General features: G+C 73.2%; 53 protein-coding genes and 1 pseudogene (1 of these 54 cut by a window edge). 21 read left to right on the top strand and 33 right to left on the bottom strand.

Features of this window, described 5'->3' with window-relative positions; translation table 11 throughout:
- Positions 1-17 precede the first annotated feature (17 nt).
- Positions 18-1,043 carry a LacI family DNA-binding transcriptional regulator gene (locus tag ABL57_RS04800; RefSeq protein WP_047802305.1) on the top strand — a complete coding sequence of 342 codons (1,026 nt, stop codon included), beginning with the start codon at positions 18-20 and terminating at the stop codon, positions 1,041-1,043.
- A 107-nt stretch (positions 1,044-1,150) separates the two neighbouring features.
- Here the strand turns inward: ABL57_RS04800 and ABL57_RS04805 are convergent, their stop codons facing one another.
- The 5 genes from ABL57_RS04805 to ABL57_RS04825 form a co-directional block, all read right to left on the bottom strand.
- Positions 1,151-2,275, bottom strand: coding sequence for an NAD(P)/FAD-dependent oxidoreductase (locus ABL57_RS04805; RefSeq protein ID WP_371212466.1), 1,125 nt, complete (start codon positions 2,273-2,275; stop codon positions 1,151-1,153).
- Between the two features lie 73 nt (positions 2,276-2,348).
- The gene (locus ABL57_RS04810) at positions 2,349-3,413 is read right to left on the bottom strand and encodes a Gfo/Idh/MocA family oxidoreductase (RefSeq protein ID WP_047802307.1); all 1,065 of its coding nucleotides are present in this window, start codon (positions 3,411-3,413) and stop codon (positions 2,349-2,351) included.
- A gap of 1 nt (position 3,414) precedes the next feature.
- Entirely contained in the window at positions 3,415-4,179 is a 765-nt protein-coding gene (locus ABL57_RS04815; RefSeq protein WP_047802308.1) for an amino acid ABC transporter ATP-binding protein, read from the bottom strand.
- A complete protein-coding gene (locus ABL57_RS04820) occupies positions 4,176-4,964 on the bottom strand; it encodes an amino acid ABC transporter permease (protein ID WP_047802309.1) in 789 nt (262 codons plus the stop codon). The genes ABL57_RS04815 and ABL57_RS04820 overlap by 4 nt, the downstream gene beginning before the upstream one ends.
- Positions 4,965-5,038: 74 nt before the next feature.
- Positions 5,039-5,899, bottom strand: a complete 861-nt coding sequence (locus ABL57_RS04825; protein ID WP_047802310.1) for an ABC transporter substrate-binding protein — start codon at positions 5,897-5,899, stop codon at positions 5,039-5,041.
- Between the two features lie 179 nt (positions 5,900-6,078).
- On the opposite strand from ABL57_RS04825, the gene ABL57_RS04830 reads away from it, so the two are divergent.
- The 4 genes from ABL57_RS04830 (at position 6,079) to ABL57_RS04840 (ending at position 8,409) form a co-directional block, all read left to right on the top strand.
- A complete protein-coding gene (locus tag ABL57_RS04830; protein ID WP_047802311.1) occupies positions 6,079-7,155 on the top strand; it encodes a LacI family DNA-binding transcriptional regulator in 1,077 nt (358 codons plus the stop codon).
- A gap of 136 nt (positions 7,156-7,291) precedes the next feature.
- Positions 7,292-7,630, top strand: coding sequence for an RNA polymerase sigma factor (locus tag ABL57_RS04835; protein ID WP_371212463.1), 339 nt, complete (start codon positions 7,292-7,294; stop codon positions 7,628-7,630).
- Positions 7,631-7,639: 9 nt separating this feature from the next.
- A complete protein-coding gene (locus tag ABL57_RS23495; RefSeq protein ID WP_371212464.1) occupies positions 7,640-7,792 on the top strand; it encodes a hypothetical protein in 153 nt (50 codons plus the stop codon).
- Entirely contained in the window at positions 7,789-8,409 is a 621-nt protein-coding gene (locus tag ABL57_RS04840; RefSeq protein ID WP_082157229.1) for a methylated-DNA--[protein]-cysteine S-methyltransferase, read from the top strand. Before ABL57_RS23495 ends, ABL57_RS04840 begins: the two co-directional genes overlap by 4 nt.
- 35 nt (positions 8,410-8,444) lie before the next feature.
- Here the strand turns inward: ABL57_RS04840 and ABL57_RS04845 are convergent, their stop codons facing one another.
- From ABL57_RS04845 to ABL57_RS04865, 5 genes are all read right to left on the bottom strand, one after another.
- Positions 8,445-8,888 (bottom strand): hypothetical protein, encoded by a 444-nt coding sequence (locus ABL57_RS04845; protein ID WP_047802312.1) that lies wholly within the window; start codon positions 8,886-8,888, stop codon positions 8,445-8,447.
- Between the two features lie 64 nt (positions 8,889-8,952).
- Positions 8,953-10,308, bottom strand: coding sequence for an allophanate hydrolase (locus ABL57_RS04850; protein ID WP_053004749.1), 1,356 nt, complete (start codon positions 10,306-10,308; stop codon positions 8,953-8,955).
- A gap of 36 nt (positions 10,309-10,344) precedes the next feature.
- Positions 10,345-14,082, bottom strand: coding sequence for an urea carboxylase (uca, locus tag ABL57_RS04855; protein WP_082157230.1), 3,738 nt, complete (start codon positions 14,080-14,082; stop codon positions 10,345-10,347).
- Positions 14,083-14,084: 2 nt separating this feature from the next.
- Positions 14,085-14,780, bottom strand: a complete 696-nt coding sequence (locus ABL57_RS04860) for an urea amidolyase associated protein UAAP2 (protein ID WP_082157231.1) — start codon at positions 14,778-14,780, stop codon at positions 14,085-14,087.
- A gap of 31 nt (positions 14,781-14,811) precedes the next feature.
- Positions 14,812-15,663 carry an urea amidolyase associated protein UAAP1 gene (locus ABL57_RS04865; RefSeq protein ID WP_047802313.1) on the bottom strand — a complete coding sequence of 284 codons (852 nt, stop codon included), beginning with the start codon at positions 15,661-15,663 and terminating at the stop codon, positions 14,812-14,814.
- A 152-nt stretch (positions 15,664-15,815) separates the two neighbouring features.
- Between ABL57_RS04865 and ABL57_RS04870 the strand changes: the two genes are divergently transcribed.
- The 3 genes from ABL57_RS04870 (at position 15,816) to ABL57_RS04880 (ending at position 19,859) form a co-directional block, all read left to right on the top strand.
- Positions 15,816-16,505 carry a TetR/AcrR family transcriptional regulator gene (locus tag ABL57_RS04870; RefSeq protein WP_047802314.1) on the top strand — a complete coding sequence of 230 codons (690 nt, stop codon included), beginning with the start codon at positions 15,816-15,818 and terminating at the stop codon, positions 16,503-16,505.
- A 74-nt stretch (positions 16,506-16,579) separates the two neighbouring features.
- Positions 16,580-18,364 carry an N-acetylglutaminylglutamine amidotransferase gene (locus ABL57_RS04875; RefSeq protein WP_047802315.1) on the top strand — a complete coding sequence of 595 codons (1,785 nt, stop codon included), beginning with the start codon at positions 16,580-16,582 and terminating at the stop codon, positions 18,362-18,364.
- A gap of 193 nt (positions 18,365-18,557) precedes the next feature.
- The gene (locus tag ABL57_RS04880) at positions 18,558-19,859 is read left to right on the top strand and encodes an Nramp family divalent metal transporter (RefSeq protein WP_047802316.1); all 1,302 of its coding nucleotides are present in this window, start codon (positions 18,558-18,560) and stop codon (positions 19,857-19,859) included.
- A gap of 13 nt (positions 19,860-19,872) precedes the next feature.
- On the opposite strand, the pseudogene ABL57_RS04885 reads toward ABL57_RS04880, so the two are convergent.
- From ABL57_RS04885 to ABL57_RS04905, 5 genes and pseudogenes are all read right to left on the bottom strand, one after another.
- Positions 19,873-20,178 (bottom strand): annotated as a pseudogene (locus tag ABL57_RS04885) (NAD-dependent dehydratase); the annotation flags it as partial.
- A 30-nt stretch (positions 20,179-20,208) separates the two neighbouring features.
- Positions 20,209-21,174 carry a helix-turn-helix domain-containing protein gene (locus ABL57_RS04890; RefSeq protein WP_047802318.1) on the bottom strand — a complete coding sequence of 322 codons (966 nt, stop codon included), beginning with the start codon at positions 21,172-21,174 and terminating at the stop codon, positions 20,209-20,211.
- 81 nt (positions 21,175-21,255) lie between these two features.
- Entirely contained in the window at positions 21,256-21,744 is a 489-nt protein-coding gene (locus ABL57_RS04895) for a hypothetical protein (protein ID WP_047802319.1), read from the bottom strand.
- Complete coding sequence (locus tag ABL57_RS04900) at positions 21,741-23,357, bottom strand: APC family permease (protein ID WP_082157233.1); 1,617 nt, start codon at positions 23,355-23,357, stop codon at positions 21,741-21,743. Before ABL57_RS04900 ends, ABL57_RS04895 begins: the two co-directional genes overlap by 4 nt.
- Positions 23,358-23,360: 3 nt before the next feature.
- On the bottom strand, positions 23,361-25,424 hold the full coding sequence (locus tag ABL57_RS04905; RefSeq protein ID WP_082157234.1) for a primary-amine oxidase: 2,064 nt from the start codon (positions 25,422-25,424) through the stop codon (positions 23,361-23,363).
- Positions 25,425-25,661: 237 nt separating this feature from the next.
- On the opposite strand from ABL57_RS04905, the gene ABL57_RS04910 reads away from it, so the two are divergent.
- Positions 25,662-26,411: a hypothetical protein gene (locus ABL57_RS04910; RefSeq protein WP_238985979.1), complete on the top strand. Its 750-nt coding sequence runs from the start codon at positions 25,662-25,664 to the stop codon at positions 26,409-26,411.
- Between the two features lie 78 nt (positions 26,412-26,489).
- The gene (locus ABL57_RS04915; RefSeq protein ID WP_047802320.1) at positions 26,490-27,665 is read left to right on the top strand and encodes a zinc-dependent alcohol dehydrogenase; all 1,176 of its coding nucleotides are present in this window, start codon (positions 26,490-26,492) and stop codon (positions 27,663-27,665) included.
- 128 nt (positions 27,666-27,793) lie between these two features.
- Here ABL57_RS04915 and ABL57_RS04920 read toward each other — a convergent pair whose 3' ends face one another.
- Positions 27,794-29,077, bottom strand: coding sequence for a saccharopine dehydrogenase NADP-binding domain-containing protein (locus ABL57_RS04920; RefSeq protein ID WP_047802321.1), 1,284 nt, complete (start codon positions 29,075-29,077; stop codon positions 27,794-27,796).
- A gap of 109 nt (positions 29,078-29,186) precedes the next feature.
- Here ABL57_RS04920 and ABL57_RS04925 point away from each other — a divergent pair, with 109 nt between their 5' ends.
- A complete protein-coding gene (locus ABL57_RS04925) occupies positions 29,187-30,071 on the top strand; it encodes a tryptophan-rich sensory protein (RefSeq protein WP_047802322.1) in 885 nt (294 codons plus the stop codon).
- 62 nt (positions 30,072-30,133) lie between these two features.
- Here the strand turns inward: ABL57_RS04925 and ABL57_RS04930 are convergent, their stop codons facing one another.
- A complete protein-coding gene (locus tag ABL57_RS04930) occupies positions 30,134-32,062 on the bottom strand; it encodes a glycoside hydrolase family 15 protein (RefSeq protein WP_047802323.1) in 1,929 nt (642 codons plus the stop codon).
- 8 nt (positions 32,063-32,070) lie between these two features.
- Entirely contained in the window at positions 32,071-33,342 is a 1,272-nt protein-coding gene (locus tag ABL57_RS04935; protein WP_047802324.1) for a CdaR family transcriptional regulator, read from the bottom strand.
- A gap of 150 nt (positions 33,343-33,492) precedes the next feature.
- On the opposite strand from ABL57_RS04935, the gene ABL57_RS04940 reads away from it, so the two are divergent.
- From ABL57_RS04940 to ABL57_RS04970, 7 genes are all read left to right on the top strand, one after another.
- Entirely contained in the window at positions 33,493-34,707 is a 1,215-nt protein-coding gene (locus tag ABL57_RS04940; protein WP_047802325.1) for an acyl-CoA dehydrogenase family protein, read from the top strand.
- A gap of 37 nt (positions 34,708-34,744) precedes the next feature.
- A complete protein-coding gene (locus ABL57_RS04945; RefSeq protein ID WP_047802326.1) occupies positions 34,745-35,959 on the top strand; it encodes an acetyl-CoA C-acetyltransferase in 1,215 nt (404 codons plus the stop codon).
- A complete protein-coding gene (locus tag ABL57_RS04950; RefSeq protein WP_053004750.1) occupies positions 35,956-36,348 on the top strand; it encodes an SDR family oxidoreductase in 393 nt (130 codons plus the stop codon). Before ABL57_RS04945 ends, ABL57_RS04950 begins: the two co-directional genes overlap by 4 nt.
- 136 nt (positions 36,349-36,484) lie before the next feature.
- Positions 36,485-37,243, top strand: a complete 759-nt coding sequence (gene fabG / locus ABL57_RS04955; RefSeq protein ID WP_047802327.1) for a 3-oxoacyl-ACP reductase FabG — start codon at positions 36,485-36,487, stop codon at positions 37,241-37,243.
- Between the two features lie 108 nt (positions 37,244-37,351).
- Positions 37,352-37,804: a MaoC family dehydratase gene (locus ABL57_RS04960; protein WP_047802328.1), complete on the top strand. Its 453-nt coding sequence runs from the start codon at positions 37,352-37,354 to the stop codon at positions 37,802-37,804.
- Positions 37,805-37,835: 31 nt separating this feature from the next.
- Complete coding sequence (locus tag ABL57_RS04965; protein WP_047802329.1) at positions 37,836-39,371, top strand: AMP-binding protein; 1,536 nt, start codon at positions 37,836-37,838, stop codon at positions 39,369-39,371.
- Between the two features lie 28 nt (positions 39,372-39,399).
- Positions 39,400-40,755 (top strand): glucose-6-phosphate dehydrogenase, encoded by a 1,356-nt coding sequence (locus ABL57_RS04970; RefSeq protein ID WP_047802330.1) that lies wholly within the window; start codon positions 39,400-39,402, stop codon positions 40,753-40,755.
- A gap of 58 nt (positions 40,756-40,813) precedes the next feature.
- Here the strand turns inward: ABL57_RS04970 and ABL57_RS04975 are convergent, their stop codons facing one another.
- Both ABL57_RS04975 and ABL57_RS04980 read right to left on the bottom strand, forming a co-directional pair.
- A complete protein-coding gene (locus ABL57_RS04975; RefSeq protein ID WP_047802331.1) occupies positions 40,814-41,233 on the bottom strand; it encodes a hypothetical protein in 420 nt (139 codons plus the stop codon).
- Positions 41,234-41,702: 469 nt separating this feature from the next.
- Complete coding sequence (locus tag ABL57_RS04980; protein ID WP_082157236.1) at positions 41,703-42,611, bottom strand: PIG-L deacetylase family protein; 909 nt, start codon at positions 42,609-42,611, stop codon at positions 41,703-41,705.
- Between the two features lie 456 nt (positions 42,612-43,067).
- Here ABL57_RS04980 and ABL57_RS04985 point away from each other — a divergent pair, with 456 nt between their 5' ends.
- Positions 43,068-43,289: a hypothetical protein gene (locus ABL57_RS04985; protein WP_047802332.1), complete on the top strand. Its 222-nt coding sequence runs from the start codon at positions 43,068-43,070 to the stop codon at positions 43,287-43,289.
- Positions 43,290-43,387: 98 nt separating this feature from the next.
- Here ABL57_RS04985 and ABL57_RS04990 read toward each other — a convergent pair whose 3' ends face one another.
- Positions 43,388-44,887, bottom strand: a complete 1,500-nt coding sequence (locus ABL57_RS04990) for an FAD-dependent oxidoreductase (RefSeq protein ID WP_047802333.1) — start codon at positions 44,885-44,887, stop codon at positions 43,388-43,390.
- 186 nt (positions 44,888-45,073) lie between these two features.
- Here ABL57_RS04990 and ABL57_RS04995 point away from each other — a divergent pair, with 186 nt between their 5' ends.
- Positions 45,074-46,141 (top strand): spore photoproduct lyase family protein, encoded by a 1,068-nt coding sequence (locus ABL57_RS04995; protein WP_047802334.1) that lies wholly within the window; start codon positions 45,074-45,076, stop codon positions 46,139-46,141.
- Between the two features lie 41 nt (positions 46,142-46,182).
- Here ABL57_RS04995 and ABL57_RS05000 read toward each other — a convergent pair whose 3' ends face one another.
- From ABL57_RS05000 to ABL57_RS05025, 6 genes are all read right to left on the bottom strand, one after another.
- Positions 46,183-46,533 carry a hypothetical protein gene (locus tag ABL57_RS05000; RefSeq protein WP_047802335.1) on the bottom strand — a complete coding sequence of 117 codons (351 nt, stop codon included), beginning with the start codon at positions 46,531-46,533 and terminating at the stop codon, positions 46,183-46,185.
- Positions 46,534-46,566: 33 nt separating this feature from the next.
- On the bottom strand, positions 46,567-47,082 hold the full coding sequence (locus tag ABL57_RS23370) for a methylated-DNA--[protein]-cysteine S-methyltransferase (RefSeq protein ID WP_047802336.1): 516 nt from the start codon (positions 47,080-47,082) through the stop codon (positions 46,567-46,569).
- Between the two features lie 9 nt (positions 47,083-47,091).
- Complete coding sequence (locus tag ABL57_RS05010) at positions 47,092-47,820, bottom strand: hypothetical protein (protein WP_047802337.1); 729 nt, start codon at positions 47,818-47,820, stop codon at positions 47,092-47,094.
- 34 nt (positions 47,821-47,854) lie between these two features.
- Positions 47,855-48,106 (bottom strand): DUF3253 domain-containing protein, encoded by a 252-nt coding sequence (locus ABL57_RS05015; RefSeq protein WP_203225553.1) that lies wholly within the window; start codon positions 48,104-48,106, stop codon positions 47,855-47,857.
- A gap of 277 nt (positions 48,107-48,383) precedes the next feature.
- A complete protein-coding gene (locus ABL57_RS05020) occupies positions 48,384-49,481 on the bottom strand; it encodes an alkene reductase (protein WP_047802338.1) in 1,098 nt (365 codons plus the stop codon).
- 137 nt (positions 49,482-49,618) lie between these two features.
- Positions 49,619-50,434: a helix-turn-helix domain-containing protein gene (locus ABL57_RS05025; protein ID WP_047802339.1), complete on the bottom strand. Its 816-nt coding sequence runs from the start codon at positions 50,432-50,434 to the stop codon at positions 49,619-49,621.
- 80 nt (positions 50,435-50,514) lie between these two features.
- Here ABL57_RS05025 and ABL57_RS05030 point away from each other — a divergent pair, with 80 nt between their 5' ends.
- Entirely contained in the window at positions 50,515-51,039 is a 525-nt protein-coding gene (locus ABL57_RS05030) for a VOC family protein (RefSeq protein WP_047802340.1), read from the top strand.
- 279 nt (positions 51,040-51,318) lie between these two features.
- On the opposite strand, the gene ABL57_RS05035 is transcribed toward ABL57_RS05030, so the two are convergent.
- The 6 genes from ABL57_RS05035 to ABL57_RS05060 all read right to left on the bottom strand — a co-directional run.
- Positions 51,319-52,188, bottom strand: a complete 870-nt coding sequence (locus tag ABL57_RS05035; RefSeq protein ID WP_047802341.1) for a fructosamine kinase family protein — start codon at positions 52,186-52,188, stop codon at positions 51,319-51,321.
- 92 nt (positions 52,189-52,280) lie between these two features.
- Positions 52,281-52,613 (bottom strand): protealysin inhibitor emfourin, encoded by a 333-nt coding sequence (locus ABL57_RS05040; RefSeq protein ID WP_139318485.1) that lies wholly within the window; start codon positions 52,611-52,613, stop codon positions 52,281-52,283.
- Positions 52,614-52,689: 76 nt separating this feature from the next.
- The gene (locus tag ABL57_RS05045; RefSeq protein WP_047802343.1) at positions 52,690-54,048 is read right to left on the bottom strand and encodes a M4 family metallopeptidase; all 1,359 of its coding nucleotides are present in this window, start codon (positions 54,046-54,048) and stop codon (positions 52,690-52,692) included.
- Positions 54,049-54,074: 26 nt separating this feature from the next.
- Positions 54,075-54,455 carry a hypothetical protein gene (locus ABL57_RS22190; protein ID WP_047802344.1) on the bottom strand — a complete coding sequence of 127 codons (381 nt, stop codon included), beginning with the start codon at positions 54,453-54,455 and terminating at the stop codon, positions 54,075-54,077.
- Between the two features lie 237 nt (positions 54,456-54,692).
- Complete coding sequence (locus ABL57_RS05055) at positions 54,693-55,613, bottom strand: acetamidase/formamidase family protein (protein WP_047802345.1); 921 nt, start codon at positions 55,611-55,613, stop codon at positions 54,693-54,695.
- A 41-nt stretch (positions 55,614-55,654) separates the two neighbouring features.
- Positions 55,655-56,086 carry the end of an APC family permease gene (locus tag ABL57_RS05060; protein ID WP_082157237.1) on the bottom strand. It continues 981 nt past the right edge of the window, so only the last 432 of its 1,413 coding nucleotides appear in the window; its start codon lies beyond the right edge, outside the window — the gene reads right to left on this strand; the stop codon is at positions 55,655-55,657.

A 56,086-nucleotide genomic window follows, 5' to 3' on the forward strand; every position in this document is an offset into this window, starting at 1 on the left:
CGAGGGAAAGTGACGACGTGGCTCCTGAGCGACCGACGGTGAGCATCAAGGACGTCGCCCGGGAGGCAGGGGTCTCCATCGGCACCGTGTCCAACGTCCTCAACCGCCCGGAGGCCGTCTCCGCCGACCGCCGGCGCCGGGTGCTCCAGGTGATCGACGACCTGGGGTACGTCCGCAACGACGTCGCCCGGCAGCTCAAGGCCGGCCGCTCGCGCACCGTGGGACTCGTGGTGCAGGACTCGGCGAACCCGTTCTACAACGAGATCGCCCTGGGCGCGGAGGCGGCCGCCGAGAAACTGGGGCAGGCCGTGATCATCGGCAACGCCGGGCAGTCCCCGGACCGGGAGAACCTCTACCTGGACCTGTTCGAGGAACAGCGGGTGCGCGGCGTGCTCGTCACCCCGCAGACCCCGGAGCGGTCACGGATCGAGACCCTGCGCGCCCGGGGCATCCCCGTGGTGCTCGTGGACGAGCACGCACCCCCGTCCCGCTACTGCTCGCTGGCCGTGGACGACGTCGAGGGCGGGCGCATGGCCGTCGAGCACCTGCTGGCCGGGGGCGCCCGCCGGATCGCCTTCGTGGGCGGCCCCGCCACGCTGCACCAGGTCGTGGACCGGCACGCGGGCGCCGAGCAGGCCGTGGCGCAGGTGCCCGGGGCGTCGCTCGAGGTCGTACCGACCGACGCCCTGACCGTGCTGGAGGGCCGGCGCGCCGGGGCGGCGATGCTCTCCCGCCCCGCGGAGCGCCGTCCCGAGGCGGTGTTCGCGGCCAACGACCTGCTGGGCCTGGGTCTCCTCCAGGCCTTCGTGTTCACCCACCGCCTCCGGGTGCCCGAGGACGTCGCGATCATCGGCTACGACGACATCGACTTCGCGACCTCGGCAGTCGTCCCCCTGTCCTCGATCCGTCAGCCCAGCCGACTCATGGGCCGCACGGCCGTGGAGCTGCTCGCGGACGAGGTCGCCGACCCCGAGCATCGCCACCGCCATGTGAGCTTCCCGCCGGAACTCGTCGTCCGCGACTCCACGCGACCTCCCGCCTGAGGCGGGGTGGGCCGTCAGACCCCGGCCGGGTCACCACCGTCCCCGTGACATGACCGGTACGCCGCCGGCTCCGCGACGACGTCGGGAGCCGGTGGCGCGGCGGGTGGCTACTGCTCGAACCGCTCCGGGCGGAAGGTCTCCAGCAGGGGGTGCTTCCGGCCGGTGAGGACCTCGTCGGCCAGCAGCTCTCCACCGATAAGCCCCAGCGTCGCCCCCGAGTGCGTGAAGGCGACGAAGCAGCCGGGGATCCGCTCCAGCTCCCCGAACACGGGCTCGCCGTCGCCGGGAATGGGCTTGTAGCCCATCGTCCACGTGTCCGCGGCCAGGTGCGGGGCGCCCTCGATCAGTGCGGAGGCCTCGTCCAGCAGCTCCTGGACCACCGACTCGTCGATGGTGAAGGTGCCGTCCTCCTGCTCGACGATGCTCTCCTCGTACCAGTCGTGGTCGACGGCCAGGGTGCTCCCCGGGTTGGGCCGGACCGCCGCCCTCGGCGTGTTGAGCACGGTGCTCACACCGTGGTCGACCGCACCGGTGACCACCAGCATGGACACCGGGGAGGCGTTGTCGATCACCACGCCGTGCTCGGCGAGCACGGACGGGGTCGCCGCACCGCATGCGACCACGACGGCGTCGCCCTGGTGGACCTCGCCGCCGGCCGTGCGCACGCCCGTGGCCCGGCCGCCGTCGGCGAGCAGGTGGGACCGGCCGGCCCGGGTGACGAGCTCGCCGCCGCGCTCGGTGAACTCCTCCAGGAGGTGCTCCACGAGGTGGGGCAGGCTCACCCAGCCCTCCCCCGGGTTGAAGACGGCGACGTCCTCGACGGCGGCCGGGTCGATGCCGGGGGTGACCTCGGCGATCTGCTCGGGCTTGAGAAGCATCGAGTCGTACCCGTGGGACTTCTCGTGCTCGTGGCGCTCCTCGGTGGTGGTCGCCCGCCCGGGGACGTCCCAGAACAGGCCGCCGTCGAAGCGCAGCCACTCCCGGTCCGGGTCCTGGGCGAAGAGGGTCCGGTAGCGGTCCACACCCAGGGTGCGCAGCCGGTGGTACGGCTCGGAGCGGGCGCCGGCCGAGTTGAGCCAGGACAGGGAGCGGCCGGTCGCACCGCTGGCGAGCTCGGCTTCGGTGACCAGGACGACGGACGCGCCGCCGCGCAGCAGGTGCACGGCGGTGGAGACGCCCAGGATGCCTCCGCCGAGGACGACGACTCGCTGAGGATGGGTTGCGGACACGATGCACCTTCTCTTTCTGTGGTTCCTGCTTGCTGGGGGTGATGCGCCGGGCTCGGCCCGACCCGCCGGGACGGGTTCAGTGGTGCGCATGGATCTCTTCGATGACGCGCAGCGTCTCCAGCGCGTCCGCCGGGTCGACGGGCACCGGCCCGCCGTCCAGCAGGCACGCGGCGAGCGCACGGTAGAAGGCGGGGTAGTCCCCGCGCTCGGCCGGCACCGGCACCAGGGCTCCGTCCTGGCCGAGGACTCCCCAGCTCTCCGGGGGTTCCACCCCGTAGGAGGGGGCGGTGGGGGACGTGCCGGCATCCAGTGCCGGCTCCTGCCCGTCCAGACCCCACTTCGTGTAGGCGGCCACCGAGCCGAGGACGTGGAAGCGGGGGCCGACCTGGGCGGCCAGGCCGTTCATCCACAGCCTGGAGCGGACCCCGTTCTCGTGGAGGAGCGACACGAAGGCGTCCTGCTCGGCGCCCGGGGCCCCCGTGCCGACATGGCGGGCGAGCTCGCCGTGGGCGTCCCGGACCGGACCGAAGAGCTGCAGGGCCTGGTCCACCAGGTGCGCACCGAGGTCGTGCAGGATGCCCCCGGCCTCCCCGACCGTCGCCTCGTCCTTCCAGGACCCGAAGCCCTCCGGCATCCACCACTCGAAGCGGGACTCGAAGGTGCGCACCCGGCCCAGGGCCCCGCCCTCGACGAGCATGCGCAGGGTGCGGAAGTCGGCGTCCCAGCGCCGGTTCTGGAACACGGTGAGGACCACCCCGGCCGCCTCCGCCCGGCGGAGCAGCTCCTCGCCCTCGGCCACGGTCGGGACGAACGGCTTGTCCACCACCACGTGCAGCCCGCGCTCGATCGCGGCGCAGGCCTGCTCGAAGTGGACGCCCGGCGGGGTGCCGAGCACCACGAGGTCCAGCTCCAGCTCCCCGGCGTCGAGCAGGGCGAACAGGTCGTCGCCGCTCGGGACGATCCGGGCCCCGGGATGCTGGGCCGCGGCGCGGGCGGCCCGCTCGGGATCGCCGGTGACGATCGCGGCCAGGCCGAAGCGGGGGTCCGCCGCGAGCAGCGGCGCGTGGAAGACCCGCCCCGAGACCCCGTAGCCGAGCACGGCGGTGCGGATGGCCCGCGGTGATGTCATCGGTGATGTCATGTCAGAGCACCTCCGAGAGGAACCGGCGGAGGCGGTCGCTCCGGGGAGTGTCGAAGACCTGCTGCGGGGTGCCGGCCTCCACGACCTTTCCCTCGTCCATGAAGACGACCTGGTCGGCGACCTTGCGGGCGAACTGCATCTCGTGGGTGACCACGACCATGGTCATGCCACTGCGGCTGAGACCGGCCATGAGGTCGAGGACACCCTTGACCAGCTCGGGGTCAAGAGCACTGGTGGCCTCGTCGAAGAGCATGACCTCGGGCTCCATGGCCAGGGCCCGGGCGATGGCCACGCGCTGCTGCTGGCCCCCGGAGAGGTCCCGGGGACGGTGATCCGCACGCTCGGCCAGGCCCACCTCGGCCAGATGCCTGTGGGCCAGGGCCCGCGCCTGTGCTCGCGGTATGCGCTTGACGCTGGACGGGGCCAGGGCGACGTTCTCCAGGGCGGTGTGGTCCGGGAAGAGGTTGAAGTGCTGGAAGACCATCCCGATCCTCCGCCGCAGCCCGTCGGGGTTCACGCCCAGCACGCTCTGTCCGCCGAGCAGCACCTCGCCGCTCCTGGGCTCGTGCAGGCGGTTGATCCCACGCAGCAGGGTTGACTTGCCGGAGCCCGAGGGCCCGATGATGCAGGTCGTGGTCCCGGCGGGCACGGAGAGGCTCACGCCGCGCAGGACCTCGATCTCTCCGAAGGCGAGGGTCAGCTCACGGATGTCCAGGCTGGCCCCGCGGTAGGTCTCCACGGGGGTGGGGGCCACGGTGGTGCTCATGCTTTGCTCCCGGTGCTCGAAGGGGCGGTGGTGTGGAGCTCCTCGACCTCTGCGAGTCCGCTCGAGGGGGCCACGGTGCGGCGCCGCCCGGCGCGGAACCGGTGGTCGAAGTAGTTCACGAGGTGGGTCAGCGGAACGGTGATGATCAGATAGAAGATCCCGGCCATCACCAGCGGCGAGAGGTTGCCGGTGAGCACGGCCGCGTCCTGGCCCACGCGGAACAGCTCGCGTTCGCTGACGAGCAGACCCAGGAAGTAGACGAGGCTGGAGTCCTTGACGATGGCGATGAACTCGTTGACCAGCGCCGGCAGCACCCGCCGCACCCCCTGCGGGACCACGACGAGGGCCATGGCCTTGGGATAGCTCATGCCCAGCGCCCGGCAGGCCTCCAGCTGACCCTTGTCGATGCTCTGGATGCCTGCCCGGAAGATCTCCCCGATGTAGGCGCTGGCGATCAGGCTCAGCGCGGCGATGCCCAGCGGGTACGGCGATGCCCCGAACAGCTGCTGGCTGAAGCGGGCGAAGCCCTGACCGATGAGCAGGATCGTCAGGATGGCCGGGAGGCCGCGGAAGATGTCGGTGTAGATCCGCGCGGGCACGCGCAGCCAGCGGGTCCGGGCGATGCCCATCACGGCGAGGAACATGCCGAGCACGAGTCCGATCAGGGTCGCGGAGACGGAGATGATGAGGGTGTTCTTCAGGCCGACGGCCAGCAGCTGCGGCAGTACCGCCAGCATCGCGTCGATGTCGAGGAAGGTGCGGGAGATCGTGTCGATCCAGTCCATGGGGCGCTCTCAGACGGTCGGAGGGACGGGGCCCGGCAGGTGGCCGGCCGCGGAGCGGCCGGCCACCTCGGAGGTCAGGGCGTCGGCTCGGCGGCGGCGGTCTGCTCCGTCTCCGGCAGGTACTGCTGCGGCATCGGGGAACCCGGGAACCACTTCTCGTACAGCCGCTTCCACGTCCCGTCCTCCATGGCCTCGGCCAGGCCCTCGTTCAGGGCGTCCCGCAGGGCGGTGTTCTCCGGCGCCACGGCGAAGCCGGCGGGCGCGTCGAAGGAGGGGATGTCCGCGGCGCTGACCAGGTCGTACTGGTCGATGTAGGCCTTGGCGGCCTCGTAGTCGAGGAAGTGGGCGTCCACCGCGCCGCTGTTGACGGCCGAGATGGCGGCGTTGTTGTCCGGGAACCGGACCAGTTCCGTGTCGGTCAGGTTCTTCACCGCGTAGGCCTCCTGCAGGGTCCCCTGCACCACGCCCATGCGGCGGCCCGCAAGGTCCTCCTCGGAGGTGATGCCCGAGTCCTTCGGCGTCACGGCCGAGAGGTATCCGGCCAGGTACCCGTCGGTGAAGTCGACCGTCTGCTTCCGCTCGTCGGTGATCCCGATGGCGGCGACGCCGACGTCGAACTGGCCGTTGGCCACCGCGGCGAGCAGCCCGGCGAAGTCCTGGCCCGTGAAGACCACGTCGTCGATGCCGATCCGGCCGGCCACGTCCTCGAACAGCTCGACGTCGAATCCGGTGAACTCGCCGTCGGCGTCGGTGAACGTGTAGGGCTTGGCATCGCCGAGGCTCGCCACGCGGATGGTTCCGGGTTCGATCAGCCCGTACGGATTGTCCTCGGCCGGTTCGGAGGCGGTGCTCCCGGCGCATCCCGTCAGGGCCAGCAGGAGGGCGAACAGGGCGGCAGCGGCCGCGCCGAGGCGGGAGGAAGTGCGTCGCATCATGAGGTTGCTCCAATGCTCGGGAGTCGTCGTCGGAGCCGTGGGCCCGCGGACTCGCCAGGTCGGGTGACCCGGGTGAGACCGGTCTCAACTGCCACGTTGATACCGGTCTCACACCTGGTATGTTGAGAGAAACTACGGAGTGATCCACCCCACGTCAAGAGGTGTCGCGAAAGGTTTACATGAGTCCTGATCCCCCCCGGCCGCGAGAGGTCACCGTCGCGGACGTCGCCCGGGAGGCCCGCGTCGCCAAGGCCACCGCCGCACGGGCGCTGGGAGGCTACGGCGCCGTCAGCGACGCCGCCCGCTCGCGAGTGCTCGCCGCCGCGGAAGCCCTCGGGTACCGCCCCAACGAACTGGCCCGCAGCATGAACACGGGCCGTTCCCACACCATCGGCGTGGTGGTGGGCGACATCGAGAACCCCTACTTCGGCGTGGCCACCCGTGGCATCTCGGACACCGCCAAGGCCGCAGGATACGACGTCGTCCTGGTCAACACGGACGAGGACGTGCAGGCCGAGATCGATGCGGTGCACGTGCTGCTCGACAAGCGCGTCGACGGGCTGATCGTGGCCCCCTCCACGTCGTGGAGCACCGCGCACCTGAGCGAGGTGGGGTCCTCCGGGCGGCCGCTCGTCCTGCTGGACCGACGGCTCGACGACCTGGCCGTCGACGTCGTGCAGACCGACATGGTCCCGGCCGCCCACGAGTGCACGCAGCACCTTCTCGAGGCCGGTCACGAGCGGATCGGCTACATCTCCACGGCGGACGAGCCGGCCGGTGGCTACTCCTTCGGGGCGGCGCTGCAGGCCTCACCGGTGGCCGACCGGCTCGAGGGGATGGCCGCCGCCTTCGACGACGCGGGCCTGCCGCGCCGGGACGAGTTCGTCCGGCTCGGGGCGCGGACCGAGGCGGACGTCCGGCGGGTCACCCGGGAGCTGCTCACCGGGCCGAGCCCGGTGACGGCTGTCATCGCCTCCGACAGCGTGGTCGGGGTGAGCGTCCTGACCGCCGTGCGCGAGCTCGGTCTGCGCGTCCCGGAGGACGTCTCCTTCGTGATGTTCGACGACCTGCCGTGGACCACGCTGACGGATCCGCCCATCACCGTGGTCGCCCAGCCCACCTTCGAGATCGGCACCGCGGCCGCGGCCGTCCTGCTGGAACGCCTCCGGGGGCACGCTGGCCCTCCGCGACGGCAGGGTTTCCCCGCCCGCCTGATCCAGCGCGGATCCGTCGGACCGCCTCCCGGAAAGGCCTGACGCGGACACGGGTGACGCCCGGCGTGGCGCCGGACGACCGGACGGCGAGAGATCCTCCGGCAGCGGTGCCGACCGCGCCGGGACTCCGCCCCCAGCCCGATCTCACGTTCCGGCCCCCTCCGACGTCTACGGGGTGATGACGACGAAACAGCCTTTCGAGACGCTGGTGACCCAGCACGGACCGGTCGTGTGGCGGGTCTGCCGGGCGGTCCTGAGCATTCCCGCGGACGCCGAGGACGCGTGGTCGGAGACGTTCGTGGCCGCCATGCGCGCCTATCCCGACCTCCCGGACACGGCCAACGTGCAGGCGTGGCTGGTCACCATCGCCCACCGCAAGGCGGTGGACGTGGTCCGGGCGAGGGCGAGGACCGCGGTGCCGGTGGCCGTCCTGCCGGAGCCGCCCGCGCACCGGGACGCGGTGCCCGAGCACGACTCCCCGGTGTGGGCGGCGGTGGCCGCCCTGCCGCCCCGGTAGCGCCACGTGGTGGCCTACCGCTACCTGGGCGGGCTGCCCTACCGGCAGATCGCCGAGCTGCTGGGCGGCACCCCGGAGGCCGCCCGCCGGGCCGCCGCCGACGGCCTGGCCGCCCTGCGCCGGACCCTGACCGCGACCGACCTCGAAGGAGAGGACCGATGAGCACCCACCAGGACACCCCGCGGCCGGAAGCCCTGCTGACCTCCGTCCCCGTGCCGGGCAGCACCCTCGAGCGCCTGCACCGGCGGCTGGAGGCCGCCGCCGCAGCCGCGGGCGTCCTCGATGTCGCGTACACCACGCTCGAGACCCCGGTGGGGACGCTGCTGCTCGCCGCCACGGAGCGGGGCCTGGCCCGGGTCGCCTACGCCCGGGAGGACCACGAGCAGGTCCTGGCGGACCTGGCCGACCGGCTCGGTCCGCGGATCCTGCACGCCCCGGCCCGGCTGGAGCCGGCGGCGCAGCAGCTGCGGGAGTACTTCGCCGGGACCCGCACCCGCTTCGAGCTCCCCCTGGACCGCTCGCTCTCCCGGGGCTTCCGCCGCCTGGTCCAGGAACACCTGCCGGAGATCGACTACGGCAGCACGCAGTCCTACGGCGCGGTGGCCCGGTCGGTCGGGCGCCCGCAGGCGGTGCGGGCCGTGGGCACGGCCTGCGCCACGAATCCGCTGCCGGTGGTCGTCCCCTGCCACCGTGTGCTGCGTGGCGACGGCGGCCTGGGCGGGTACATCGGCGGGCTGGAGGCGAAGCAGGCGCTGCTCGAGCTGGAGGCCGCCGCCTGAGCCCGCCCGGCACCGGGGCGGCGGTCCCGCGCCGGTCAGGCCGTGGCCTCGCGGTAGGCGGCCCAGCCGCCGTGGGCCGTGATGTCCTGGGCGCCCTCGAGCGCGAACGGCTCCACCAGGAACCCGGGCAGCTCCCGGCCGCCGGCGAGGCGGACCCTGCCGATGGCCATGGGCGCGGGCAGCCCGGCCACGAAGGTGCCGAACGCCGCGGCGTCCAGCGCCCAGACCTCCACGGCCAGGGCGGCCCCGCCCTCCGGGACGCGGAGCACCCCGGGCTTGGCCGGCACGGTGTCCAGGGCGAACATCCGGTACTCGGGGGCCGTGCTGGTGGCCTGCACGAACCGGGCGGAGCGCTCGGCCAGCTGGTGGTGCAGCGGCTGGCCGCGCAGGTGCGCCCCCGCGACCACGAGCAGCAGCTCCGGGGCGCCGGATCCGGCGGCCGAGGACGCCGTCGCCGTGGACGCGCCGACGGCGGGCACGGCAGCCGGGGACGCGGGGGCGGAGCGAGCAGCGGCCGCAGACGCAGCGCGCGAGGACGCGGTCTCAGCAGCCACCGAAGCCGCCCTCCCGCGCCACGTCCACGAGCCGGGCGTCCTCGAAGGTGTCCCCCACCAGCTGCACGCCGAACGGCAGGCCGTCCACCCGGCCGGCGGGCACCGCGAGCGCGGCGAGGTCGAGCAGGTTGGCGAAGTTGGTGAAGCGGCCCATCCGGCTGTTGGCGCCCACGGGGTCGGCCTCGAGCTCGGCGAGGGTGGGGTGGAAGGTCGTGGTGGGCAGCACGAGGGCGTCCACCGCGCCGAACACCTGCCGGGCCGTGCGGGCGCAGCCGTCCAGGAACTCCTGGTCGGCGAAGACGCGGTGGGCCGGGATCCGCCCGGCCGCGGCGATGATCCGCCCCACCGTCGGGTCGACCTCGTCCGGGTGGGCCTCCACGAAGGCGCCCACGGCCGTCCAGCGCTCGGCGACGAAGGCGCCGTCGTAGAGCAGGGCCGCCGCGGCCAGGAACGGCTCGACGTCCACCGGCTCGGTGCGGAACCCCCGGTTCCGGAACTGCCGCACCGCGGCGGCGTAGGCCTCGGTCCAGCCGGGGGCGAGCTCGCCCAGCTGCTCGGGCACGGCGTACCCGATGACGCGGTCGAGGCCGGCTGCGCGGCGCGGGGCGCAGGCGCGGGAGCGGGCGTCGCCGTCGTCGACGCCGGACATGACGTCCGCCGCGAGCCGGGCCAGGCGGAGCTCGCGGGCCATGGTGGTCACCACGTCCTGGCTGCGGCAGGCCGGCACCACCCCGGTGGCGGGCACCACGCCCTTGGTGGGCTTGACGCCGTAGAGCCCGTGCAGGGCGGCGGGCACCCGGCCGGAGCCGGCGGTGTCCGTGCCGAGGGCGAAGTCGGCGAAGCCCAGGGCCACGGCCACGCCGGAGCCGCTGCTGGACCCGCCGGAGATCCGCGCGGGGTCCTCGGCGTGCCGCACGGCGCCGTACGGGCTGCGGGTGCCGACGAGCCCGGTCGCGAACTGGTCGAGGTTGGTGCTGCCCAGCACCACGGCACCGGCGTCCTTGAGCCGGCGCACCACCGTGGCGTCGGCCGCGGGCTCGTAGGCGAAGGCGGGACAGGCCGCCGTGGTCGGCAGCCCGGCCACGTCGATGTTGTTCTTCACCGCGAACAGCGTGCCCGCGAGCGGCAGGTGCCCGCCCGCGGCGCGGGCGGCCAGGGCCCGGGCGACGTCCGCGGCCACGTCGGCCTCCGGGCGCAGGCCGATCCAGACCTCGGGCCGGTCCGCCTCCTCGATCAGCCGGTAGCGCTGCGCCACGAGCTCGTGGGCGGCGCGCTCCGCAGGCGCGGGCCCGTTCGTGGCCGGTCCGGTCGGGGCCGGGGCAGCCGTGGTGGTGGTCGTCGTCATCTCTGTCCTCCTCGTTCTCGGGATCCGCGCCGCGGCTCAGACGGTCCGGGCCACGGCGGGCGCGTCGGGCGCGGACGGTCCGTCCACGGGCGCGGCCGGATCATCCACTGTCCTGGCCGAGGCCCGCGGAGCCGCCGTCTCCGCGGCGGACGCGTCCGGAGCTCCCGGGCCCGCACCGTCGCCGTCCGGGTCCGGGCGGACGACCGCCAGCACCGCGCCCGGGCCCACGTGCGCCCCCGGCTCGACGACGACGCTGTGCACCACGCCGTCCGCGGGGGCGATCACGGGCGCCTCCATCTTCATGGCCTCGACCGCCAGGAGGGTCTGGCCCTCCCGGACCCGGTCCCCGGCCCGGACGTCGACCCGGAAGACGTTGGCGGCGAACTGCGCCTCGACGCCCTCGCAGCCGTCCGGGATCTCCACGGCGACGTCCTCCTCCGCGGCGACCTCCGCGAGCGCGGCCACGCGCTCGAACTCCCCGGCGTCCTCCCAGGCCTGCCGCTCGGCGTCGAAGGCGGAGCGGCGGCGCGCCTCGAAGGCGTCGATGCCCTCCCGGTGCTCGGCGAGGAAGGCCGCGTACTCGGCCATGGAGAACTCGCCCTCCTCGATCCGCAGCGGCAGCCGGCCCACGGCCATGTCCGCGCGCATGCCCTCGAGCTCCTCGGAGGAGACCGGGTACCACTTGATCCGGTCGAAGAAGCGCAGCAGCCAGGGGGTGCCCTCCTCGTAGGGCCCGCGCTGCCGGTGGGTGGACCACACCTGCGTGGTCCGGCCCACGAACTGGTAGCCGCCGGGGCCCTCCATCCCGTAGACGCACAGGTAGGCGCCGCCGATGCCCACGGCGTTCTGCGGCGTCCACGTGCGGGCCGGGTTGTACTTCGTGGTCACGAGCCGGTGCCGGGGGTCCACCGGGGTGGCCACGGGCGCCCCGAGGTAGACGTCGCCCAGGCCCAGGACCAGGTACTCGGCCTCGAAGAGCACCGAGCGCACGTCCTCGACCGAGTCCAGGCCGTTGATCCGCCGGATGAACTCGATGTTCCAGGGGCACCATGGGGCGTCGTCGCGCACGCCCTTCTCGTACCGGCGGATGGCCTCGCGGGTGGCGGGGTCGTCCCAGGACAGCGGCAGGTGCACGGTGCGGCTGGGCAGCCGGAGGTCGTGGGTGGCGGGCAGCGCGGCGTCGAGGGCCAGCACCCGCGCCAGGACCTCGTCCAGGCCGAGCAGCTCCGGGTCGAGGTGGATCTGCAGGGACCGGATGCCCGGGGTCAGCTCGAGCACCCCGGGGAGCGCGCCGTCGTCGATCTGCTCCTGGAGGGCCCGGCGCAGCGCCTCGACCCGCATCCGGGAGGCGATGTCCAGGGTCATCTCGCCGTACTCGACGAGCACGTTCGCGTCCCCGCTGCGCCGCACGGTCAGGGACGGGCGGTCGCCGGTGGCGGCCACAGCAGTGACCACGCCGCCGTCGACCACGGCCGCGCGGTCGGCGAGCACCCGGGCGCGGGGCTCACGGCGCAGCTGCGCGGCCTGCGCCTGGGTGATGGGCACGAAGCGCACCCGGTCCCCGGCGCGCAGCTGGCCCAGCTTCCACTTCTGCCCCTCGGCCACCGTGGCCGGGCAGGTGAACCCGCCCAGGCTGGGACCGTCGGGGCCGAGCAGGATGGGCATGTCGCCGGTGTAGTCCACCGCGCCCACGGCGTACGGGGTGTCGTGGATGTTGGAGGGGTGCAGCCCGGCCTCGCCCCCGTCGCGGCGGGCCCACTGGGGCCGTGGGCCGACGAGGCGCACGCCGGTGCGGTCGGAGTTGAAGTGGACCTCCCAGTCCGCGGCGTAGAACTCCTCCATGTCGGCGGCGGTGAAGAACTCGGGGGCGGCGTGGGGGCCCTCGAGCACCCCGACCTCCCAGTAGGCGCCGACCTGCGGGCGCTCGGCGAGCGGGACGTCGGCGACCTCGTGCGGCACGGCCGGGGTGCTGATCCCCAGGACGTCGCCGGGAGCGAGCGCGCGGCCGGCGGCCCCGCCGATCTCGCCCTGCACGAAGGTGGCCGCGGAGCCCAGCACCAGCGGGACGTCCAGCCCGCCCTCGACGAGCAGGTAGGCGCGCATGCCCTGCTCGGCGCGCCCGATCGCCAGCACGTCCCCGGCGGCGAGCTCGAGCACGGCCCACTGCGCCGCCGGCCGCCGGTTCACCAGCACCTCGGCCGGGGCGCCCGTGACCATCACCCGGGCCGGTGTGTGGAAGCGCAGGGTCGGCCCGGCCATCGTCACCTCGAGGCCTGCGGCGCGCTCGGGGTTGCCCAGCGCCTCGTTGCCCAGCCGGAAGGACAGCTCGTCCATCGGGCCCGACGGCGGGATGCCCACCGGCCAGTACCCGATCCGCCCGGGCCGGTCCTGGACGGTGGTCAGCAGCCCGGACTTCAGGACCTCCAGGCGCGGCTGGGCGCTGCGCACGCCCTCCAGGGTGGCGGTGGAGTGCTCGACGTCGCGGACCGCGGGCAGCTGCGGGATCGCCCGGAGCACGCCCAGGTTCGTGGCCACCCCGTGCACCCGGGCCTGCTCGAGGGCCTCGCCCAGCCGCGCCCAGGCCTGCGCCCGGTCCGCGCCGTGGGCGACGAACTTGCTCAGCAGGGGGTCGTAGAAGGCGCTGACCTCGGAGCCGACCTCGATCCAGGAGTCCACCCGGACGCCGTCCGGGACCACGAGGCCGGTGACGGTGCCGGCGCTGGGCAGGTTGTCCCGGTCGGGGTTCTCCGCGTAGACCCGGGCCTCCACGGCGGCGCCGCGGGCGGTGAGCTCGGCGTCCATCATGGTGCGGTCCCCGCCGGCCAGGCGGAGCATCCACTCGACGAGGTCCACGCCGTAGACGGCCTCGGTGACGGGGTGCTCGACCTGCAGGCGGGTGTTGACCTCGAGGAACGCCGCCTCCTGGCGGCCGGGGTCGTAGATGAACTCGACCGTGCCGGCGGAGCGGTAGTCCACGGAGGCGCACAGCCGCCGGGCGGCGTCGTGGATCGTGGCGCGCACGTGCTCGGGCAGGTCCGGGGCCGGGGCCTCCTCGACCACCTTCTGGTGGCGGCGCTGCAGGGTGCAGTCCCGGTCCCCGACGACGAGGACGTCGCCGCGCCCGTCGCCGAAGACCTGCACCTCGACGTGCCGGGCCCGGTCCACGAGCCGCTCCAGGAAGACCCCGGCGGAGGAGAAGTTCGCCCCGGCCACGCGCCGGACGCTCTCCCAGGCCGCGCGCAGGTCTCCGGCGTCGCGGCACTCCTGCATGCCGATCCCGCCGCCGCCGGCGGTGGCCTTGAGCATGACCGGCCAGCCGATGCCCTCGGCCTGCGCCAGCGCCTCCTCGAGGGAGCCGAGCAGCCCGGTGCCGGCGAGCAGGGGCACGTCGGCGGCCACGGCGGCGTCGCGCGCGGTGTGCTTGGCACCGAAGACGCGCAGCTGCTCCTCGGTGGGGCCGACGAACACGATCCCGGCGGCCTCGCAGGCCGCGGCGAAGTCCGTGTTCTCGGAGAGGAACCCGTAGCCGGGGTGGATCGCCCCGGCCCCGGTGCGCTCGGCCGCGGCGAGGATCCCGGCGATGTCCAGGTAGCTCTCCGCGGCGGGCGAGGCCCCCAGGTGCACGGCCTCGTCGGCGGCGGCCACGTGCAGGGAGCCGCGGTCGGCGTCCGAGTACACGGCCACGGCGCGCAGCCCGAGGGCCTGCACGGAGCGGATGATCCGCACGGCGATCTCGCCGCGGTTGGCCACGAGGACGGTGTCGAAGACGCTCATGCTCACGCCTCCTGACCGGCCGGGACCGCCGTGCCGGCAGAGACGATCATCTCGGCACGGGAGGGGTCGAAGCCGTTGCAGGGGTTGTTGACCTGCGGGCAGTTGGAGACCACCACCAGCACGTCCCGCTCCGCCCGCAGGCTCACCGAGAGTCCGGGGGCGGAGATGCCGTCCACGATGCCCAGGGCGCCGTCCGGGTCCACCGGGACGTTCATGAACCAGTTGACGTTGGAGACCTGGTCCCGCTTGCCCATGCCGTACCGGGAGAGCTCCGCCAGGAAGTTGTCCGCGCACCCGTGCTGGGACCAGGTGTGGTGGCCGTAGCGCAGGGTGTTGGACTCCTTCGAGCAGGCCCCGCCGAGGGTGTCGTGGCGCTCGACGTCCGTGCCGACGACGGTCAGCAGCGGGTCGTGCTCGTTGCTGCGCAGGATCGACCCGGCGCTCAGGTAGACGCTGTCCTGGCCCTGCAGGGTGGCCTGCGCGCTGTAGGCGCGGGCGGTGTCCGCGGCGTCGTAGACCAGGAAGTCGACGGCCTGGTTGCCGTCCACGTCCACGATGGTGAGCACCTGGCCGGCCCGCAGGACGGTGGACCAGGGGGCGAGCGGGGCCACGGTCTCGCGGCGCAGCTCGGGGCCGAACCGGGACGCGAGGTCGGCCGCGCGGTCGGCGGGGACCGGAGTGGTGGTGGGAGCAGTCATGGTGGGTTCCTTTCCTCGTCGCTGCAGGAGCTCAGGCCAGGCCGCGGGCGCGGAGGTACTCGGCGGTGTTCTGGTAGGCGCGGCGGCGTTCGGGCGCCGAGTTCCAGGCGGGGGCCTCGGGGGCGGTCGCCCGGGCGCGCCAGGCGACGACGTCGAGCGGAGTGCTCACGTACTCCTCACGCGGGTCCAGGGGGTGGGCGGCGTTGGCGAGCAGCAGCACGCACGGCATCTCGGTGACCAGGGTCAGGGAGGCGCCCGCCCCGGCGGAGCCCGTGAACACCGGCCGGCCGGAGGGGCCGACCTCCACGCCCTGGAAGAACGAGACGCAGGGCGGGACGTCCCGCCGGGAGAGCCCGTGCTTGGCGCCCGCCAGGACGAGCAGCTCGCGCCCGGCCGGGCTGGGGCCCTGGGGCTGCCCGTCCCCGTAGCGCTCCTCGTTGCGGGCCCGGGAGCTGGCGCCGTAGAGGGCGTCGTGGTGGCCCGAGCTGTCCTCCACCACGGTGGCCAGCGCACGGCCCTGGTCGGAGAGCAGGACCTGCCCGGCGCCGCTGCGGACCTGCCACTGGATCTTCATCGTGTCCGCCACGTTGAGCCGCTCGAACGGCTCCGCGGCGTTGTAGAGCAGCACCGAGGCGCAGGCGTCGCCGGTCACGTCCGTGAGCCGGACGGCGGTGCCGCGGGCCAGGACCTTGTGCGTGTAGTTGCCGCCCGCCACGCGCTCGGCCCACACGATGTCCTCCGGCGCCACCCGGGCCGGGGCGTCCTCGTAGGTCGTGGCGGGCACGGTGGGGCTGCACGCGACGACGGTGCCCTCCTGGGCGCGGGCGTGGGCCCGGGCCCCGGCGGTCGTCCCGGTGGCGGACGTGGTCTGGGTGACGGTCATGGCCGGCTCCTTCTCGGACGGATTTTCTGTCGGTTGACAGGTATTAGAGCAGGGCGGGATTTCCCCCGGGTCAGGCGGGCGTTTCGGGGAGGTAACTCCACGCCCCCTGCTCGCCCCGCCGAGCGGCGGGCGGGATTGGTAGGTTCTGTCCCGTGACGAAGAGCCGAGGACGCCCGCGCAAGAATCCCGCCTCCCCCACGGGGCGCGGGGCCGAGCAGGACGTCCTCCACGCCGCCGGGGACCTGTTCGTGCGCCACGGCTTCGCCCGGACGAGCACCCGCGCGATCGCGGAGGCCGCGGGCCTGCAGCAGGCGAGCGTCTACCACTGGTTCCGCTCCAAGGAGGAGGTCCTGCTGCGCCTGGTGCTCGGCACGGTGGTGCCCTCGCGCCGCCTCGCCGAGCGGCTGCTGGCGGCCGACGCCCCCGGGCACGTGCTGCTGTGGGCCCTGTGCTTCGCGGACACCCGGCTGCTGCTCGAGGACCCGCAGAACCTCGGGGCGCTCTACTTCGCCCCGGAGTTGCGCGGCGAAGGGTTCGAGGAGTTCCACGAGAACCGGGACGCGCTGGAGCGGATCTACGGAACCCTGCTGGAGCGCACGAGCGGGCGCCCGGCGACACCGTTCGACGCGGCCGTGGTCATGGGGCTCGTGGAGAACGTCATCCTGCAGCGCCAGCGCCGTGCGCCGCGCCTGCCCGACGACGCGGCGCACCGCATCGCGGACACGGCCCTGCGGGTCGCGGGCACCCCCGAGCACGTCGCGGGGACGACCCGGGACCGGGCGCTGGCACTGGTGGACGGTCTGGCGCAGGACACCGACCGGCGATCCGCGCCGAACGCCTAGACTGGGGAGATGCTCTCCCGCCACGGCTCGTCCCACCCGACCAGTTCCTGGACCTGCGGCGGAGGTGAGCGCTGATGTGCGGCATCGCCGGTGAGATCCGGTTCGACGGCGCGACCGCGGACCCGGGCACGATCCACCGCATGACCTGCGCCCAGTCCGGCCGCGGGCCGGACGGATCGGGCGTCTGGGCCCAGGGCGCGGTGGCCATGGGCCACTGCCGGCTGAAGATCGTGGACCTCAGCCCCTCGGGCGGGCAGCCGATGGTGGACTCCCGCCTGGGCCTGTCGATCGTGTTCAACGGCATGATCTACAACTACCGGCAGCTGCGCGAGGAGCTGCGCGGCATGGGCTACGAGTTCTTCTCCACCTCGGACACCGAGGTCGCCCTGAAGGCCTACCACCGCTGGGGCCGGGAGTGCGTCTACCACTTCCACGGCATGTTCGCCTTCGCGATCACCGAGCACACGAGCGGGCGCACGGTCCTCGCCCGGGACCGGCTGGGGATCAAGCCCCTCTACGTCGACCACACGGGGGCGCGGCTGCGGTTCGCCTCCACGGTGCAGGCGCTGCTCGCCGCCGGCGACGTCGACACCTCGATCGACCGCACCGCCCTGTCCTACTACCTCACCTTCCACTCGGTGGTCCCGGCCCCGCGCACCATACTCAAGGGCGTGCGGAAGATGCCGCCGGCGACCGTGCGCACGATCGAGCCGGACGGGTCGGCCTCCGACCACGAGTACTGGAACCCGCAGTTCACCCGGGACGAGGACCGCTCGGACTGGTCGGCGCAGGACTGGCAGGACGGCCTCGTCGAGAAGCTGCGCACCGCGGTGAAGCGGCGCATGGTGGCGGACGTGCCGGTGGGCGTGCTGCTGTCCGGCGGGATCGACTCCAGCCTCGTGGTGGCCCTGCTCGCGGAGAGCGGGCAGGAGGACCTGCAGACGTTCAGCATCGGCTTCGAGTCCCGGGGCGAGGAGTCCGGGGACGAGTTCGAGTTCTCCTCCCGCGTGGCGCGCCGTTTCGGCACCGACCACCACCAGATCGCGATCGACGACGCCCGGCTGGTCCCGGCGATCGACCGGACCGTGGCCGCGATGAGCGAGCCGATGATCAGCCACGACTGCGTGGCCTTCTACCTGCTCAGCGAGGAGGTCTCGAAGCACGTCAAGGTCGTCCAGTCCGGCCAGGGCGCCGACGAGGTGCTGGGCGGCTACCACTGGTACCCGCCGCTGGCCGACGTCGCGCGCGACGACGCGCGCCAGACCTACTCGGAGGCGTTCTTCGACCGCCCGTGGTCGCGGCTGGCCAAGGTCCTGTCCCCGGAGTGGATGGCGACCCACGACGCGCCCACGTCGTTCATCGAGCGCCACTTCGGCCGCCCCGGGGCCGAGACGGCCGTCGACGCCGCGCTGCGCACCGACTCCACGGTGATGCTCGTGGACGACCCGGTGAAGCGGGTGGACAACATGACCATGGCCTGGGGCCTCGAGGCCCGGGTGCCGTTCCTGGACCACGAGCTCGTGGAGTTCGCCGGGCGCATCCCGCCCGAGCTCAAGCTCGCCGACGGCGGCAAGGGCGTGCTCAAGCGCGCCGCGCGCGGGATCGTCCCGGACGAGGTCATCGACCGGAAGAAGGGCTACTTCCCGGTCCCGGCGATCCGCACCCTGGAGGGCGGGACCCTGGACCGGGTCGAGGCGGCGCTGACCGACCCGGCGGCGGTGCGGCGCGGGCTCTACAACTCCGAGGTGGTGGAGTCCCTGCTGGCGGACCCCAACCGGCACCACACGCCGCTGCGCTCCAACGTGCTGTGGCAGCTGGGGCTGCTCGAGATGTGGCTGCAGGAGAACGGCATCTCCTGACCCGGGCGCGGACGGCTCCGCCGCGGTCGGGCGCACCGGGGCCGTCGGCCGGTGCGCCGGCCGTCTCCGGTGCCGCCCACCATGTACTGTGTCTCGGAGCACAGCGACTCCGGTGCGGACGTCGGCACCGCAGCGCGCTCGCCGTCCGGTTCCGCCACGGAATGCGCATCGGACGCGACGACGAGGACACGCATTGCGCACAGAGAACGACCCCGGCTTCGGGGCGCACGCCGCCCGCACGGACGACGACGGCGGGTCGCCGGCCAAATGGCGGATCGTGGGCCCGGGACTGGTCGTCGCGGCCACCGGCGTGGGCGCCGCGGACATGGTCGCCACCCTGGTGGCCGGGTCCCGCTACGGCTACGGGCTGCTGTGGGCCGTGGTCCTCGGCGTGGTCCTGAAGATCATCCTGGTGGAGGGCGCCGGGCGCTTCACGCTCGCCACGGGCCGCACCATCTTCGAGGGCTGGCGCTCGCTGGGCCGGTGGACCACGTGGTACTTCGGGCCGTACATCATGATCTGGGGCTTCGTCTACGGCGCCACCGCGATGTCCTCCGCCGCCCTTCCGCTGGCCGCTGTCTTCCCCGTCCTGCCCCTGTGGGCCTGGGCGATCGTCATGGGCCTGCTCGGGTTCGTCATGGTGTGGTTCGGCAGGTACGCCACCTTCGAGAAGATCACCGCCGCGCTGGTCGGCCTGATGTTCGTCACCGTGGTGGGGCTGGCGGTCATCGCCACCCCCAACGTCCCCGAGATGATCGGGGGCCTCGTGCCGGTCATCCCGGAGGGCGGGGTGCTCTACACCCTGGCCCTCGCCGGTGGGGTCGGCGGCACCATCACGCTGGCCGCCTACGGCTACTGGCTGCGGGAGAAGGGCTGGTACACGCCCAAGTGGATGCGCGTCATGCGGATCGACAACTCCGTGGCCTACGTGGTCACGGGCATCTTCGTCATCGCCATGCTGATCGTCGGCGCCGAGGTGGTCCGATCCGCCGGCGTGGCGCTCAGCTCCGGGGACGAGGGCCTGCTGGACCTCTACGCCGTGCTCCGCGCGGAGTACGGCGACGTGGTCGGCACCGGCTTCCTCGTCGGCTTCTGGGCCGCCTCCTTCTCCTCGATCATCGGCGTGTGGAACGGCGTGTCCCTGATGTTCGCCGACTTCTGGGGCAACATCCGCGGCAAGGAGTCCGGCCACCCCGACACCCGGGTCGGCGGCAAGTACTTCCGCTTCTACGTGCTCTGGCTGACGTTCCCGCCCATGCTCCTCTTCGCCCTGGGCCAGCCCATCGGCCTGATCCTCGCCTACGGCGTCCTGGGCTCGCTGTTCATGCCCTTCCTGGCGCTCACCCTGCTTGGCCTGCTCAACGGCCGCCGGATCCCCAAGGAGTGGGCCAACAGGTGGCACACCAACACCGCGCTGGGGATTACCGCCCTGCTCTTCGGCATCCTGGGCGCCCAGCAACTGGTGAAGGCCGTCGCACCACTCCTCGGCGGCTGACGGCCCCACCGGGTCAGGGGATGACGCGCTCGGCCCGGTAGCGGTCGAACAGGCGGGTGAAGCAGTCCTGGGTGCGGCGGTACACCGTGAATCCGGCCGGCCGGCTCTTGGACATGTCCGCGACGACCTCGATCGGCCGGCCCAGGTCCGCGTCCGTGTGCCACCACGAGGCCACCCGCGCGAGGTCGGGCTCGACCAGCCCGTGCTGCTCGGCGATCCGCGCCCAGAGGTCCTCGGTGCCGCGCATCTGCTCCTCGAGGGGCCGCGGGGCGTCCCGGAAGCCCTCCCACTCCAGCCCGAACCACGCCGCGAGCGCCGGCGGGTGCGGCCTGCCGGGCGGGTGGGCGCGTCAGCCGGTGAGCGCCCGGGCGCGCGCCTCGGACGGGGAGACGCCGTAGGCGGCCTTGTACACGCGGGAGAAGTGGGCGGCGTCGGGAAACCCCCAGCGGGCGGCGATCCGCCCGACGGGCACCCCGACGCTCACGGGGTCCTCGAGGGCCCGCCGGCACCGCTCCAGCCGGCGGGTGCGGACCCACGCGGAGACAGTGGTGCCCTCCTCGTGGAAGAGCTGGTGGAGCCGCCGGACCGAGATGAAGTGGGCGCGGGCGATGGTCGTGGGATCGAGGTCCGGGCGGGAGAGGTTCGCCTCGACCCAGTCGTGCACCGTGGCGCGCAGCCGGTCCGCCTCGTGGGCCGAGGCCGCCACCTGGTCGTCGAGCTCGAGGTTGAACGAGGTGGTGAGCAGGTCCAGGGCCGAGTTGCCCAGGCGCTGCCCGTTCATGCCGGTCAGGGCGTCCATCCGCTCGGCCATCGAGGCGAGGAAGCTCGAGACCATCCCGTGCACGGCGGTCTCCGACCCGAGCCGGGCCGCCCGCAGCTGCCCGGCCGCCGCCGGGGGCAGGTCGAGCACGCCGTGCGGGAACATGAGCACCAGCGGCCGGGCGTCCTCGGTGAACTCGAGCCGGTAGGGGGCGGAGGTGTCGTAGAGCGCCAGGTCACCCGGCGCCAGCACGCTGCGGCGGCCCGCCTGCTCCACGGAGCAGCGGCCCTCCAGCTGCAGGTTCACCTTGAAGCACCCCTCGCCGTCGGCCGTGCCGGGCACGCGCTCGACGGCGTGGGGGCCGACCCGCATGTGGGTGACGTGCAGGTTCCCGGCGTCCCGCGCCACGAGGCTCGCACGGAAGGTCCGCCGGGCCGTGGTGGTGCACCGCAGCGGCACGAAGGACTGCGAGGCGAGCCGGGTCCAGTCCTGGATCGTCTCGGCCAGCACGGGCTCCGCCGGCGCGGGGCGCGGCGGAAGCGGTGTCGAGGCCATGCGGGAGTCCCCCTCTCCGGAACGGCGGCGGGCCGCACCGGGCCGGCCCGCCGTGACTGCGATCACAACGGTGGTCCCATCCTAGACCGGGCGGCAGACCGGCCGCCGTTCGGAACGGCGCAGCCACACGACCGCCAGGACGGCCACGGCCAGCTCGACGCCGACCACGAGCAGCACTCCGGCTCCGTGGGCGGCGCCTCCTGCGGCGGCCGGCACCGTCCCGGCGGACGGGGTGCCGTGCTGGGCATGACCACCGACGCCGCTCATCAGCGGCAGCAGCAGGACGTGGCCGAGCGCCATGGCCAGGGCCGTCCCCAGAGCCATCCGCACCGTGCCGGCCGCCGGGTGCACGGCCGCCGGACGGACGAGGGCGACCAGGCAGGGGAGGCACAGCACCGCCATGAGGCCCATGAGCACGGACCACCCGCGCCCGTGGGTGCCGCCGAGGGCCATCTGTGCGTGCAGGACCACGGAGACACCGGTCCCCAGGGCGAGCGCGCCCCGGAGGGGGTCGCCCAGCAGGCGCGGCGTCCGGGCCGGCACCGCGACCGCGGCCCCCGCCGCGCTCACCCGTGCTCCGCGGTGCGCTCGGGCTCCACCGTCTGCTCGGGCTGCACCGTCTGCCCGGGCTCCGCGTCCTCCTGCGGGCCGGCCCCCGGCCGGCCGTCCCCGACGGCGCGGCCGGAGCCCACCCCGGCGAACACCGCGGGGCGACGGCGCCTGAGGTACTCGCCCCAGACCAGTCCGAGGACTCCGGTGGCGAGGATGATCGCGGGCATGACGACCGCCAGCAGGCTGGGGCCCTCCGCACCGATGAGGACGTCGAAGTTCACGAGGATGAGCACGAAGACCGTGCCCAGGCCCAGGCCCGAGACGGCGGGGGCGATCCAGCGCACCCAGGCGGAGTGCCCGCCGGGGTCCCGCCGGAAGTGCCCGATGACGGCCAGGGAGGTGAGGGCCAGGAGGAAGATCAGCCCGAAGGCCCCGGCGTTCGTGAGCCAGGTGAACAGCGTCAGCACCGGGAACAGGGGGCCCAGCTCCGAGTTCAGCCCGGCGACGGCGAACACGGCCACGAGCACCACGGCCAGTCCGCTCTGCGTGAGCGAACCGGCCACCGGGGCGTGGTTGCGCCGCCCCACGGCCCCCAGCCGGCGGGGCAGCACGGACTCGCGGCCCAGGGAGAAGAAGTAGCGGGCCACGGCGTTGTGGAAGGCGATCAGCGCGGCGAGCAGGCTGGTGATGAACAGGACCTGGGCGATGTCCGTCAGCAGCACCCCGCCGTGCTCTCCCAGGAACACGAAGACCAGGTCCGGGCCGAGCTCCTGGGAGGCGGCCACGATCTGACCGGGTCCGACCCCCATGGCCAGGGCCCAGGCGGACACGGCATAGAACACCGAGATGATCAGCACCGCGATGAACGTGGCCCTCGGCACGGAACGGGCAGGGTCCTTGACCTCCTCGCTGTAGATCGCGCCGGACTCGAAGCCCATGAACGCCGCGATCCCGAAGGCCAGCAACGCCCCGATGCCCGGAGCGAGGAACTCGGAGGGCGTCAGCGGCTGCGCGCTGATCCCCTCGGGGGCCACCGTGAGGGAGACGACGTCGACGACGATCACCACCAGGAACTCCAGGGCCACCAGGACGGCGATCACCTTCGCGGAGAGGTCCACCCTGCTGACCCCGAGCACACCGACCAGCACGAGCCCGGCCAGGGCGGCCGCCCACCAGGGCAGGGTCAGGCCCAGCCGGGCCTCCAGGAAGGAGGACAGGGCGAAGCCGAAGAGCCCGTAGAGCCCGATCTGCATGGCGTTGTAGCTGACCAGCGCCAGCCAGGACGCGCCGATGCCCTGACGCCGGCCCAGGCCGTCGGCGATGTAGGCGTAGAAGGCGCCGGCGTTGGTGATCCGGGCGGACATCGCCCCGTACCCCACCGCGAACACGGCCAGCAGCACCCCCAGCAGGACATAGGCCAGGGGCACCCCCGTCAGGCCGGCGACGGCGTAGGTCGTCGGAACACCACCGGCGAGCACGGTCAGCGGGGCCGAGGCGGCGATGATGAGGAAGACCAGGGCGGGGACGGTGAGCGTCCGACGGTCCAGGCCCCCGTGCTCGCTGAGGTGGCCCTGTGCTGGTGCCCCGCCGGAGGCGTGCAGGTTTCCGGACGATGTGGTGCTGGTGCTCATGGTTCAGCCCTCGCAGTGGCAGTCGTGGGACGGGTGGTCGCCGGTGCCGGTGACGGCATGGGCGCTTTCCGTGGCAGGGACCGGATCGGCGTGGCCGACCTCGGTGCCGCAGCAGCGTCCGCCGGCGGTGGACCAGTCGGGCAGGTCCAGGGCCGGGTTGCGGTCGAGGAAGCCGTAGGGCTTGAACCAGAAGCCGTAGTAGTCCACCGGCATGACCGGCCAGTCCTCGGTGCGCGGGATGTGGGTGGGGCCGAAGGTGTGCCACAGCACCACGTCGGTGTTCTCCAGAGGCCGGTCCTGGGCGACCCAGTCGGCGATGCCGCCCCCGGCGTGCTGGTTGGGGAAGTCCCCGGCCGGGAACCTCTCCTCGGCGTCGAAGGCGGTGACCCACAGGTGGTGGGTGGCGAACGCCGCGCGCCGGCGCGCCGAGGAGCCCTCGGCGGCCAGCAGCCGCGGACCGGGCATGGGGATCAGGTGGTAGGCGGTGGGCTCTCCCACGTGGTTGCGGCGGTTCGGGTTGGTGACGAACCACTTCCGCCCGGTCTCGGTGTTCGCGTCCCGGATCCCCTCGGACTCCCGGGTCACATCGGTGCGCGACCACGTGAAGGCGTTGCCGTAGGGGTTGTCCTCCCCCATCGGCAGGGCCACGAGGTTCTCCTCCTGCACGGTGTTCCCCGTGCCGTCGACGGCGACGTCCAGACGGGCGCAGAAGAGGTGCTGGTGCACCGGGGCCTGCACGCCCGGGGCGACCTCGGCGGCGTGCCGGTTGGGCCGGCCGGGCTCGCACGCCCCGGCGAAGACGATGCCGGTGGCCTTGGCCTCCACCTGGATCGAGCCGTCGAGGTAGAAGTACCAGAAGAAGCCGTACTCGTAGTTGCCGATCGTGGCGAAGTAGCTGATCACCAGCCGGCGGGAGCGGCGCACCTGCGGGGCCTCCCCCGGTTCGGTGTGCTTCCACAGGATCCCGTAGTCCTCCTCGTGCATGCACACGGCGTGCGGGATCTCCATCGGGTGGCCCTCGTCGTCGGCCACGAACGCGTCGAAGTACCGGATCACCCCCAGGCAGTCGCAGCCCAGCTTCAGGGAGTTGGCGTTCTTGCCCAGCAGGTACTCCCCGGCGTCGAAGTAGCTGATCCAGAAGCGGGTGTTCGTGGTGTCGCCGTAGGGAACCACCATCTCCGGCACGGAACCGCGGTGGAGCACCGAGCGGTCCTCGGGCTCCTCGCCGGTGTCGTCGCGGAACGTGACCTGGTTGAGCACCAGTCCTTCCTGGGCGTTGAAGCCGATGCGGAGCTTCCAGTTCTCCCACGTCACGTGGGAGCCCTCCACCTGGAAGGACGGGCCCTCCGGCTGGACGATGTCCAGCGGCTTGAGCGAGGTGCGGGCCGGGCCCACGTGCTCGGGGGTGTAGTTGGCGTCGGCCATGGGCACCGGCACGTCGCCCTCGTCCTCCAACCGGACGACCTCCCCGGCCGTGAGGTCCACGTGCGCGATCAGGCCCTCCACCGGGTGCCCCCACGGGTTGTCCCCCTCGAAGCGGCGGTGGAAGGTCAGCGAGCGGATCACCCGCTTGCCCGTCTCGTCCTCCCGCGGGAAGAAGCCCGGAGCCATGGGGGCCACGAACGTGTGGGTCGTGTCCTCGATGCCGCGGCGGGACATGGCCTCCTGCCAGCGCGGATCCGCCTTCACGATCTCCGCCGCCCGGTCGTACTCCTCGAACAGGTACTGCGCCTGCCCGTAGGGGTGCTCCCCCGTGGGCAGGGTCTCCACCGAGCGGACCTGCCCGGCCGTCACGGACACGACCGCCCGGCGGGTGCGGCCGGTGCCCGTGTCCAGGAGGGTGACGTCCACCGAGCGGTCGAAGTCGTCCGCGCCCTCCCGGTGGCCGAGCACCACGGACTTGGGCGGCTCCACGGGCAGCACCCGCGGGAACCGGGTGTCCGGCCCCAGCAGGCCGGCGGCCTCGAGGATGCTGCGGGCGGCGTTGATCTCCGCCGGGGTGAGCATGTCGAGCGGGTGGGTGACCCCGAGCGCGGACGGCGGGGTGGCGAGCGTGGTCTCCTGCATGGCGGATCTCCTCGGGTGGTCCGGAAGCGGGCGCGGCGGGCCCTGCGGATCGGTGCGGGCCGGAACCCGTTGACGATCAGTGTGGGGCAGGTCACGGCGGCGCGGACCGGATCCGGCACCGGGGTGCACCCGCTGGCAACCGGCCTGCGCTGTGGGTCAAGACCGGCCCCCGCACGCCCGGTCGCATAGCGTGGACCGCGGAAGGGACCAGCGACGGGAACGGGACAGGCGGGCGACGTGACGAGATCCGAGGACGAGGAGCGGGCCCCGGGGACGGGCTCCACCGGCGCGGCCGCGCGGGAGGCGGAGCAGCTGGGCCTGGCCGAGGGGCTCGCCCGGCGGCTCGACCGGCCGATGGGCATCCTGGGGGTGCTCTTCCTGTTCGTGGTGCTCGGCCAGCTGCTCGCGGAGGACCCCGGCCTGCTGGCCTTCCTCAACGTGGTCGGGTGGCTGTTCTGGGCGGTCTTCGTGAGCGAGTTCCTGCTGCGCGCCTACGTCGCCCGGTTCTCGGCGGCGTTCTGGAAGCGCAACTGGTGGCAGGTGCTCTTCCTCCTGCTCCCCTTCCTGCGCTTCTTCCGGGCGCTGCAGGCGGCCCGGCTGATCCGGCTCACCCGCCTGACCCGGGCCGGCAGCGTGCTCTCGGCCGGGGTCCGCGGCTCCCGCTCCGCCGGGCGGCTGCTGTCCAGCAGGATCGGCTGGCTCGCGGCGCTGACCGGCGTCGTCGTCCTGGTCTCGAGCCAGCTGCTCTACGTCCTGGGCGCCTACCCGGACTACGGGCCGGCGCTCTCCGACGCCGCGATGTCCACGATCACGGGGCGGGAGCTCGGGGCGCAGGGCGGCTTCCCCCGGGTCCTGGAGGTCGTGCTGGCGGTGTACTCGGTGGGCGTCTTCGCGACCCTGGCCGGCTCCGTGGGGGCCTACTTCCTGCGGGACGGCAACGCCCCCCGGCAGGCCGCGGCCTATCCCCGGGACGAGCCCGCCGGGTAGGATCGGTCCCGACCGAACAGATCAGCAGGCTGACGGTCCCGTCGACGGCGGCGACCCCGGCCCTGAGAAGGAGGATCGATGAAGGCTCTGACATGGCAGGGAAAGCGCTCGGTGAGCGTGGAGGAGGTTCCGGACCCGAGGATCCAGGAGCCCACGGACGCGATCGTGCGGATCACCTCGTCGGGCATCTGCGGCTCGGACCTGCACCTGTACGAGGTGCTGGGCCCGTTCATGGACAAGGGCGACGTGGTCGGCCACGAGCCCATGGGCATCGTGGAGGAGGTCGGCTCCGCGGTCACGGACCTCAAGCCCGGTGACCGCGTGGTGATCCCGTTCAACATCTCCTGCGGGCACTGCTTCATGTGCCGACACGGCCTGCAGTCCCAGTGCGAGACCACCCAGGTCCGCGAGTACAACAGCGGGTGCGCCATCTACGGCTACTCCCGCATGTACGGGTCCGTGCCCGGCGGTCAGGCGGAGTACCTGCGGGTGCCGCACGCCGACTACGGGCCCATCAAGGTCCCGGACACCGGTGAGGACGAGCGCTACCTGTACCTCTCCGACGTGGTGCCCACCGCGTGGCAGGCCGTGCAGTACGCCGCGCCCCCGGAGGGCGGCTCCCTGGCCGTGCTCGGGCTGGGCCCGATCGGCCAGATGTCGGCGCGGATCGGCCGGCACCTGGGCTACCGCGTGATCGCGGTGGACCCCGTCGCGGAGCGCCGCGCCATGGCCGAGCGCCACGGGGTGGAGACGCTGGACTCGCACCCGGGGGTGGCCGACGAGCTGCGCGAGAGCACGGACGGCCGCGGACCCGACGCCGTGGTGGACGCGGTCGGCATGGAGGCCCACGGCTCGCCCGTGGCGGGCCTGGCGCAGCAGGCCGTGGGGCTGCTGCCGGACCCGCTGGCCCGCAAGGCCATGGAGACCGCCGGCAGCGACCGGCTCAACGCCGTCTACACCGCGATCGACGCGGTCCGCCGCGGCGGCACGATCTCGCTCAGCGGCGTGTACGGCGGCTCGAAGAGCCCGCTGCCCCTGCTGACGATGTTCGACAAGCAGCTCCAGTTCCGCATGGGGCAGTGCAACGTGAAGCGGTGGATCGACGACCTGCTCCCGCTGGTGGACGACCCCTCGGACCCGCTGGGCGTCCTGGACCTGAAGACCCACACGGCCTCCCTGGACGAGGCGCCGGAGATGTACGAGAAGTTCCAGAAGAAGCAGGACGGGTGCATCAAGGTGGTGCTGAAGCCGTAGCGCCCCGCGCGCCGTCCCGGTGAGCCCCGGTCCTCGTTCCGAGGGCCGGGGCTCGCTGCGTGCCCGGGCGGTGTCGTGCCCTGCGCCCGTCCGGTCCTGCCCGGCCGGTCCTGCCCGGCCGGTCCTGCTCAGCCGACCGTGATGCGCACCCGGGCCGGCAGCAGCGCGTCGAGATCCCCGTCCAGGGCGAGGGCCGGGGTGGAGGAGCCGAGCGCGGCGTCCGGGACGCCGTGCACCGCCATCCGCAGGGCCAGCTCCGTGGTCAGCCAGGGGGTGGTCCCGTAGCCGGGGTTGCCCTGCGCCTCCAGCACCGCGGGGAAGGTGCTGCCCTGGTGGGTGGTGAAGACGCCACGGGTCGTCCAGGACCAGCCGGTGAGGACGTCCCCCGTCGGGCCGGTGCCCGCCTGCGGCAGCCGCGCCGCCAGGACGCCGGCGAGACGGGCGCGCACCGGGTGCGGCAGGCGGCCGGCGAGCCCGGCCAGGAACTGGACGGCGGTGACCGCCGTGGCCGCGGCGAACCGCCCGGCGCCCGGGAGTCCTCCCGATCGGCCCAGGTCCGCGGCCTCCCGGAACGCGAGGGGGTGCGCGGCGGCCCCCGGCACGGGGCTGAGGGCCTGGGTGCGGTGGACCACCGGCGGGTTGATCGCCGCGAGGGGGCTCATGGGGGCCAGCACCCGGCCGCCGGCGGTCCGGGCGCGCAGGCGCAGCGGGCTGGTGCGGCGCACCGCACCGGGGTCGGCGGCGGTGCCGGTGCCGGGCGCCGGCGCGGGAAGGCGTGCGGCCACGTCCCCCATCCGGGCGGGGTCGGGGTCCCGCAGGACCTCGACGAGGCTCTGCAGGGTCCCGCCCGAGACCGACTCCGAGAACCCTGTCCCCGGTGGGGTGCGCACGGAGGTCACGAGGTCCGCGGTGCGCAGGGTCTCGCCGTGGGCGGCGGCGTGCCGGCGGGCGGCGTCCACGAGCACGTCGGCGGGCAGGGCCTCGAAGCCGGCCGTGTGCACGAGAGCCACCCCGGCGGCCCGCGCGGGCGCGTCCAGGTCACGGTCGGTGCGGTGGGCCAGCTGCGACTCCCCGGTCAGGTCCAGGTAGTGGGCGCCCTCCGCGACGCACGCGGCCAGCACCGGCGGGGCCAGCCGGGTGTAGGGGCCGGCCAGGTTGACCAGGACGTCGCTCCGCCGCACGAACGCGCGCAGGGATCCGGGGTCCGTCACGTCGGCGGGCACGATCTCGGGAACGGGGATCCCGCGCTCGGCGCACAGGGCGCGCACGCGCTCGGGGTCCCGGGCGCCGACGACGACGTCGACCCCCGCCTCGGCCGCCCGCGCCACGAGGTGGGCCAGCGCCACGCGCCCGGTGATGCCGGTGGCCCCGAGCAGGCCCACGACGGGCCGGGGGTTCTGGGTGGAGTCCATCCGGTCACTCTAGGGGACCCTCCGGGACGGACCTCTTCCGAAGCCGGCTCCCAGGTCCGTCTCCTACCCTGGTGGGCAAGGATCCGCGCCCTTCGAGAAAGGTCCTCCCGTGAGCACCTCCCCCGTCCGCGCCCCCGCCGGACCCGTCCGGCCGACCGCCGCGGACCGCACCCGCCAGGTCGTGGTCACGGTCAGCGAGATCGCGTGCGTGCTGGGCACCCTGGTGGGGATCGGCCTGTTCGGCACCCGGGTCGAGGAGTCCTCCGGGGGCAGCCTCGCCGCGGACGCCACCCTGCTCGCCCCGGCGGGCACCGCGTTCTCCATCTGGTCGGTGATCTACCTGGGCCTGTTCGCGTACACCGTCTGGCAGTGGCTGCCCTCGCGCGCCGCGGACCCGCGCGCCCGCGCCACCGGCTGGCTCGCGGCGGTCTCCATGCTCCTCAACGCCGGCTGGCTGCTGGTCACCCAGCAGGGGTGGATCTGGGTCAGCGTCGGCGTCATCGGCGTCCTGGCCCTCGTCCTGGGCCTGCTGGTGCAGCGCCTGGCCGAGCTGCCGGACCCGGGCACCCGGCTGGACCAGCTCGTGGTGGACGGCACCTTCGGGCTGTACCTGGGCTGGGTCGCCGTCGCGACGGCGGCCAACGTCGCGGCCGCCCTCGTCGCCTCGGGCGTGCGCCAGGAGGGGCCGGGCGCCGAGTGGATCGGCGTGGCCGTGGTGCTCGTGCTGGCCGCGGTGCTGGCGTGGATCCAGCACCGGGTCGGCGGGCGCTGGGCCGTGGCCGCCGCCTCGGCGTGGGGCCTGTCCTGGATCGCGGTCGGCCGGGCCCTGGACGAGCCCCAGTCGCTGACCCTGGCCTATGGCGCGGTCCTCGCCGCCGTGCTGGTGGTGCTCGCCACGGCGTTCGCGCGCGGACGCGCCCCGGCACCCGGGGCGGCCCCGCACGCGGCGGGGCGCACGGATCACGGTGCGGCGGCGGTGACCGCGCGGCGCTAGGAGGGCACCCGCACGAGGCTGGGGCGGCACCCGCACGCGACCAGGACGCGGACCGCCCAGGGTCAGGACGCGGACCGCTCCTGGAGGTCCTCCCCGGCCCGCGCCCGCACCACGGCGTCCACGGCGCGGATGAAGCCCAGGTGGCTGAACGCCTGCGGGAAGTTCCCGGCCAGCCGCCCGGTGTCGGGGTCGAACTCCTCGGCGTAGAGGCCCAGGTCGTTGGCGTAGCCGGCCAGCTGCTCCAGCAGCGCCCCGGCGTCGTCCACCCTCCCGCTGCGCGCGTACTGCTCCACGAGCCAGAACGTGCAGATCAGGAACGGGTACTCCCCGCCCTCCAGCCCGTCCAGCCCGGAGGCCGTCCGGTACCGGTGCACCAGCCCGTGCTCGCCGCGCAGGTCCGCCTCGATCCGGGCCACGGTGCCGAGCATCCGCGGGTCGTCGTAGGCCACGAACCCGGTGTGCGGCAGTTGGAGCAGCGAGGCGTCGACCTCGGTGCTGCCGTAGGTCTGGGTGAAGGTGTTCAGCTCCGCGTCGAAACCGCGCTCCATGATCTCGGTGCACAGCTGCTCCCGCAGCTCGCGCCACCGCTGCACCGGCCCGCCGAGCCCGTGCTCCTCCACCGCACGGATGCCCTGGTCGAAGGCGGCCCACATCATGGCCCGGCCGTGCACGAAGAAGGCCGGGTCCCCGCGCATCTCCCAGATGCCGTGACCGGGGCGCTCGAAGTTGCGCTCGCAGAAGCGCAGCAGGTTCTTCTGTAGCTCCCACGAGGACGTGTCCTCCTCGATCCCGGCGTCGCGCAGGGCGGCCAGCGCCAGCATGACCTCGCCCACGACGTCGGCCTGGTACTGGCCCACGGCCCCGTTGCCGATCCGCACCGGGGCCGAGTCCTCGTACCCGGTGAGATGGCCCAGCTCGTTCTCGGCCAGCCGCCGCTCCCCCGCCAGCCCGTACATGATCTGCACCTGGTCGGGGTCCCCGGCCACGGCCCGCAGCAGCCAGTTGCGCCAGTGCAGCGCGCCGTCGGTGAAGTCGTGGGCGACGAGCACCTCGATGGTCAGGGCCGCGTCGCGCAGCCAGGTGTAGCGGTAGTCCCAGTTGCGCACTCCCCCGAACTCCTCCGGCAGGGAGGTGGTGGGGGCGGCCACGATCCCGCCGGTGCCCCGGTGGGTGAGCGCCCGCAGCACGAGCAGGGAGCGCAGCACGGCCTGCTCGTGGCGCTTGTGCGTGCTCACGTGCGAGGACCACTCGGTCCAGAACGTGACGGCCTGGTCCAGGGCCCGGGCGGGGTCCACCGCCCGGGGCAGCGGGTGGTGGGACTCGTACCAGGTCAGCGCCCAGTCCAGGGACTCCCCGGCGGAGAGCGCGAAGCGCCCGGCCAGCCGGTCGGAGACCCCTCCCGCGTCGTCGTCGGGCCGGCCGGGCTCCTCCGGTGCCGCATCCTGCGGCGGCTCGGCCGGCGCGGCCCCGTGGGCGTGCAGCATGGGCCCGGTCAGCAGCAGGGCGTCGGGGCCGGCGATCGAGAGCAGCCCGCACGTGCCGTCCGCGTCCACCTCGACCCGGCGGGTCCAGGGTAGGGCGCGGTTGTAGTCGAAGCGGATCCGCAGGTCGTGCTCCACCTCCACCGTCCCGGCGGTGCACTCGACCCGGCGCACCAGGTCGGCGTGGTCGGGGTGGCCCTCCGACCCGCCCGGGGGCAGGAAGTCGGTGACCACGGCGGTGCCGGTGGGGGTGCGCCACGTGGTCTCGAGCACGAAGGTGCGGGGCAGGTAGCGGCGGGAGACGACCTCGCCGCCGACGGCGGAGAGCTTCCACCGCCCGTCCTCGGGGCCGCCGAGCAGGGCGGCGAAGACCGACGGGGAGTCGAACCGGGGGAAGCACAGCCAGTCGATGCTGCCCTCGCGGGACACCAGCGGACCGGTGTGCAGATCGGAGAGGAGGGCGTAGTCCTCCAGGGGCGTGGACGGGGGCCGCGGGGGTTCGTCGCTCATGGGCCCATTCAACCAGCCGGGGCGCTCCGGCCCCCCGACACGGCCAGGTCGTGGGCGAGCACGGCGAGCTCGAGCAGCAGCCGGCCCCGCGGCTCCTGCGGGCTGCACCCGGTCAGCTCCACGAGCCGGCGGCTGCGGTAGATCACGGTGTTGCGGTGGCAGAACAGCTCCTCGGCCGCGGACGTCGGCGAGCCGCTGTGCCGCAGGAGCGCGCGCAGGGTGTCCAGCAGCGTGGTGCGCTGGTGGGCCGGCAGGGCGAGCACCGGGGCCAGGACCTGCTCGACGATCATCGAGCCCACCTCCGGGCTCGTCTCGAGCAGCAGCTCCGGCAGGCGGGCCGAGGCCCACACGAGCCGCCGCGCCCCCACCGGCAGGGTCGCGGCGGCCCGGGCGGCCAGCCGGAAGGCGGCCGCGGTGTCCGCCATGCCCTGCCGGGCGAGGGCCACCCCCACCCGGCCCTCGACGGCCGGGCGCAGCAGGTCGCTCAGCCACGCCTCGTCGGCGCCCTGCATGGCGACCACCCCGTAGAGGGCGCCGTCGCGCACGCCCCAGCGGGAGGTCCCGCCCATCCGCTCCACCCGGTCCTCGGGGTGGTGCAGGGGCTCGCTGTGCGGGTCCTCCACGACGGCGACGACGCAGGCGACCGGGGCGTCGGCGCGGATCCCGAGGATCTGCTCGGCCTGGCCGGCGAACTCCGGGTCGGCGGCGCGGCCCTCGAGCAGGCCCGCCAGGTAGTTCTCCTGCCGGCGCAGGTCCCGCAGCTCCTGCCGGGCGGTCTCGCGCCGGTAGGCCTCGCTCATGACCTCGCTCTGCACCCCCAGGTCGTGCCACAGCCGGCGGCCGGCGGTGACGAGCTCCTCGGCGGTGATCTCGGCCCGGCCGTCCCGCACCCGGTCGGTCATCGCCTCCCAGAGCAGCAGGTTGCCGGTGGTGTAGGCGGACAGCACCGCCTCCAGCGGAACACCCTGGCGGGCCCGCTCGATGCCCGTGTCCCGCCACACGTCGACCGCGCGGGCCGTGCCGCCGTCGTCGTCCGCGCGCCCGGCGAGGATGCGCAGGCCCCGGCCGACGTGCTCGCGGGTGCTCCGGCGCAGCAGCGCCTGCAGCTCCGGGGTGGACCAGCCGCCACCGGCCGGGCCCTTCCCGAGCAGCACCGCGGTGATCCCGTCGGCGATCCGGTCGGCGTCCGCCAGCATCCCGGTCCAGGCCCGGCGGAGCCGGTCCTGCTCGCCGGGCCGCGCCGGCTCCTGCGCCGTGTCCTGCGCCTCGCTGTGCTCCATTCCTCCACGATCGCACGCGGTGCACAGTCCGGACCGCAGAACGGCCGCTGCTGCACAAGGATCTTCGTGCACCGCGCCCATGTACCCGCTGTGACGCGAGGCACAGGATGGTGGCGAGCGCCGATGCCCGCCCGAGCCCAGGAGCACCCCATGACCCAGACCGCGACCGCACCCAGGACCTCCGTGCTGGAGGACCACGACATCTACCGGCTCGACGCCCGCCTCACCGCCGAGGAGCGCGCGATCCGCGACAGGGTGCGCGCCTTCGTCGACGCGGAGGTCCGCCCCGTCATCAACGACTACTGGGAGCGCGCGGAGTTCCCCTTCGAGCTCGTCCCGAAGCTCGCCGAGCTCGGCGTGGCCGGCACGGTCATCGAGGGCCACGGCTGCCCGGGGATGAGCCGGATGGCCGGGGCCCAGGTGTCCCTGGAGCTGGCCCGCGGGGACGGCTCGATCAACACGTTCTTCGGCGTGCACTCCGGCCTGGCGATGGGCTCGATCAACACCCTCGGCTCGGAGGAGCAGAAGCAGCGGTGGCTGCCGGCCATGGCCCGCCTCGAGCGGATCGGCGCGTTCGCGCTCACCGAGCCGGAGCACGGCTCGGACTCCGTGGCCCTCGAGACCAGCGCCCGCCGCGAGGGCGACACCTGGGTGCTCGACGGGGCGAAGCGCTGGATCGGCAACGCCTCCTACGCCCACGTCGTGGTCATCTACGCCCGGGACGTCGAGGACGGCCAGGTCAAGGCCTTCGTGCTCGAACGCGAACCGGACGCGGAGTTCCCCGCCGGGTTCCGCCCCACCGTGATCACCGGCAAGATCGGCAAGCGCGCGATCCTGCAGCCGGACATCGTCATCGAGGACCTGCGCGTTCCCGAGGCGAACCGTCTGCAGCGCTGCGACTCCTTCAAGGACGTCAACAAGGTCCTCAACGCCACCCGCGGCGGGGTGGCCTGGGAGGCCCTCGGCCACGCGATCGCCGCCTACGAGATCGCCGTCCGCTACGCCGGCGAGCGCAAGCAGTTCGGCCGGTCGATCGGCAGCTACCAGCTCGTTCAGAACAACCTGGCCAACATGCTCGCCGAGACCACGGCGATCAAGCTGATCTGCTTCCGGCTCGTCGAGCTCCAGGACGAGGGCGCCCTCACCGGCCCCATGGCCTCCCTGGCCAAGCTCACGGCGGCCAAGAAGGCCCGCTGGGTCGTCTCCACCGCCCGCGACGTCCTGGGCGGCAACGGGCTCCTGCTCGAGAACGACGTCGCCCGCCACCTCACCGACATGGAGGTGGTCTACACCTACGAGGGCACCGACTCCATGCAGTCCCTCATCGTCGGCCGCGCGATCACCGGCGTCTCGGCCTTCGCCTGAGCGCCGCCGCCCCCCTCACCCCACCGGAAGGAACCCCGTGCCCGAAGCAGTCATCGTCTCCGCCGTCCGCTCCCCCATCGGGCGCGCCCGCAAGGGCTCCCTGCGCGAGATGCGCGCCGACGACATGGCGGCCCAGATGGTCCGCGCCGCCCTCGCCGAGGTGCCCGAGTTCGACCCCTCGGAGATCGACGACCTGATCCTGGGCTGCGGCGTCCCCGAGGGCGAGTCCGGACAGAACCTCGGCCGTCTCGTGGCCGTCCGCGCCGGGCTCGACGAGGTCCCGGGGACCACGATCACCCGTTTCTGCTCGTCCAGCCTGCAGACCACCCGCATGGCCATGCACGCGATCCGGGCCGGTGAGGGCAGCGTGTTCCTCTCGGCCGGGGTGGAGGCCACGAGCCGCCTCGGCCGGGGCCGCTCCGACGAGGACACCCGCAACCCGTGGTTCCGGCAGGCGTGGGAGCGCTCGGACCGGCGCGCCGCGGGCGGCGCCGGGACGTGGCAGGACCCCCGGGACGACGGCGAGGTGCCGGACATCTACATCGCCATGGGCCAGACCGCGGAGAACGTCGCCCAGCTGCGCGGCGTGTCCCGGGAGGCGCAGGACGCCTACGCGGTGCGCTCGCAGCACCGCGCGGAGCAGGCCCGGGACAGCGGCTTCTGGGACCGGGAGATCGCCCCCCTCACCCTCCCGGACGGCACGCTCGTGACGCGCGACGACAGCCCCCGCGCCGGCACCACGCTCGAGGCGGTCGCCCAGCTGAACCCGGTGTTCCGGCCCGACGGGACGGTCACCGCCGGCAACGCGTGCCCCATGAACGACGGCGCGGCGGCGCTGGTGATCATGAGCGACACCCGGGCCAAGGAGCTGGGGCTCACCCCGCTCGCCCGGATCGTCTCGACGGGGCTGTCCGCCCTCTCGCCCGAGATCATGGGCCTGGGCCCGGTCGAGGCGTCCCGGCAGGCGCTGGCCCGGGCGGGGATGAGCATCGACGACGTGGACCTCGTGGAGCTCAACGAGGCCTTCGCGGCCCAGGTGCTGCCCTCCGCCGAGGACCTCGGCATTCCCGAGGACAAGCTCAACGTCAACGGCGGGGCCATCGCGCTGGGCCACCCGTGGGGCATGACCGGCGCCCGGATCACCACCACGCTGCTGAACGGCCTGCGCCAGCACGACCGGCAGATCGGCCTGGAGACGATGTGCGTGGGCGGCGGCCAGGGCATGGCGATGATCGTGGAGCGACTCTCGTGAGCGGGACGGCCGGCTGCCGGCGCTTCGAGGAGCGGGTCGCCGTGGTCACCGGCGCGAGCCGGGGCATCGGCCTCGGCATCGCGGAGCGTCTCGTGGCCGAGGGCGCCCGGGTCTGCCTGACCGCCCGGAAGCCCGAGGAGCTGGCCCTCGAGCTGGCCCCGCAGGTGCGGGTCAACGCGGTGGCGCCGGCGATCGTGCGCACCCGGTTCGCGGCGGCGCTGCTGGCCGGGGGCGAGGAGCAGGTCGCCGCGGGCTATCCCCTCGGCCGGATCGGCACCCCCGAAGACGTCGCCGCCGCCACCGCCTTCCTGCTCTCCGAGGACGCGTCCTGGATCACCGGGCGCACCCTCGTGCTCGACGGCGGATCGGGCCTCAACGGCCCGCTCTGAGCGCCCGCACCGCGCCGATCGACCACCGCGGTCGTCCGGCCGGACCACCCCGCCGGACCACCATGCCGGACCCACCCGCCGGACTCAACCGACGGACCCACCCGACCGGCACGTCCGGCCGACTCCAGGAGGACCCATGACCACGCACCAGCGCACCGCCGTCGTCACCGGCGCGGCCCGCGGCATCGGCGCCGCGCTCGCACAGCGGCTCGCCGCCGACGGGATGGCCGTCGCCGCCGTCGACCTCTCCGCCGAGGCGTGCTCCGACGTCGTCGAGGCCATCACCTCGGCCGGGGGCACGGCCCGGGCCTACGCCGCGGACGTCGCCGACGAGGCGTCCGTCGCCGGGCTCGTCGAGGCCGTGGCCGCCGAGCTCGGCCCGCCCACCGTGCTCGTCAACAACGCCGGCGTGCTGCGGGACAACCTGCTGTTCCGGATGAGCGCCGACGACTGGGACACGGTGATGAACGTGCACCTGCGCGGGCACTTCCTCATGTCCCGCGCCGTGCAGGCGCACATGACGGAGCAGGGCTGGGGGCGGATCGTCAACATCTCCTCGACCTCGGCCCTGGGCAACCGCGGGCAGGCCAACTACGCGGCCGCCAAGGCCGGCATCCAGGGCTTCACGAAGACCCTCGCGATCGAGCTCGGGAAGTTCGGCGTCACCGTCAACGCGATCGCCCCGGGGCTGATCGAGACCGCGATGACGCGGACCACCGCGGAGCGGATGGGCGTGCCCTACGAGCAGTTCGTCGAGAAGGCCGCCCAGCAGATCCCGGTGGCCCGGACGGGCACCCCCGAGGACATCGCCGCGGCGGCGTCCTTCTTCGCCCGCGAGGACGCGTCCTTCGTCTCCGGGCAGGTGCTCTACGTCGCCGGCGGGCCCCGCGCCTGACGACCGGCCCCCGGCCGCAGCGGCACCGACCACCGCGGCACCGGTCCCAGGCCGTGCCACCGGCAGACCGTCCAGACGACACACTGTCCAGACAGCAGGAGAGAGCAGATGCAGACCTACACCGGGATCGACGAGTACGCCGCGGCGCTCGGCACGCACCTGGGCCACAGCCCGTGGCGGACCGTCACGCAGGAGCAGGTGGACCTCTTCGCCGACGCCACCGACGACCACCAGTGGATCCACACCGACCCGGAGCGGGCCCGGTCCGGGCCCTTCGGCGGACCGATCGCGCACGGATACCTCACCCTCTCGCTGGTGCCGGCGTTCCTGCGCGAGATCTACCGGGTGGAGGGCCTGTCCATGGTGGTCAACTACGGCTCCGACACGGTCCGATTCCCCCGCCCGGTGCCCGTGGGCTGCCGGGTCCGCGCGGGCGCGGAGCTGATCGGCCTCGAGCGCGGCCCCCAGGGAGCGCGGGCCACCGTGCGGGTCACGGTCGAGGTCGAGGACTCCGACCGGCCCGCCTGCGTGGCGGAGATCGTCTCGCTGCTGCGCCCGTGACCGATCCCTCGACCGACGTCAGGAGCAGCCGATGAGCTTCAACGTGTCCGTGATGCTGCGCGAGACCGCGACGGCCACGCCCGAGAAGGCGTGCGTGGTGCTCGGGCGGCGCAGCTGGAGCTTCCGCGAGGTGGACGCGGCCGCCGACCTCGTGGCCGCGAACCTGCGCGCCCTCGGGCTCGCACCGGGCACGGCGGTCGGGGTCCAGCTGCCCAACGTCCCGCAGTTCCTCTTCGCGTACTTCGGGATCACCCGGGCGGGCTGCGTCATGGTCCCCATGAACCCGCTGCTCACGGCCCGCGAGGTCGCCCACCAGCTGCGCACCGCGGACTGCGAGCTGCTGGTGACCACGGACGCGGTGGCCGCCGAGGCCCTCGCCGGTGCCCGCGGGGCCGGGGACGTCGCCGTGTACGTCGTGGGCACCGGTGCGGGTCCCCGCCCGGAGGGCACCCGCGACTTCGCCGAGCTGCTCGAGCGCCGCCCGCCCGTGGACACGGCGGCGACCGCGGCCGACGACACGGCGGTGATCGTCTTCACGAGCGGGACGACCGGCGCGCCCAAGGGCGCGGAGCTGACCCACTTCGGGATCTACATGAACTCCACGGCCTCCGCGGAGCGCGTGCCCGTGGACCCGGACGGCACGGTGCTGGCGGTCCTGCCGTTCTTCCACGTGTACGGGCTCACCAGCGTGCTCAACATCGGGGTGCGCCACGGGGTGACGCTGGTCCTGCTGCCGCGGTTTGATCCCGTCGCGGCGATGGACCTGATCGAGCGGCACCGGGTGGTGCGGTTCTCCGCCGTCCCCACCATGCTGGTCGCCATGCTGGAGGCGGGCACCGCGGGCCGGGACCTCTCCAGCGTGGAGCGGGTGACCTCCGGGGGCGCCGCCCTGCCGGGTGAGGTCCTGCGCCGCTTCGAGGCCGAGTTCCCGAACGCCACGGTCCTGGAGGGCTACGGGCTGTCCGAGTCCACGAGCTCCGTCTCCGTCAACGTCTCGCGGGAGGAGCGCAAGGCGCTCTCCATCGGCAGGCCCCTGTGGGGCACGCAGTGCCGCGTGGTCGACGACGAGGGCGCCGTCCTGCCTCCCGGCCCCGAGCACGTCGGCGAGCTGCTCTACAGGGGGCCCACGATCATGAAGGGCTACTACGGGGACCCCGAGGCCACGGCGGCGGCGCTGCGGGACGGGTGGCTGCACACCGGGGACCTGGGCTGGATGGACGAGGACGGCTTCGTCTTCGTGGTGGACCGCAAGAAGGAGCTCATCATCCGCGGCGGGTACAACGTCTACCCCCGGGAGGTCGAGGAGGTGATCGCCGCGCATCCCGCGGTGTCCGAGGTGGCCGTGGTCGGCAGGCCGCACCCCCGGCACGGACAGGAGATCGTCGCGGTCGTCAGCCCCCGCCCCGGCACGGCCGTCAGCGCGGAGGAGATCGTGGCGCACGCCCGGCGCTCGCTGGCCGCCTACAAGTACCCCCGGGAGGTCGTCGTCCTCGCCGAGCTGCCGAAGACGGCCACGGGCAAGATCCGCAAGCGGGACCTCGCCGCGGACGTGGCCGCGGAGGCGTGACCGCGCGGCGCCGGGGTAGCGTGCTGGTATGACGCCCATCAGGACCCTGATCATTCTCGGCGCCACCGGCGACCTCACCTCCCGTCTGCTCCTGCCGGGGCTGGGCACGCTGCTCAGTTCGCAGCCGGAGCTGCGGATCGACGTCGTCGGCTCCTCCCGCCAATCCGAGGACGGGTGGGCGCAGGTGGTGGCGGAGGCCTTCGACGCCGTCGGCGCCTCCGGGCCCGCCGCCGCGCACACCCGGGAGACGGCCCGCTACGTGGCGGGCGACGTCACCGACGCCGGGGACCTCGCCGCTCTGCTCGACGGCGCGGAGGGCCCGGTCTGCCTGTACTTCGCCCTGCCGCCGGCCGTCACCGCCCGGGCCTGCGAGGCCATGGCCGGGATGGACCTGCCGGACGACCTGGTGCTGGCCCTGGAGAAGCCGATCGGCTCGGACACGGAGACCGCCCGGGAGCTGAACCGTCTCGTGGGCCGGCTTGTGCCCGAGGAGCGCACCTTCCGGGTGGACCACTTCCTCGGCATGCCGGCGGTGCTCAACTTCGTGGGGCTGCGCTTCGCCAACCGGCTGCTGGAGCCGCTGATGAGCCGGGAGCACGTGGAGTCCGTGGAGATCGTGTTCGACGAGACCCTGGGCCTGGAGGGGCGCGCGGGGTTCTACGACTCCACGGGGGCGCTGCGGGACATGGTCCAGTCCCATCTGCTGCAGGTGATGGCCCTGGTCATGATGGAGCCGCCGTCCTCCTTCGACCAGGTCGAGATCCCCACGCTGACCAGCCACGTGCTGCGGGCTGCGAAGCCCTGGCGGGGCGACCCCGCCAGGGCCGCGGTCCGCGGCCGGTACACCGCCGGCACCGTGGACGGCCGGGAGCTGCCCGACTACACGGCCGAGGAGGGGGTGGACCCCAGCCGCGGCACGGAGACGTTCGCCCAGGTCGTCCTCGAGGTCGACACCTGGCGCTGGAACGGCGTGCCGGTCACCCTGCGCTCGGGCAAGGCCGTGGGCAACCCGCGCCAGGAGATCGCCATCACGTTCCGCCGCCCGCCGCACGACTACGAGCAGCTGCCGCACTCCGGGGACGTCGCCCCGAACGTGCTGCGCATGGGTCTCGAGGAGGAGCAGCTGTCCCTGGAGCTGAACGTGGGCGGGCCCTTCGACTCCCGCGGGATGACGCGGGTGACGCTCTCCTCCGGGACGGCCCGGCCGGGACTGACCGCCTACGGCAGCGTGCTGCGCGGCATCCTCGAGGGCGACCACACCTTCAGTGTCCGGGGTGACGCGGCCGAGCAGGGGTGGCGGATCGTCGACGAGGTGCTGGCCGCCTTCGAGGACGGCCGCGTGCCGCTGCTCGACTACCCCGCGGGCAGCTCCGGGCCGGTCTGAGCGCCGGCCGGACGGGCTCGACCTCGCACGGCAGAACCCTGCGCCACACATCAGGAGGTCAGCGGGAGCGCGGCAGCTCCTCGGCCTGGTCGGCGACGTCGCGCAGGATCTCGGGCCAGTGCTCGGTGCCGCACTCCCGCCCAGCCGCACAACGACGTCGGTGGCGGGGTCGACGTGGACGAACTGCCCGAGGTTGCCGCGCGTAGAAGTGTCCCTCCGGCAAGGTGTCGACCCACCACCAGTACTGGCAGCTGTCGGCGGAGTCCGTGCTGCTCTCGGCGGCGGTGGTCTGCTGGCCCCATCCCTCGGGACACATCTGCTGTCCACCGACCGCGTCCTCGTGGGCGAAGAGGTACCCGGACCGGGCGCAGCCGATCGCCCGGGCGTCGCACCTGCCCTCCATCTTCTCGAAGCCGCTGGCGGTGCTGTCCAGACTCCAGGAGGCGTCGTATTCAGCAACCATGGGCTGCCACAGCACCTCCTGCAGCTAGTCGGCCGTCGACCGACCCCGCCGCCAGTTCCCGGTGTCGGCCTTCACTTACAACACTGCCCGGGCCACCGTGGAGGTCTGCAGCGCATCCCTTCCGGGTCCAGCGAGGGCACGGTCAGGGTGAGAACCCCGACCAGCGGGCCCCAGTTCATCAGGTGGAGCTCCCGGGCATGCTGTCGTCGTGCGGGCGGCGGACGCCGTCAGCGGCTGCCGGTATTCCTGCTGCACGTCGCTCTGGGAACCCGTCGCTGGGCCCGGGGCGCCGCTGCTGGGAGCCACAGGAGACCTGTAGTGCACATGTCGTTCCTCCCGCGGAGGAGGGTGCCGGCGCAAACCGACTGCGGGCCCAGTGACCCCTCGACAGGCTTCTGGCCGGTTCGTGGCTCGTGCCCCGCTGCCGGAAACGGTCCGCGCCTCAGTGGGTTCCGGTCTCGCGGATCCGCCCGGAGGTGCCCGATCACAGGTCACCGATGGCGGAGCCGAGCAGGCGGACCGGCTCGAAGGCCTCGGCGTTGCTGTTCTTCGCCTGGGCACCGCGGAAGGCTGCCAGTCCCCGCACCCGCCCCGGGGTCATGTACGGCTTGCCGGCTGGGTCGCGGTGGGAGAGCACGGCCTCGACCTTGACGTCCACGTAGCCGTCGATGTCCACGAAGACCGACGGGTCGAACTCCCGGGTCGCCGAGGGGGACTCGAAGCAGAGGATCGAGGAATGGGCCCGTGCGGCGCGCAGGGTGGCCCGGTGCACCGCGTAGTGGTCCGGGTGCTGGTCGTGCGCCGAGTGCGTGAGGATCACGTCTGGCTGGTAATCCTCGATGACCTCCTCGATCGCCTGCACCAGCTCGTTGGTCACCGTCTCGAGCAGCGTGCCCGGGAAGTCGTGCACCTGCAGGACCGACAGACCCAGGAACGAGGCGCTGTGCTGGGCCTCCACCGGGCGCCGCCAGGCATTGCCGCCGACCGCCCCGGAGCTCATCACCAGCCCGCGGACCTCGTGACCGGCATCGACCAACTTGGCCAGGGTCGCCCCGCAGGCCAGATCGAGGTCGTTCGGGTGTGCCCCTACGGCCAGCACCCGACGGCGCTGCACCACGGTGGCCGCCGGGATCCGCCGCTCGACGACGACGAAACCGAGGACGCCGGTCACGACCAGGGTCGAGACTGTGATCGCGTCGCCGACCAGCGTCACGGGCGTGACCACGGCACACCACAGGTTCAGCGCGAAGAGCACCGAATAGGCGATCACGATCCATCGACGCAGTCCCTTGGCGCCGACGATCACCCGCTGATGGCGCCTGTAGTTCGCGCCAGGCAGCACGTAGGCGAGGACGATGACGCTCAGCAGAGCGCCCACGACGTATGGCAACATGTTCCCCCCAAGGATCAATGGCGCGACCCGGGCACTGCCTCGCGACCGGGTCCTCGACGCCACCGGCCCCCGACCGGTCCGGCGTCCACCCGACGACGATGGTGACCGACGCGTCGAGTTCGGATCATTTTGCATGAAAATATGTTGTTTTCGCATGTGCCGATGGGCTTTGCAGGCACCACAAAACTGTCCACAACTGCTGCACGAGAAGTCGGTCGGCCCTCGCGTGAGGTGCGGTCCGGCTCGCGGTCGCCCCCTTCCGGGCACCGTCGCGCCGGCGCCCGGAGGCCCTCCCGACAATCCGCCGGGCCACGGTGGGGCGGCCGCGCTCGGGAACGGCCGCCCCACTTTTATCGTCAGCCTGCTTTCCTATTTACCGGTTTCGTGTGAGACTGGGCGGACACGGCTCGACGAGCTCACCCTCGGTGGTGACCACCACAGGAAAGAGGTAATTCCATGATCAGCACGATCCAGAACCTTGGTGTCCGCAGCGAGCACGCCTACGCGGCAGGCTTCGCGTCCATCGGCCTGTCCGTCCTGTCCTGGGCGGCCAGCCTCGGCAAGAGCAAGTCCAAGCCGCAGGCCGACCGCTGGGGCCTCTTCGTGGGCGAGTGGACGCCGACCTTCTTCGCGATCGGCATCGCCCTGAAGCTCGAGGAGAGTTCCTCCAAGAAGTAGGCGCCCCGTCCGGCGCGGCACCGTTCCCGCCGCCCGCAGGAGCACCGACGGCCCCCACCGAGCGAGGTGGGGGCCGTCGTCGTGTCCGCGGGATGGCGTCAGCCGTCGACCCGCGGGAGGTCCTTGACCGCGGGGCCCTCCAGCAGGGCGCCGTCGGCGGCGAAGCGGGAGCCGTGCAGCGGGCAGTCCCAGGACCGTTCGGCGTCGTTCCAGCGCAGCACACCGCCGAGGTGGGTGCACACCCCGGAGATCCGGCAGGTGGTCCCGTCGACCGTGGACACGGCCACGGGCCGCCCGCCCTCACGGCCGACGATGCCGGCCCCCTCCGCCGGCGTCTCCGCGGGCAGTTCCTTCAGCTCGGCCTTGAGCCAGTCCTTCGGGGCGTTGAAGCCCACGCTCGCGTTGAACTTCAGGGCGGTGAGCACGTCCGACGGCGAGGTCACCCGCCGGCCGAGGGTCCGTGCCCACGGGACGTTCCCGCCGAGGATCTCGCTGCTGAGCGCGATCGCGGCGGCGACGGCGTTGCTCATCCCCCACTTGTTGTAGCCCGTGGCCAGGTAGATGTTGCCGCCGCCGCGCGGCAGGGCGCCGATGAACGGGATGACGTTGATCGACTCGTAGTCCTGGGCGGCCCACGCGTGGGTGCGCTCGGCGCCCGGGAAGTGCCGCTGGGTCCACTCCTCGAGGTCGTCGACCGCCGCCTGCGGAGAGGCGGAACGTCCCACCACGTGGTCGTTGCCGCCCACGAGCAGCAGCTCCTGGCCGTCGATCGGCACGGTGCGCAGCGTGCGGGTGGGGCTGTCCGCGGTGATGTACATCCCCTCCGGGATGGAGCCCGGCGCGCCGGGGACCCGGTAGGTCAGGGCGTAGGACCGGTTCGGGGACACCTTCGCGAAGTACGCGCCGCGGTCCAGGACCGGGATGCCGGTGGCGAGCACGAGCCGGTCGGCCCGGACCGAGCCCTCCGAGGTGCGCACGGTCAGGGGCGAGCGGAGTCCCGCGCCCGTGATCCGGACGCCCTCCACGAGCGTGCCGCCGCGTTCCCGCAGCTCGGCGACGAGGGCGCCGAGCACCTCCATGGGGTGGAACTGGATCTGGTCCGGCAGCGTGATCGCCCCGGAGACCTCGTAGGGCAGACCGGTGTCGCTGGTCCAGTTCACGTGCAGGTCCGCCGCACGGGCGGCTTCGAGCTCCTTGCGGAGCTGCTCGGCGCCCTGCGACGTCGTGGCGTAGGTGTAGGCGGCACGGCGCTGGAAGGGGACGCCGCGCTCCTCCAGATAGCGGACCAGCCAGGACTGGCCCTCCCGGTTGCCCTCCACGTAGGCGCGGAGCACCTTGTCGGACTGGTGCCGGCGGATCTGGGAGAGCGTGGTGCCCTGCAGCAGGGACAGCTTCGCCGTGGTGTTGCCCGTGGTCACGGCGCCCACGGAGCGCGCCTCGAGGACGGCGACGCGCTGACCCGCGCGGGCCAGCAGGACCGCGGTGGTCAGCCCGGTCAGCCCGGCACCGGCGACGACGGTGTCGTAGTGCGCGCCGGGGACGAACTGGTCCGACGCCGCGGACGGGACCTCGTACGTGTCGAGCCATACGGATTTCATGGGGTTGCTCCCTCTGGTCGGTGCGGGTCGGCGGACGGGCCGCGGGGCGGCCGGCCCCGGGTCGGCGCGGCGCCCGTGAGGAGGCCGTGCGGACGGCACGGCCGTTCTCGCGGGCGGCCATGGTGCCATCCTGTCCGCCTCGGAGTGGTAAGTCCACTGTCGGAGGGGGTCCCTAGACTCGTCCGCATGCCCCCGGATCCGTCACTGGTCGACATCACCCGCATCTACTACGAACCGGCGGCGGCCGAGCTGCCCCGCGGCCGGGAGGTGCTCGAACGGTGGCCGGACGCCACCCTGGTGGAGGTGCCCAGCCACTGGCAGATCCCGGAGCTGCACGGGGACGAGACCAACGTGCGGCGGTGGGTGCGGATCAAGCGCGAGGCACTGGTCCTGGGCGTGAAGAAGTCGCTGGCGGCGCGGCCCAACGGCCGGTCGGCGGACTTCATCGCGCCGTCCACGGCCAACGGGTGCGCCATGGCCTGCGCCTACTGCTACGTGCCCCGCCGCAAGGGGTACAGCAACCCGGTGACGGTCTTCGCCAACATCGAGCAGATCAGCGGATACCTGGACCGGCACATCCGCCGGCAGGGCGTGAAGCCGGAGCCCAACCAGTGCGATCCGGCCGCGTGGGTCTACGACCTGGGGGAGAACAGCGACTGCTCGGCGGACGCGCTGTTCAGCGACAACGTGCACGACCTCGTGGACCTGTTCCGCGGCCACCCCACGGCGAAGGCCTCGTTCGCCACGAAGTACGTCAACCGCGAGCTGCTGGACTGGGACCCGCAGGGACGGACCCGGGTGCGGTTCTCGCTGATGCCGGAGCGTCTGGCCAAGCTCACGGACATCCGCACGACCCCGGTGCGCGAACGGATCGCGGCGATCGACGACTTCGTGGCGGCCGGGTACGAGGTGCACGTGAACTTCTCCCCGGTGATCGTCACGGACACCTGGCTGGAGGACTGGGCCGAGCTCTTCGACCAGCTCGACGCCGGCCTGGGCCCGGCGGCCAAGGAGCAGCTCGCCTCGGAGGTCATCTTCCTGACCCACAACACCCAGCTGCACGAGGTCAACACGCAGTGGCACCCCAAGGCCGAGGAGGTGCTGTGGCGCCCGGACCTCCAGGAGGCGAAGCGGTCACAGAACGGGGCGCTGAACGTGCGCTACCGGTTCCGGGACAAACAGCGCTACCTGGAGCAGTTCCTCGACCTGCTGCACCACAGGCTGCCGTACTGCGAGGTCCGCTACGCGTTCTGAGCTGCGCGTGCCGAGCCTCTGGCGCCGGGAGCGACCCGGCGTCAGGCGACCCGGGGGTCGTAGCCGTCCGAGGGCCGGGAGACCGTGGTCAGCAGGAACACCGAGTCCTCCAGGGCCTCCACGGAGTGCCGCGAGTCGGTGAGGGACAGCAGGTCCCCGGAGGTGAGCTCCTCGGCGAGCTGGCCGCGCTTGAGCACCCGGATCCGCCCGCGCAGCAGCTGGAGCGTCGCGGCCGGTGGGGCCACGTGCTCGGCGAGCTCCCGGCCGGCGCACAGCGCCATGATCGTCTGGCGCAGGACGCCGTCGTGGACCACCAGTTCCGTGCTGCGTCCGCTGCCGGCCGTGCGGGCCTTCGCCAGGTTGGTGCCGACAAGGTCGTCGAGGCGGGGCATGGGTCCTCCTGGTGGGGCGGCGGCCGGGCGTGGTCAGAGCAGAGCGCCCTCGAGGCGCAACAGGTATTCCTTGCGTGCCATGCCTCCGGCGTAGCCGGTGAGCCGGCCGTTGGCGCCGATGATCCGGTGGCAGGGGACGAGCAGGCTGACGGGATTGCGGCCGTTCGCCGCGCCCACCGCCTGGGCCGCCCTGGGCGCGCCGATCGTGCGGGCGAGCTGTCCATAGGTGCCGGTCGTCCCGTACGGGACCTGCGCGAGGGCGTTCCACACCCGCACCTGGAACGGGGTGCCGTGGAGCACGACATCGGCGTCGAACTCCTGCAGCCGGCCGGCGAAGTAGTCGTCCAGCTGTTCGCGCACGTGCGGCAGCACGTCGTCGTCCCGGGCACCGAAGGAGTCGGGGACGGGCCCCTGCCGCGCCCCCTCGACGGACAGCGCTGCAAGCGCACCGTTCTCCTCCACGAGAGCCAGCGGGCCGATGGGTGACTCCACCAGCGCATGGCGGCGGGTGGTCGAGGCGGAAGATGCCGGGCTCAGTCTCAGTCCCATGGCGCAATTCTATGTCGCACGCAATTCCTCCCGCGGCTTGCGGGCGAGGCTGTAGGACGGTTCCCGCAGGCGGCAGGTCCAGTCGTAGTTCTCGGCGCCCGCGGGGACGTTGAGCAGGGGGTCGAAGCGCTCGTCGTCCCCGAACGGCACGCCCGGAGAGAGCTCCACGGTGGCGAAGCGGCGCCACGGACCGAGAGGGGTGGCCCAGGACAGGCCGAGTCGCCACGGCTCGGCCGTGACGGAGGCCCGGAACCGGTCGGGGCGGGCAGGAAGCCGCTCCGCACGGGGCTCGGGGTGCGCGGCCAGCAGGACCGGGCCGTTCAGGCCGCGGTAGGGCATGAAGGACGTGAACGGGCTCTCCGGGACGTACCGGTGGAGAGTCGGCACGAACCGCGAGAGCCGCCCGCTGCCGGCGGTGGCGAGAAGGATGTCGGCGCGGCCGTCGCTGCGGCCGTCGATCTGGCCGGAGGGCGGCACCGGGCAGCGCAGGGCGAGGCCCAGGATGTCGGGCCACCCGTGCGGGAGGCCGGCGGAGCGGGAGAACCGGACACGCACGGGGTCCTCGCCGGCCTCGTCGATCCAGCGGATGCCGCTGGATCCGCCGCCGGTGCGGGTCAGGACCCCCTCGAGTCCGACGCCTTCGGAGTGGATGGGCCGCTGCGGCCGGAACTGCTTGAGCAGGACGAACGGCACGCGGAGTGCGGAACCGAGCAGGGCACTGATGGGGACGGTCGTCATGGGCACACGGTACCCGCGGTGGACGTCCGGGCGGTCAGCGGAGACGGACGCGGATCGGTCCGCGAGCCGACCGGCCGTCGACCACGCGGCCCTGCTGGGTGATGTCCACGAGCCCGTCGTCGGCCAACCGGTACGCCTCCTGACGCACGTCCTCCATCAGGTCCCGCCAGCTGACGGGGGCCAGTGCTCGGGCCGCCTCGGAGGGGCAGACGGTCTTCTCCGCGCCGCGCCGGCGCACCAGATCGAGCAGCACCGAGCGCATCTCGGCGGGCGACGGGGTGGTCACGAGCGGCTCCTCTCCCGGTGGGACGGCTCATGGTACCGGCGCGGGCCTCGGCACGGGACTCCTGGACCGGTTCTCGCACTCCCCCGCAGAACTCCCGGCCGATCTCGGCCAGGTCCGTCTCCTCGCGGAGGGCGTTCTCCAGGCTCCGCTGCCCGGCGGTGGTGCTGGTCATGGTTCATGGTCCCAGGCCGCTCGGACAGCCCGAGCCGCGATCCGCCTCACCGAACGGAGAGGCTCAGCGGCGCCGGCCCGTCACAGGGCGGGCGCCGCCTCCGGCTCAGGCCTCCGCGAACGGGTAGTCGGTGTAGCCCTCGGCGCCCTGGGAGTAGAAGGTCCGCGGGTTCGGCTCGTTCTCGGCGAGGCCCTCGGCCCACCGGCGGACCAGATCGGGATTGGCGATCGCGGGACGGCCGACGACGACGCCGTCCGCCACGTCCTCCTCGAGCAGCCGGACACCCTCCTCACGACTGGTGGGGGTCCCGAAGCCGCTGTTGGCGAGGAACACCCCGCCGAAGGCGCGGCGCAGCCCCTGCACCAGCTCGCCCTCCGGCTCACGGTGCAGGACCGAGAGGTACGCCAGGCCCAGATCGGCCAGGCCGGTCGCCAGGGCGGTGTAGGTGGCCACGACGTCCTCGTGCTCGAGCTCCCAGGCGTCCTGGATGTTGTGCTCCGGGGAGATCCGCAGGCCGACCCGCTCCGCGCCGATCTCGTCGACCACGGCACGCACCACCTCGAGCACGAAGCGCGCGCGGTTCTCGGGGGTGCCCCCGTACTCGTCGGTGCGCTGGTTGGCGCCCGGGGCGAGGAACTCGTGCAGCAGGTAGCCGTTGGCGCCGTGGAGCTCCACTCCGTCCAGCCCGGCCTCGACCGCGTTGCGGGCGGCCCGCACGAAGGAGTCCACCACGCCGGGCAGCTCCTCGGTGGTGAGGGCGTGCGGCACGGGCAGCGCGGACTTGCCGCGGTAGGTGCGGATCTCGCCCTCGATGGCGACCGCGCTGGGCGCGACCGGCTGGGCGCCGCCGTTGAGGTCCGGGTGGGAGACCCGGCCGGCGTGCATGACCTGCATGAAGATCCGCCCGTCGGCGTCGTGCACGCTGTCGGCCACGCGCCGCCAGCCCTCGACCTGCTCGGGCGTCTGGATGCCGGGCTGGAAGGCGAAGCCCTGCCCGACCACGTCGGGGTAGGTGCCCTCGGTGACGATGAGGCCCATCGAGGCGCGCTGGGTGTAGTGCTCCACGTTGAGCTCGCCGGGGACGCCGTCGCGGCCGGAGCGCATCCGGGTCAACGGGGCCATGACGAGACGGTTCGGCAGCCGCAGGGAACCGAGATCGAGCGGGGTGGTCAGGGAGGACTTCGGCACGGGGAAACCTTTCATCAGGGAACTGCTTCTTTCCGTGTCAACGGGATCGGGGGCCCAGATATTTTCGCCTCCGGTGTCTCCTGCCTCACATTCCCGGTCGGCGACCGTCACCGGGGGCGGACTCCGGCGGGGTGCGACGCCGCGAACACGTCCTATCCCGCGCGCGATCGGCCGTAGCCGCGCGGCGTGGCCCCCAGGACCGAGCGGAACTCCCGGGTGAGATGGGCCTGGTCCGCGAACCCGAGCTCCGCGGCGAGCACCCCCAGGTCCGTGTCCGGGTCCGCGCGCATCCGTTCGGCGGCCTCCTGGAGCCGACGACGGCGCAGCAGCAGCTGCGGCGGCATCCCCACGAACCGGGCCGCGAGCCGTTGCAGCGAGCGCACGGACACGTGCAGCTCCCGCGCCAGGTCGTCCGGGCTCCGTGCCCCGGTGCCCGACTCGACCAGATCCACCAGCCGGTTGGCCAGGACGCCGTCCCGCGCGGCCTCCGAGGGCAGTCCCGCCGCCCGGGCACGGACGTGCTCCACGACCAGCGCCGCGGCGCGCTCCCGCCGGGCGGCGGCGTCCCGGCCCGGCCCCGCACCGGCCATCGACTCCGCCACGGCACGGTGCAGTCCCGGCGCCTCGAGCGGCACCGATCCGTCGAGCAGACCGGCCGGGCGCTCCGTGAACAGCAGGACCCCCGCCGGGCGCAGCAGCGCGCCGACCGCCCAGCCCTGCCCGGTCAGCACCCGGGTGGACGCGCGGGTCGTGGGTCCGTGCAGCGCCACCCCGTCGGGTTCGACCACCACGTTGCTCGCCGGATACCCCAGCACCAGCTGCTCGACGCGCTCCCCCGGCGGCAGGCTCCACTCCGGGATCCACAGCTGCCGGACGAGGTGGGCGACGTCGTCGGGCGCGGGAAGGCGCGCCACCGTGGCGTGCGGTCCCGGGGTGAGGTGGCCCCGCGTGGTGGGCGGCTCGCTCATGACCCGAGCGTAGCCACCGCTCCCTCCGGGATGTCGGGAATCTTCAAGACCGCGCCGGACCCGCGTCCTAGGCTCGCGGCATGAGCACAGAACAGAGCGTCCGCGGCGTCACCGGGACGCACACGACCGACGGCACTCCGCACGGTTTCACGTCCCTCACCCCGTTCCTCGCCGTGGTGGACGCCGCCGCGGCGATCGACTTCTGCACCAGCGTCTTCGGGGCCGTCCTCGTCGACCGCACCGACATGCCCGGCCCGGACGGGACGCCCGTCGTGGTGCACGCGACCCTCGACCTCGGCAACGGGCGCTTCCAGCTCGGCGAGGCGAACCCCGCCTTCCACCTCGTCCCGCCGCCGGGCGGCGACGAGGCGTGCTGCTCGCTGGGCCTCTACGTCCCGGACGTCGACAACGTGGTGGCCCGTGCCGTCGCGGCCGGCGCCACGGTGCGCGAACCCGTCAGCACGTTCGTCTCCGGGGACCGGTACGGCAGCATCCGCGACCCGTTCGGCATCCGCTGGTCGATCATGACGCGCGTCGAGGACCTCTCCGACGAGGAGAGCAACGCTCGCGTGGCCGAGTGGGCGGCGTCCTCCGGCCAGGAGTGACCCCGACACCCGTTCCCGGGCACATCGTGTCCGGGCGGGGGCGCGGGGCACCGGGCCCTTCCGCCGGGCACCGGGTCCGGGCCCCGTGCGCGGACTCCTCAGCACCGCCCACGGGGCCCGGTTCCCGGGACGCATTACCGGCCACCGGCCCTCCAGCCCGCGATCGGCGACCACCAGCACTCCCTGGTGTCCCGGGGAACCCCCGCAGGACCCAGACAACCACCGCGGGCTGAAGCGCACCTGAAGCGGCACGTCACGGGTCTCCTGCCACGCCGCGGCTCAGCCGCGCAGCCGCAGCAGCGCCCTCGTCGTCGCGTCCCCGTACCCACCGCCGAACCGCACGGCGTGCACCAGCAGCGGGGGCAGCTGGTACCACGGCACCCGGTCCTCCCAGCCCGGGGCGAGCGGGTGCTGCGCGTGGTAGGCGGCCAGGCAGTCCTCGCCGAAGCCGCCGAAGAGCAGCATCATCGCGATGTCGATCTCCCGGTGCCCCCAGTACGCCGACGGGTCGATCAGCCAGTTGCGCCCTGCGGCGTCCACGAGCCGGTTGCCGGCCCAGAGGTCGCCGTGCACGAGCGTCGGCGGCTCCTCTGGCCCGGCGAACTCGCGGGCCCGCGGCGCGAGCTCCTCCAGGAGGTCAGCGGCACGCTTGTCGATCCGGCCGGACGCGACCGCGTCCTGCATCAGCGGACGGATCCGCCGCTCGAGCAGGAACTCCGCCCAGTCCTGCGTCGGGGACAGGTCCACCTCGAAGGAGCCGATCCGCCCGGGCAGCTCCGGGGCCAGCGCGCCGAATGCTGGTCCGTGGACGCGGTGCAGGTCCGCCAGACCCCGCCCGAAGGCCTCCTCGGTCCCGGCCCCGCGGGGGCCGGTCGACTCCTCGATCCACTCGAGGACGATGCCGTCCTCCGACCAGCGCACCACCTCCGGCACCCCGAGGGACTCCGGTGCGTGCTCCCGCAGAGCGTGCAGCCCGGCGACCTCCACCGCCATCATCCCGGCGGGCGGGTCCGCCATCGTCTTCGCGAACAGGGGACCGCGGGCCGTCTCGAGGCGGAACGCGGCGGCGGTGTCGCCGCCGCCGAGCGGGCGCGCGCGGCGGACGCCGAGGTCGTCGACGAGGTCAGGGGGCAGGTCCAAGGAAGTCATGACCCCGTTCTACTGCATGGGCGGCTGCCTGGCGCAGCAGTGGTGTCCGGAGGTGGTGCACACGCTGGTGCACCGGGCCGTCCGGGACCACCTCACTGCTCGCCGCCGGCCTCGCACTGGTCGGCGCAGTCGCGCAGCCGCGCCAGGAGCTCCCGGGCTACCGGGTCCTGGTCGAACTCGCCCACCACGAGGCGTCGCACCCCGGAGTCCTCCTGGATCTCGATGACATAGGTCTGCTGGTCGGCCGCGCCGTCCGGGATGGTCGGGCCGGCCGACGACAGCCGGTGCGTGCAGACGGTGTCGAAGAGGCCGAGCAGCTCGTCGCGCCGGGCCGGGGGCAGGGCCTCCGTCTCGAAGGCCCGCTCCGCGGCCAGGCCCGGGAAGTAGGCGATGCCGCCTTCCACGTGGTAGCGCACTCTCGCCATGGAGGGCACCGTCCCTTCCTCGGACGCGGATGGGGCCCGGCGCCTCCCCGTGGAAGGCCGGCGAGCGCGGGCCGGATCACTTCCCGAGTCTACTCGCGGCACCCTGCCGGGTCAGGTGCCAGCACCCGTCCGCCCCCGTGAAGGTGGACATGGCACCGGTGGCGGCGTCACCGGCCAGGGTGCCGGCGTACTGGGCCGGACCGTCGTCGAAGCGCAGCAGCAGCGTGCCGTCCTGCTGGTGCCATCTGCCCGTGAGATCACCGCTGAAGGAGCCGTCCTCGTGGAACGCCAGGGACGCGCGTGCGTAGGAGCCCGTGCAGCCCCAGCTGTAGTGCAGCACCCACACGTCCGCGGCCGGTTCCGCGGCGGGCGCGATCTCCGCCGCGATGCCGACCTGCTGCCAGGCGCCCTCCACCACCGCCCGCTCGGCGGGTCCGTGCAGCTCGGCGGCGTGCTTGATCGTGAGCCGCGCGAAGTCCTGGAAGCGGGCGACCCGGCGCAGGCGCCGCAGCTCGAGGTCCCGCATCGCGGCGTACCAGATGCGACCGGCCTTCTCCCAGGTGTATCCGCCCAGCCCGGCCGCGGCCAGGTAGAAGGCCCGGTTGGGGATGCCCGAGTTGATGTGGACTCCGCCGTTGTCGCTGAGCGTCTCCACGAAACGGGACATGTGGTCCGGCTGGGGGTCCTTGCCGAGCACGGCGTCGTCGAACGCCGTTCCGGGCGCCTTCATGGAGCGCAGGCCGACGCCGTTGACGGCGCTCGTGAACAGCCCGGCCCCGATGACCCAGTCGGCCTCCGCGGCGGTCTGCCGGGGCACCGCGACGTACTGCTTGACCATGGCCCCGATGACGTCGGAGAAGTGCTCGTTGAGCGCCCCGGCCTGGTGCATGTACAGGAGGTCGGACTCGTGCGTGGTGACACCGTGGCCCAGCTCGTGGCCGATGACGTCCACAGCGGCCGTGAAGCGGTTGAAGTACTGGCCGTCCCCGTCGCCGAAGATCATCTGCCGACCGTCCCAGGCCGCGTTGTTGTACCTCTCCCGGTAGTGGACCGTGGCGAGCAGCGGCATGCCGGCGTCGTCGAGCGAGTGGCGCCCGAAGACCTCGCCCAGCAGGTCGACCGTGGCACCCAGCCCGTCGTACGCCTCGTCGACGGCGAGGTCCCCGGTGGGCGGCTCCCCCTCGGAGCGCACCGGGGTGCCCGGCAGTTCCCCGGTGTTGCGGGCCGTGTGGATCGTGCGCCCCGTGTGGGCCGCCACCCGCGCCACGACGCCGCCCGCGGTCAGGTCGGTGATCAGCCGCTCGGCCCGGACGGTCGTGTCCACGGACAGGGCGGACAAGGCGTTCCTGCGGGTCTGCTCGTCACCGTGCTCGGCCATGTGCTCGTGCACGAACGGCGGAATGACACCGCAGAGGGCTCCGTGTGCGTGCTGCATCGCGCTCTCCTCCCGACGCTCGCGCATCAGATCCGGTTCCCCGCGGCGTCCAGCTCGCCGGGTGCGGCCTCGCCGGGCTCGGCCCTCCGGCCGGCGACGTCGGCGGGCTGCTCGGCGCCGCGGACCGACGGCTCCGCCACGCCCTGCTCGATCAGGTACCAGCAGCCGTTCAGCGAACCGTCAAGGGTGGACATGGCGCCCGTGCCCACACGGCCGGTGACCGTCCCGCCGTACTGGGCCGGCCCGTCGGTGAAGCGGAGCAGCAGGATCCCGTCCAGCTGCCGCCAGGAACCCGAGAAGCCGCCGCCCGAGAAGGTGCCCTCGGTTCGGAAGTCGAGGCTCGTCCGCCCGTAGTTCCCGGTGCAGCCCCAGCTGTAGTGGAGCACCCAGGTACCGGAGATCGCCACCGTCCCACCCCTTTCCTCCTGTGGCACAGGAGTGCTGGAGCGGCTGCCGGTCACTGGACCTCGCCACCCGTGGCACCACTGCGTCGCCGTGGCGGCCCCCGGGCGTCCGTCCGGGGGCCGGTCACCGGTTCGTCGGCGGGGCCGGGAACCGCTGTGCACCGATCGTGCCACTCGGGTCGGACGGCCCAACAGCCGCCGCGCGGATCAGCAGCCGGCACCCTGCCCCGCCGTGGGAACTCAGAGGATGCTCTTGGGCACCCGGTGGATGGTCACGCTGCCGATCGCCTGGAAGGGGTGCAGCGGGTCCGGGTCCTGCGATCCCGTGGGCCCACCCAGTTGCGAGTGCACAGTGGCGCTCATGAGCACGTACGTGTCCTCCTTGCTGAACCCGTGCTCCTGTGTGAGGAAGCAGAACGCGTCCTCGTAACCGCGCTTGATGCTCTCCTGCACCGTGTCTCCGATGCCCACGAAGATCCATTCGGTCGCCGTCTCGATCCGCGGTGCGCGCAGCGGCAGGTCCTTCACCACGTCGACACTGACCCTCGCCACCCCCTCGGTCTCGATGGCCACGAAGGTCGACTCCCCCTGGGCCATCACGGCGTGGAGGTCTCCGACGAACAGGTACGCCCCCTCCACCCGCACGGGCAGGTAGACGGTCGATCCCGGCCCGACGTCCGTGATGTCGATGTTCCCGCCCTCCGCGTAGGACGGCATCACGGTGTCGTTGCCCCCGGTCGCGGGAGCGGTGCCGATGCAGCCGATCATGGGAGCCAGTGGAACCACGTGCGTGTCCGTCAGGTGAGCGCCGGCCTCGTCGATGGGGATCTTCCGGGTGAAGATCTCCTCGCCCATCACGTCCGTCAGCGCCCCGGAACCCGGGATGGACACCGACCAGCCGTACTCCTTGAAGTCGATGCCGTGCACCGTGACGGCGAGCGCGTCACCGGGCTGCGCTCCTTCGACGTGGACCGGGCCCGTGACCGGATTGAACGGAGTGGTGACCTTGTCGAGGTCCTTGAACCGGTCCATCTCCTCGTACTCGGCGTCATTGGTCTCGAACCCGATCACCTCGCCCGTGCCCGGACGGACCCGCAGCACCGGTTCGTGCTCGGCGGAGAAGGAGGTTCGGCCGTGCGCCTTGCTGAGGAAGTGGTCCATGAGAGGGTGCCTTTCGTGCTGAGGGGTCGTCGTCGTGGGCGTCAGTGGCTGGACACGGTGATGTCCTCGTGGTCCTCGGCGAGCTCGGTGCTGCGCCCGGTCCTGCGGTAGTAGGCGAAGACGAGCGCGCCCACCCCGATCCACACGAGCCCCGCGATCTTGGCCTGGGTCTCCGCGTTGAGCAGGACGTAGCCGATGATGGCGAACCCGATCACCGGGAAGGCCAGGTGGACGAGGTAGTTCCGGGACTTCCGCCGGCCGATCCAGAAGACGACCACGGACAGGTGGAGCAGCAGGAATCCGGTGAGCGCGCCGAAGTTCACCATGGAGGAGATCAGGCTGATCTGGCCCACGAAGAACAGCACGAGCACGGCAGAGAGACCGCCGACGAAGAGGATCGCGTAGCTGGGGACCTTGCGGGTGTTGATGTGCCGCAGGAACTTCGGCAGCTGGCCGTCGCGGCTCATCGAGTA

The sequence above is a fragment of the Kocuria sp. SM24M-10 genome, assembly GCF_001027955.1.
Classification (GTDB): Bacteria; Actinomycetota; Actinomycetes; order Actinomycetales; family Micrococcaceae; genus Kocuria; species Kocuria oceani.

Bases quoted from the DNA above. Each gene is read 5' to 3' on its own strand.
- ABL57_RS04810 (WP_047802307.1), bottom strand. From the start codon at position 3,413: ATGACATCACCGATGACATCACCGCGGGCCATCCGCACCGCCGTGCTC.
- ABL57_RS04815 (WP_047802308.1), bottom strand. From the start codon at position 4,179: ATGAGCACCACCGTGGCCCCCACCCCCGTGGAGACCTACCGCGGGGCC.
- ABL57_RS04820 (WP_047802309.1), bottom strand. From the start codon at position 4,964: ATGGACTGGATCGACACGATCTCCCGCACCTTCCTCGACATCGACGCG.
- ABL57_RS04825 (WP_047802310.1), bottom strand. From the start codon at position 5,899: ATGATGCGACGCACTTCCTCCCGCCTCGGCGCGGCCGCTGCCGCCCTG.
- ABL57_RS04830 (WP_047802311.1), top strand. From the start codon at position 6,079: ATGAGTCCTGATCCCCCCCGGCCGCGAGAGGTCACCGTCGCGGACGTC.
- ABL57_RS04835 (WP_371212463.1), top strand. From the start codon at position 7,292: ATGACGACGAAACAGCCTTTCGAGACGCTGGTGACCCAGCACGGACCG.
- ABL57_RS04840 (WP_082157229.1), top strand. From the start codon at position 7,789: ATGAGCACCCACCAGGACACCCCGCGGCCGGAAGCCCTGCTGACCTCC.
- ABL57_RS04850 (WP_053004749.1), bottom strand. From the start codon at position 10,308: ATGACGACGACCACCACCACGGCTGCCCCGGCCCCGACCGGACCGGCC.
- uca (WP_082157230.1), bottom strand. From the start codon at position 14,082: ATGAGCGTCTTCGACACCGTCCTCGTGGCCAACCGCGGCGAGATCGCC.
- ABL57_RS04860 (WP_082157231.1), bottom strand. From the start codon at position 14,780: ATGACTGCTCCCACCACCACTCCGGTCCCCGCCGACCGCGCGGCCGAC.
- ABL57_RS04865 (WP_047802313.1), bottom strand. From the start codon at position 15,663: ATGACCGTCACCCAGACCACGTCCGCCACCGGGACGACCGCCGGGGCC.
- ABL57_RS04875 (WP_047802315.1), top strand. From the start codon at position 16,580: ATGTGCGGCATCGCCGGTGAGATCCGGTTCGACGGCGCGACCGCGGAC.
- ABL57_RS04890 (WP_047802318.1), bottom strand. From the start codon at position 21,174: ATGGCCTCGACACCGCTTCCGCCGCGCCCCGCGCCGGCGGAGCCCGTG.
- ABL57_RS04900 (WP_082157233.1), bottom strand. From the start codon at position 23,357: ATGAGCACCAGCACCACATCGTCCGGAAACCTGCACGCCTCCGGCGGG.
- ABL57_RS04905 (WP_082157234.1), bottom strand. From the start codon at position 25,424: ATGCAGGAGACCACGCTCGCCACCCCGCCGTCCGCGCTCGGGGTCACC.
- ABL57_RS04915 (WP_047802320.1), top strand. From the start codon at position 26,490: ATGAAGGCTCTGACATGGCAGGGAAAGCGCTCGGTGAGCGTGGAGGAG.
- ABL57_RS04920 (WP_047802321.1), bottom strand. From the start codon at position 29,077: ATGGACTCCACCCAGAACCCCCGGCCCGTCGTGGGCCTGCTCGGGGCC.
- ABL57_RS04930 (WP_047802323.1), bottom strand. From the start codon at position 32,062: ATGAGCGACGAACCCCCGCGGCCCCCGTCCACGCCCCTGGAGGACTAC.
- ABL57_RS04935 (WP_047802324.1), bottom strand. From the start codon at position 33,342: ATGGAGCACAGCGAGGCGCAGGACACGGCGCAGGAGCCGGCGCGGCCC.
- ABL57_RS04940 (WP_047802325.1), top strand. From the start codon at position 33,493: ATGACCCAGACCGCGACCGCACCCAGGACCTCCGTGCTGGAGGACCAC.
- fabG (WP_047802327.1), top strand. From the start codon at position 36,485: ATGACCACGCACCAGCGCACCGCCGTCGTCACCGGCGCGGCCCGCGGC.
- ABL57_RS04960 (WP_047802328.1), top strand. From the start codon at position 37,352: ATGCAGACCTACACCGGGATCGACGAGTACGCCGCGGCGCTCGGCACG.
- ABL57_RS04965 (WP_047802329.1), top strand. From the start codon at position 37,836: ATGAGCTTCAACGTGTCCGTGATGCTGCGCGAGACCGCGACGGCCACG.
- ABL57_RS04970 (WP_047802330.1), top strand. From the start codon at position 39,400: ATGACGCCCATCAGGACCCTGATCATTCTCGGCGCCACCGGCGACCTC.
- ABL57_RS04980 (WP_082157236.1), bottom strand. From the start codon at position 42,611: ATGTTGCCATACGTCGTGGGCGCTCTGCTGAGCGTCATCGTCCTCGCC.
- ABL57_RS04985 (WP_047802332.1), top strand. From the start codon at position 43,068: ATGATCAGCACGATCCAGAACCTTGGTGTCCGCAGCGAGCACGCCTAC.
- ABL57_RS04990 (WP_047802333.1), bottom strand. From the start codon at position 44,887: ATGAAATCCGTATGGCTCGACACGTACGAGGTCCCGTCCGCGGCGTCG.
- ABL57_RS04995 (WP_047802334.1), top strand. From the start codon at position 45,074: ATGCCCCCGGATCCGTCACTGGTCGACATCACCCGCATCTACTACGAA.
- ABL57_RS05000 (WP_047802335.1), bottom strand. From the start codon at position 46,533: ATGCCCCGCCTCGACGACCTTGTCGGCACCAACCTGGCGAAGGCCCGC.
- ABL57_RS23370 (WP_047802336.1), bottom strand. From the start codon at position 47,082: ATGGGACTGAGACTGAGCCCGGCATCTTCCGCCTCGACCACCCGCCGC.
- ABL57_RS05010 (WP_047802337.1), bottom strand. From the start codon at position 47,820: ATGACGACCGTCCCCATCAGTGCCCTGCTCGGTTCCGCACTCCGCGTG.
- ABL57_RS05020 (WP_047802338.1), bottom strand. From the start codon at position 49,481: ATGAAAGGTTTCCCCGTGCCGAAGTCCTCCCTGACCACCCCGCTCGAT.
- ABL57_RS05025 (WP_047802339.1), bottom strand. From the start codon at position 50,434: ATGAGCGAGCCGCCCACCACGCGGGGCCACCTCACCCCGGGACCGCAC.
- ABL57_RS05030 (WP_047802340.1), top strand. From the start codon at position 50,515: ATGAGCACAGAACAGAGCGTCCGCGGCGTCACCGGGACGCACACGACC.
- ABL57_RS05035 (WP_047802341.1), bottom strand. From the start codon at position 52,188: ATGACTTCCTTGGACCTGCCCCCTGACCTCGTCGACGACCTCGGCGTC.
- ABL57_RS05040 (WP_139318485.1), bottom strand. From the start codon at position 52,613: ATGGCGAGAGTGCGCTACCACGTGGAAGGCGGCATCGCCTACTTCCCG.
- ABL57_RS05045 (WP_047802343.1), bottom strand. From the start codon at position 54,048: ATGCAGCACGCACACGGAGCCCTCTGCGGTGTCATTCCGCCGTTCGTG.
- ABL57_RS05055 (WP_047802345.1), bottom strand. From the start codon at position 55,613: ATGGACCACTTCCTCAGCAAGGCGCACGGCCGAACCTCCTTCTCCGCC.